At 73.3% G+C, this 57,671-nt stretch carries 38 protein-coding genes and 1 pseudogene (1 of these 39 running past the window's edge); 13 read left to right on the forward strand and 26 right to left on the reverse strand.

The window, feature by feature from the left end; genetic code table 11:
- Positions 1-117, forward strand: a pseudogene (locus FYX01_RS27365) (IS30 family transposase); the annotation flags it as partial.
- 69 nt (positions 118-186) lie between these two features.
- Here the strand turns inward: FYX01_RS27365 and FYX01_RS21885 are convergent.
- Positions 187-990, reverse strand: coding sequence for an SIR2 family NAD-dependent protein deacylase (locus FYX01_RS21885; protein ID WP_150244367.1), 804 nt, complete (start codon positions 988-990; stop codon positions 187-189).
- A 166-nt stretch (positions 991-1,156) separates the two neighbouring features.
- Between FYX01_RS21885 and FYX01_RS21890 the strand changes: the two genes are divergently transcribed.
- Positions 1,157-2,041: a sulfotransferase family protein gene (locus tag FYX01_RS21890; RefSeq protein ID WP_150244369.1), complete on the forward strand. Its 885-nt coding sequence runs from the start codon at positions 1,157-1,159 to the stop codon at positions 2,039-2,041.
- A 42-nt stretch (positions 2,042-2,083) separates the two neighbouring features.
- On the opposite strand, the gene FYX01_RS21895 is transcribed toward FYX01_RS21890, so the two are convergent.
- The gene (locus tag FYX01_RS21895; protein WP_190394438.1) at positions 2,084-2,668 is read right to left on the reverse strand and encodes a TetR/AcrR family transcriptional regulator; all 585 of its coding nucleotides are present in this window, start codon (positions 2,666-2,668) and stop codon (positions 2,084-2,086) included.
- Between the two features lie 100 nt (positions 2,669-2,768).
- Between FYX01_RS21895 and FYX01_RS21900 the strand changes: the two genes are divergently transcribed.
- Together FYX01_RS21900 and FYX01_RS26320 are read left to right on the forward strand one after the other, a co-directional pair.
- Complete coding sequence (locus tag FYX01_RS21900; RefSeq protein WP_150244373.1) at positions 2,769-3,761, forward strand: DMT family transporter; 993 nt, start codon at positions 2,769-2,771, stop codon at positions 3,759-3,761.
- A 111-nt stretch (positions 3,762-3,872) separates the two neighbouring features.
- Positions 3,873-4,034 (forward strand): hypothetical protein, encoded by a 162-nt coding sequence (locus FYX01_RS26320; protein WP_190394439.1) that lies wholly within the window; start codon positions 3,873-3,875, stop codon positions 4,032-4,034.
- Between the two features lie 60 nt (positions 4,035-4,094).
- Here the strand turns inward: FYX01_RS26320 and FYX01_RS21905 are convergent, their stop codons facing one another.
- Positions 4,095-4,922, reverse strand: coding sequence for an aldo/keto reductase (locus FYX01_RS21905; protein WP_150244416.1), 828 nt, complete (start codon positions 4,920-4,922; stop codon positions 4,095-4,097).
- A gap of 359 nt (positions 4,923-5,281) precedes the next feature.
- Between FYX01_RS21905 and FYX01_RS21910 the strand changes: the two genes are divergently transcribed.
- Complete coding sequence (locus FYX01_RS21910) at positions 5,282-6,463, forward strand: PucR family transcriptional regulator (RefSeq protein ID WP_150244375.1); 1,182 nt, start codon at positions 5,282-5,284, stop codon at positions 6,461-6,463.
- Positions 6,464-6,775: 312 nt separating this feature from the next.
- Complete coding sequence (locus FYX01_RS21915) at positions 6,776-7,372, forward strand: Dps family protein (RefSeq protein ID WP_150244377.1); 597 nt, start codon at positions 6,776-6,778, stop codon at positions 7,370-7,372.
- Positions 7,373-7,462: 90 nt separating this feature from the next.
- Here the strand turns inward: FYX01_RS21915 and FYX01_RS21920 are convergent, their stop codons facing one another.
- The 4 genes from FYX01_RS21920 to FYX01_RS21935 all read right to left on the reverse strand — a co-directional run bounded on the left by FYX01_RS21920 (position 7,463) and on the right by FYX01_RS21935 (position 11,439).
- Positions 7,463-8,341, reverse strand: a complete 879-nt coding sequence (locus FYX01_RS21920; protein ID WP_150244379.1) for an ABC transporter permease — start codon at positions 8,339-8,341, stop codon at positions 7,463-7,465.
- The gene (locus FYX01_RS21925; protein WP_150244381.1) at positions 8,331-9,116 is read right to left on the reverse strand and encodes an ABC transporter ATP-binding protein; all 786 of its coding nucleotides are present in this window, start codon (positions 9,114-9,116) and stop codon (positions 8,331-8,333) included. The genes FYX01_RS21920 and FYX01_RS21925 overlap by 11 nt, the downstream gene beginning before the upstream one ends.
- Entirely contained in the window at positions 9,113-10,171 is a 1,059-nt protein-coding gene (locus FYX01_RS21930) for an ABC transporter substrate-binding protein (protein WP_150244383.1), read from the reverse strand. Before FYX01_RS21930 ends, FYX01_RS21925 begins: the two co-directional genes overlap by 4 nt.
- Positions 10,172-10,548: 377 nt before the next feature.
- Positions 10,549-11,439 carry a MetQ/NlpA family ABC transporter substrate-binding protein gene (locus FYX01_RS21935; protein ID WP_150244385.1) on the reverse strand — a complete coding sequence of 297 codons (891 nt, stop codon included), beginning with the start codon at positions 11,437-11,439 and terminating at the stop codon, positions 10,549-10,551.
- A gap of 327 nt (positions 11,440-11,766) precedes the next feature.
- Between FYX01_RS21935 and xylB the strand changes: the two genes are divergently transcribed.
- Together xylB and FYX01_RS21945 are read left to right on the forward strand one after the other, a co-directional pair.
- Positions 11,767-13,152: a xylulokinase gene (gene xylB, locus FYX01_RS21940; RefSeq protein WP_150244387.1), complete on the forward strand. Its 1,386-nt coding sequence runs from the start codon at positions 11,767-11,769 to the stop codon at positions 13,150-13,152.
- 249 nt (positions 13,153-13,401) lie between these two features.
- Positions 13,402-16,179: a helix-turn-helix transcriptional regulator gene (locus tag FYX01_RS21945; protein WP_150244389.1), complete on the forward strand. Its 2,778-nt coding sequence runs from the start codon at positions 13,402-13,404 to the stop codon at positions 16,177-16,179.
- Positions 16,180-16,252: 73 nt separating this feature from the next.
- On the opposite strand, the gene FYX01_RS21950 is transcribed toward FYX01_RS21945, so the two are convergent.
- From FYX01_RS21950 to FYX01_RS22000, 11 genes are read right to left on the reverse strand one after another with little or no spacing between them, the layout of a single operon-like run.
- Entirely contained in the window at positions 16,253-16,696 is a 444-nt protein-coding gene (locus FYX01_RS21950) for an SRPBCC domain-containing protein (protein ID WP_150244391.1), read from the reverse strand.
- Between the two features lie 51 nt (positions 16,697-16,747).
- Entirely contained in the window at positions 16,748-17,518 is a 771-nt protein-coding gene (locus FYX01_RS21955) for a thioesterase II family protein (protein WP_150244393.1), read from the reverse strand.
- Positions 17,515-19,899, reverse strand: a complete 2,385-nt coding sequence (locus FYX01_RS21960; protein WP_150244395.1) for a type I polyketide synthase — start codon at positions 19,897-19,899, stop codon at positions 17,515-17,517. The genes FYX01_RS21955 and FYX01_RS21960 overlap by 4 nt, the downstream gene beginning before the upstream one ends.
- An 8-nt stretch (positions 19,900-19,907) precedes the next feature.
- Positions 19,908-28,757: a type I polyketide synthase gene (locus FYX01_RS21965; protein WP_150244397.1), complete on the reverse strand. Its 8,850-nt coding sequence runs from the start codon at positions 28,755-28,757 to the stop codon at positions 19,908-19,910.
- 25 nt (positions 28,758-28,782) lie between these two features.
- Positions 28,783-34,968 carry a type I polyketide synthase gene (locus tag FYX01_RS21970; protein ID WP_223830594.1) on the reverse strand — a complete coding sequence of 2,062 codons (6,186 nt, stop codon included), beginning with the start codon at positions 34,966-34,968 and terminating at the stop codon, positions 28,783-28,785.
- Positions 34,965-36,071, reverse strand: coding sequence for an alpha/beta hydrolase family protein (locus FYX01_RS21975; RefSeq protein ID WP_150244399.1), 1,107 nt, complete (start codon positions 36,069-36,071; stop codon positions 34,965-34,967). Before FYX01_RS21975 ends, FYX01_RS21970 begins: the two co-directional genes overlap by 4 nt.
- Positions 36,058-37,296: an FAD-dependent monooxygenase gene (locus FYX01_RS21980; RefSeq protein WP_150244401.1), complete on the reverse strand. Its 1,239-nt coding sequence runs from the start codon at positions 37,294-37,296 to the stop codon at positions 36,058-36,060. The genes FYX01_RS21975 and FYX01_RS21980 overlap by 14 nt, the downstream gene beginning before the upstream one ends.
- On the reverse strand, positions 37,293-38,042 hold the full coding sequence (locus tag FYX01_RS21985) for a 2-oxo acid dehydrogenase subunit E2 (protein WP_150244403.1): 750 nt from the start codon (positions 38,040-38,042) through the stop codon (positions 37,293-37,295). The genes FYX01_RS21980 and FYX01_RS21985 overlap by 4 nt, the downstream gene beginning before the upstream one ends.
- The gene (locus tag FYX01_RS21990) at positions 38,039-38,293 is read right to left on the reverse strand and encodes an acyl carrier protein (protein WP_150244405.1); all 255 of its coding nucleotides are present in this window, start codon (positions 38,291-38,293) and stop codon (positions 38,039-38,041) included. Before FYX01_RS21990 ends, FYX01_RS21985 begins: the two co-directional genes overlap by 4 nt.
- Positions 38,283-40,184 (reverse strand): HAD-IIIC family phosphatase, encoded by a 1,902-nt coding sequence (locus tag FYX01_RS21995; protein ID WP_150244407.1) that lies wholly within the window; start codon positions 40,182-40,184, stop codon positions 38,283-38,285. The genes FYX01_RS21990 and FYX01_RS21995 overlap by 11 nt, the downstream gene beginning before the upstream one ends.
- The gene (locus FYX01_RS22000) at positions 40,181-41,245 is read right to left on the reverse strand and encodes a 3-oxoacyl-ACP synthase III family protein (RefSeq protein ID WP_150244409.1); all 1,065 of its coding nucleotides are present in this window, start codon (positions 41,243-41,245) and stop codon (positions 40,181-40,183) included. The genes FYX01_RS21995 and FYX01_RS22000 overlap by 4 nt, the downstream gene beginning before the upstream one ends.
- Before the next feature lie 934 nt (positions 41,246-42,179).
- Here FYX01_RS22000 and FYX01_RS22005 point away from each other — a divergent pair.
- Complete coding sequence (locus tag FYX01_RS22005; protein WP_150244411.1) at positions 42,180-43,151, forward strand: aldo/keto reductase; 972 nt, start codon at positions 42,180-42,182, stop codon at positions 43,149-43,151.
- An 88-nt stretch (positions 43,152-43,239) separates the two neighbouring features.
- On the opposite strand, the gene metX is transcribed toward FYX01_RS22005, so the two are convergent.
- Together metX and FYX01_RS22015 are read right to left on the reverse strand one after the other, a co-directional pair.
- The gene (metX, locus tag FYX01_RS22010; RefSeq protein WP_150244413.1) at positions 43,240-44,379 is read right to left on the reverse strand and encodes a homoserine O-acetyltransferase MetX; all 1,140 of its coding nucleotides are present in this window, start codon (positions 44,377-44,379) and stop codon (positions 43,240-43,242) included.
- On the reverse strand, positions 44,376-45,692 hold the full coding sequence (locus FYX01_RS22015; protein WP_150244166.1) for a bifunctional o-acetylhomoserine/o-acetylserine sulfhydrylase: 1,317 nt from the start codon (positions 45,690-45,692) through the stop codon (positions 44,376-44,378). The genes metX and FYX01_RS22015 overlap by 4 nt, the downstream gene beginning before the upstream one ends.
- A 496-nt stretch (positions 45,693-46,188) precedes the next feature.
- Between FYX01_RS22015 and FYX01_RS22020 the strand changes: the two genes are divergently transcribed.
- On the forward strand, positions 46,189-48,681 hold the full coding sequence (locus FYX01_RS22020) for an ATP-dependent Clp protease ATP-binding subunit (RefSeq protein ID WP_150244168.1): 2,493 nt from the start codon (positions 46,189-46,191) through the stop codon (positions 48,679-48,681).
- A 64-nt stretch (positions 48,682-48,745) separates the two neighbouring features.
- Here the strand turns inward: FYX01_RS22020 and FYX01_RS22025 are convergent, their stop codons facing one another.
- From FYX01_RS22025 to FYX01_RS22045, 6 genes are all read right to left on the reverse strand, one after another.
- Positions 48,746-50,044: a cellulase family glycosylhydrolase gene (locus FYX01_RS22025; RefSeq protein WP_190394430.1), complete on the reverse strand. Its 1,299-nt coding sequence runs from the start codon at positions 50,042-50,044 to the stop codon at positions 48,746-48,748.
- A 313-nt stretch (positions 50,045-50,357) separates the two neighbouring features.
- Entirely contained in the window at positions 50,358-50,519 is a 162-nt protein-coding gene (locus FYX01_RS26325) for a hypothetical protein (protein WP_190394431.1), read from the reverse strand.
- Between the two features lie 50 nt (positions 50,520-50,569).
- Positions 50,570-51,535, reverse strand: coding sequence for a TIGR03557 family F420-dependent LLM class oxidoreductase (locus tag FYX01_RS22030; protein WP_150244170.1), 966 nt, complete (start codon positions 51,533-51,535; stop codon positions 50,570-50,572).
- Between the two features lie 54 nt (positions 51,536-51,589).
- On the reverse strand, positions 51,590-52,759 hold the full coding sequence (locus FYX01_RS22035; RefSeq protein WP_190394432.1) for an SDR family NAD(P)-dependent oxidoreductase: 1,170 nt from the start codon (positions 52,757-52,759) through the stop codon (positions 51,590-51,592).
- Positions 52,760-53,025: 266 nt separating this feature from the next.
- Entirely contained in the window at positions 53,026-53,421 is a 396-nt protein-coding gene (locus FYX01_RS22040; RefSeq protein ID WP_150244174.1) for a DUF2267 domain-containing protein, read from the reverse strand.
- 140 nt (positions 53,422-53,561) lie between these two features.
- Complete coding sequence (locus tag FYX01_RS22045) at positions 53,562-53,903, reverse strand: DUF8129 domain-containing protein (protein WP_150244176.1); 342 nt, start codon at positions 53,901-53,903, stop codon at positions 53,562-53,564.
- Positions 53,904-54,193: 290 nt separating this feature from the next.
- Here FYX01_RS22045 and FYX01_RS22050 point away from each other — a divergent pair, with 290 nt between their 5' ends.
- The 3 genes from FYX01_RS22050 to mgrA form a co-directional block, all read left to right on the forward strand.
- Positions 54,194-55,567 carry an MFS transporter gene (locus FYX01_RS22050; RefSeq protein ID WP_223830587.1) on the forward strand — a complete coding sequence of 458 codons (1,374 nt, stop codon included), beginning with the start codon at positions 54,194-54,196 and terminating at the stop codon, positions 55,565-55,567.
- On the forward strand, positions 55,557-56,984 hold the full coding sequence (locus FYX01_RS22055; RefSeq protein WP_150244180.1) for a pyridoxal phosphate-dependent decarboxylase family protein: 1,428 nt from the start codon (positions 55,557-55,559) through the stop codon (positions 56,982-56,984). Before FYX01_RS22050 ends, FYX01_RS22055 begins: the two co-directional genes overlap by 11 nt.
- Before the next feature lie 174 nt (positions 56,985-57,158).
- Positions 57,159-57,671, forward strand: the 5' portion of a protein-coding gene (gene mgrA / locus FYX01_RS22060; protein ID WP_150244182.1) for an L-glyceraldehyde 3-phosphate reductase. The gene runs 483 nt beyond the window's last position; 513 of the gene's 996 nt are visible here — the first part of the coding sequence; its start codon is at positions 57,159-57,161; its stop codon lies beyond the right edge, outside the window.

Raw genomic sequence — 57,671 nt, forward strand, 5'->3', positions numbered from 1 at the left:
TCGCAGGAGGGGTTGGACGGGGTGGCCGCCGAGCTCAACGGCCGTCCCCGTCAGACCCTGGGCTGGGCCACCCCGGCCGAGGCCCTCGACAAGTTCCTCGTTGCAACAACCACTTGACCCCAAGCGGCCGAGATTGCCGCTGGGGGCAAGATCATCGCTGCCAGGCGCGGGGAACCCGCTGCCCCGCTAGGCCTGTGCCGCGCGCACCCGCTCCACCAGGGCGGGGACGGCCTCACCGATGGAGTCGCGCAGGACCACGGCGGCGAAGTCGTCGTAGGGCGTGGGCTCGGCGTTGACGATGACCAGGCCGGCCCCCGACATCATGGCCACGTCGCACAGCCCCGCCACCGGGTGCACGGTCAGCGAGGTGCCCACGGCCAGGAACACGTCGCACTCGCGGGCGGCCCGCGTGGCCTCCTCGACGACGTCCGCGTCGAGCCGCTGGCCGAAGGAGATGGTGTCCGACTTCTGGATGCCCCCGCACTCCACGCACCGGGGGTCGGACTCCTCGTCCAGGCGGTCCAGCACCTCCTCGCTGGGCGTGCGCAGCCCGCACGCCATGCACACCACCCGCAGCAGGGTGCCGTGCACCTCGACGACCCTGTCGCCGGTCACCCCGCCCAGCTGGTGCAGGCCGTCGATGTTCTGGGTGACCAGCGTCCGCAGCCGTCCCGTGGCCTCCAGGTCGGCGAAGGCGCGGTGTGCGGCGTTGGGCCGAGCGCGCCGCATCCGGTGGGCGCGGCGCTGTGTCCACACCTCGCGGCGTACGTTCACGTCGCCCATGTAGGTGTCGATGTCCGACAGGGCCTGCGCGCCCGGGTCGGTCGTCCACACCCCCCGCGGACCGCGGAAGTCGGGAATCCCGGAATCGGTGGACACTCCCGCGCCGGTGAGCACCGTGATGCGTTCGGCGGATACCAGCAGGTCGGCGGACCGTTCGAAGTCCTCGGGGTCGACGAAGGACGCGGAGTCGGTGGTGATCGAGGCCATAATCCCCTTCTTACAACGACTTGGTGACCGCTTTCCCCGCCTTTGACCTCGAACGGGGGCTTCCACCCGCCGACACGCCGTAACCTCGGAGGCGTGTGGGGTGCAGAGGCGAAATCCCCGGCCGATGCACACGAGATGGGCAAAGGGTGCGAAAATCAACACAATCATGAAGCAGCCGTCCTACATTCTCGTGGTCAACGGGACCAAGGTCCAACGCCCTGTGTTCGTGCTGGGCGCTCCCCACTCCGGGGTCACCGAGGTCTCCCGTGCCCTGTCCCGTGTTCCCGGGTTCCACATCGGTGCGGGCTCGTCGGGCGTGCTCAACGCCGTCTACGCCGTGGCCAGGCGGCCCTCCCTCGCCCTGGAGAAGGCCGCGGGAACGGCGAGCCTGCTGCGTGAGGCCTACGCCGAGGCATGGCAGCTCACCCCCCTGACCTGTCCCCGGTGCCCGAGGCCGTGGACGCGCGTGCCCGCCAACGTCTCCGCCGAACCGTGCGAGCACAGCGCGGACGTGCACCGCTACGGCGACGCCAGCCCCGACCTGCTGTTCAGCGCCACCGCCCTGCACGCGGCCTTCCCAGACGCGCTGTTCGTGCAGGTCATCCGGGACGGCCGCGACGTCATCGCGGACATGATGGAGGACGAGCGCTCCCTGGCCTGGACCAAGCCGAGCTTCATGAAGCTGGACCACGAGTTCCCCAACCACTTCTTCGGGCTGGAGGAGGAGTCGGACCTGACCGCGTTCACGGAGGGGTCCACGGCAGCCAAGTGCGCGATGCGGTGGCGGGGCGCGGTCCGCATGTCGGCGCTGCTGCGCCGCAGCATCGGCGCCGAGCAGCTGCTGACCCTGCGCTACGAGGACGTGCACGGCGGGGAGGTGGACACCGCCGAGCGGCTGCGGGAGTTCACCGGGGCGCGGGTGTCGGCCTCGGAGCTGCTGACCGAGGAGTCGTGGGGCGTGGGCTCCTGGCGCGAGCGCCTGTCCCGCACGCAGCACGGGGAGGTGCACGAGGTGGCGGGCGTGGAGCTGTCCCGGCTCGGCTACCGCTGAGCCGGGCGGGCGCACGGCCCCGGGCACTTCCGCCGGAACACCTCAGGCAGCGCCGTGGACGGTCATCAGGGCGTCCGCGGCGGCACGGGCCGTGCGGGCGGCGTCCGCCACCCCGGTGACGTTGCGGGCGACCACGGCCCCCTCGTGCAGCATGGCCAGCGCGTCGCCGAGGGCCGCCGGATCATCCGCTCCGGCCCGCGCGGCGAGATCGGCGTACAGGTCGCGCAGCCCCCGCTTCTGGTCCTCGGCGACCGCGCGGCCGGGGTGCTCGGGGTCGGAGAGCTCGGCGTAGGCGTTGACCATGGCGCAGCCGCGCGGGTTCTCCGCGCCCATCCAGTCGTCCAGGGCCTCGAAGGTGGCCGCCACGCGTGCGCGCGGTGCGTCGGCCCGCCCCAGGTAGGCGTCGAGGTGCTCGCGCCAGCGGGCGTCGCGGGCGCGCAGGTACTGGACGACGAGTTGCTGCTTGGAGCCGAACCGGTCGTAGATGGTCTTCTTGGTGACCCCGGCCCGCTCGGCGACCAGCTCCATGCCGACGGTGTTGATGCCCCGGGTGTAGAACAGCTCGGTCGCCACGTCCAGGACGCGGCGCGCGGCCGGGGTCATCGGTCTGGTCCCGCTGCTGGTCATGGCGTCCACTCCCCTGCTTCCCGCTCTCCCATCCGGCCCCGCGGTGTGGCGGCCGGTGACTACATTGTGAGTATACCGACCGGTATGTTTACCTGGCAACATGGAACCCGGGAAAGCGCACACGCTCCGTCCCCTGCTGCCCGTCCTGCTCGCCGGAGGGCTGGTGGTGACGTGGAGTTCCGGTTTCGTCGGTGCCGAACTCGGCACCGCGTACGCGCCCGCGACGACCCTGCTGGCCTGGCGCTTCATGGTGGTGGCCGCGCTGCTGGCGGCATGGTGCCTGTGGCGGCGGGCACGGATGCCACGGCGGGACCTGGTGGCGCACGCCGTACTCGGGCTGCTGTCCCAGGCCGGGTTCCTGTACGGGGTGTTCGCTGCGGCGCAGGCGGGCGTGGCCGCGGGGACGAGCGCACTGGTGGCCGCCCTCCAGCCGCTGGTGGCGACGGCGCTGGCGGTCCCGCTGCTGGGTGAGCGGGTGCGGCCGCGCCGACTGGCGGGCCTGGCGGTGGGGTTGGCCGGGGTCGGGCTGGTGGTGGGCGCCGACCTGCTGCGGCCGGGCGCGGCGCCCTGGTGGGGGTATCTGCTGCCGCTCTGGGCGATGCTCTCCCTGGTGGCCGCGACCCTGCTGGAGCGCCGTGCGCGGCCCGGAGGCTCGCTGGTGGAGGCCCTGGCGGTGCAGTGCGCGGTGAGCGCGGTGCTGTTCACGGGGCTGGCCGCCGCCACCGGAACGCTGGCCCCGCCCGCCGATCCGGGGTTCTGGGCGGCGGTGGCCTGGGTGGTGGTGCTGTCGACGCTGGGAGGCTACGGCCTGTACTGGGTCAACCTGGCCCGGACGGGTGTGGCCCGGGTGTCCGCCCTGCTGTACCTGACCCCGCCCACCACGCTGGTGTGGTCCTGGCTGATGTTCGGCGACCCGGTGGGCCCGGGCGCCCTGGCGGGGATGGCGGTGTGCACGGTGGCCGTGGTGCTGGTGAGCACCGGAGGCGTCAAGGGAGGCGCCGACGTGCGGAGCGGCGGGAGGACGGTTGGACGCGGTCCCGCCCGGGGGCGCCGCCAGGGACGCCGGGGACGTCCGGATCACGCAGGCCGCTGACCGCCGACCGCGGTGTCCGTCCCGTCGAGGCCCCCTCCCGTCCGGCGTCGCGCCCGCCGCCCGTCCGACGGCCCCTCCGGGCTCCGCCGGGCGGGCGGCTACGATGAGCGCATGTCGATCACTTTGCTGCTGTCCGTCATCGCACTCGTCGCCGTGCTCGGGGTGGTCGCCGCCATCTTCGTCGGGGGCGCCGTCTACGTCCGGCGCGTCCGCCGTGACGGCACCGACTCCGTCCTGGCCGGCGCCCGCAAGCGCCGGGAACTGCGCGACTAGGCCCCGCCGAGTGCCCCTTCCCCGGGGAGAGCCCTCAGGGCGCGTCCGACGGACGGCGCCCTAGACTCCGGTGAACTCGTCGGGGTCGGGACCGAAGCGGCTGTCGGTGTTGAGCCGGCTGACACGGTCCACCTCCTCGCCGGAGAGCTCGAACTCGAAGACCTGGAAGTTGGACCGGATCCGCTCCGGGGTCACCGACTTGGGGATCACCACGTTGCCCAGCTGCAGGTGCCAGCGCAGCAGCACCTGCGCGGGTGTGCGCTCGTGGTCCTCGGCGATCGCGACGACCGCGGGATGGTTCAGGAGCTTGCCGTGGCCCAGGGGGCTCCACGCCTCGGTGACGATTCCGTGCTCGGCGTTGAAGGCGCGCATGGTCTCCTGGGTGAGCAGCGGGTGCAGCTCGATCTGGTTGACCATGGGCGTGATCCCGCCCTCCTCCATGACCCGCTCCAGATGCGACCGCTGGAAGTTGGACACCCCGATGGCGCGGACGCGGCCCTCGGCGTAGAGGCGCTCCAGCGCCTTCCACGTGGGCACGTACTGGTCGCGCCCGGGCAGCGGCCAGTGGATGAGGTACAGGTCGAGCACGTCCAGCCCCAGCCGCTCCAGGCTGGCGTCGAAGGCTCTCAGGGCGGCGTCGTAGCCCTGGTCGGAGTTGGACAGCTTGGTCGTGACGAAGACCTCACCGCGTTCCAGGCCCGAGCGGCGCAGTGCCTCGCCGACCCCCTCCTCGTTGTCGTAGGCGGCCGCGGTGTCGATGCTGCGGTAACCGGCGTCGAGCGCGGTGGAGACGGCCGGCACCACCTCGTCCGGGGGTACCTGCCACACACCGAATCCCAGCTGTGGAATGCGTAGTCCATTACCCAGAGTGGTTTCCGGGACTGTCATCTGCTTCATCTGTCTCATCCCCCGTTGGCGCTGAACGGTTCTGCTCGTTCTCGCGGCGTGCGGCCTTCCGCAGTCGCATACTGCCATGTTCGTGCTGGTCACCGCCCCGGGTGCGCACAGCTGTGCGCACTTTTTACCGTTCGCGCCCGGTGGCGGACGGTGGTGGAGGACGCCCCCGCGGGCGGAAGCGTCCCCGGTGACGTCCACGCCACCACCTGACTCACCATCCGTTCTTGATGACACCCCCGTCACAGCCGTCTCTTCCCTTGTCCCCTACCCCGATGGGACCAGCCCTCCCACAGCCCGGACCGCGGGGCCGCCGGTAGGCTTCCCGGATCCGACCCGGGGCTGGAGGTGGGATGGGATACGAACAGCGTGCCCTGGTCAGCGCCGAGCTGGCGCGGGATCGGGCCGGACTGGTGGAGCGGATCGTCTCCGAGGTGCACGCCGAGGTCCCCGCCTACCGGGCCCTGCACGGTTCCCAACTGGCGGAGGTGCGGGCGATCACCGGGTGGCTGGTGAGCCGTTCACTGGAGTTGTGGGTGGCCGGAGCGACACGGCTGCCGCCGGGGGACGTGGATCGGCTGCGGAGCATCGGGCGTTCCCGGGCCGCCGACGGGCGGTCGATCGGGGCGGTGGTGCGGGCGCACCGTGTGGGGTCGGCGACAGCGGTGCGGCTGGTGTCGGAGGCCGCGGCCGACCGGCTCGACGCCGCCGACGTGTTCGCTCTGAGCGAACTGTGGCTGACCTCGATCGACCAGATATCCGAGAGCCTGTCCGCGGGCCACGACGAGACCGCGCACCGGTTGGACGCCGACCTGGAGCGGGCCCGCCGGGCGTTCCTGGACGACCTGCTCATCGGGAGGCAGGCCTCGCGCGGAGCGATCCGCGACCGGTCGCGGACCCTGGGCATCACGCCGCCCGACCCGGCGGTGCTGGTGGTGGCCGAGGCCTGCGCGCCTTCCTCCGACGAACCGTCACAGGCGGTCACGGTGTCGGCGGGGATGGAACTGCTGGGCCTGGCGGGACCGGTGGGCGCCGATCCGCTGCTGACGACGCGCTCGGGACGGGTGGTGGTCCTGCTGTCCCCCGAAGACGACGCCCGGATGGCCGCCGTGCTCGGCCGGGGCCCCTGGCGCGGGTGCGTGCTGGAGCCGCGCGCGCTGACCGACATGTCGGCCGCCTACCGGCTGGCGGACGACGCCCTGGAGACCGCTCCGCCGCACGCGTTCGGCGCCCGGGGGCTGCTGGGGGACGCGGACGCGTGCGTGCTGGCGCTGCTCAACGGAGGTCCGGTCACCCCGGCCGCGGTCCGCCGCACCGTCCTGGGGCCGCTGCTGTCGGAGGGCAACGCCCATCTGCTGGAGACTCTGCGGGCCTACTTCCGGGAGGGGGCGGCGACCACCGCCGCGGGCGCGTTGCACGTCCACGCGCAGACGCTGCGCTACCGGCTGCGCCGGGTACGGGAGCTGACCGGGTACGACCCGCACCGGCCCTGGCCGCGGTTCGTCCTGGAGACCGCCTGCGCCATCGCCCCCTGACCGGCGCGGCCGGAAGGAGCCAGGACTCCGTGGCAGGCCCCGGTTCCTCCGGTGGCACCTGGAGGAGGCCCTGGCCGCGGTAGTCCTGGCAGGACTTCCATCCGCCGTCCCCGTGCAGGAAGCCGCCCGTCGAGGCACCGCTCCCGTGCCCGTCGGTGGGGTCCGTGCGACGAAAGCACGTGACACCCGCCTCCGGTCGGGGCGAGGTTAGGTGTCCGCCAGCGGTGGGTAGCCGAGACTGGCAGACGGATCGTGCCACGGCTTGTACTCACAGCCGCGACACGAGTCACACCGACTGGAGGGGGACCAGACGTGACGACCGCAGACCACAGGACCGGAACGGCGCCAAAGCCCAGGAGCAGCCAGCCGTGGCTGCACCAGAGCGGCGAGGAGATCCAGGAGTTCGGGACGGTTCGCCAGTTCCCGGTCGGGCTGTCCTATGACACGCGGATGTACTCCTGCCAGCGGCTCAACCAGGTGCTGTGCGACACGCGCATCCTGCACGACCTGTACAAGAAGCACCACTGGCTGATGCGGGGGCAGACCTTCTACCAGCTGCACCTGCTGATGGACAAGCACGCCGGTGAGCAGACCGCACTGATCGACAGCATCGCCGAGCGCGTGCAGACCCTGGGCGGTGTGGCGGTCGGTGACCCCCGGCACGTCGCGGAGATCACCAACATCCCGCGCCCGCCGAACGGCGCCGAGGAGGTGCCCGCGATGCTCTCCCGTCTCCTGGAGGGGCACGAGACCATCCTGGAGGACTGCCACGACGCGGCGGCACGCACGCAGGAGCTGGGGGACGACGGCACGAACGACCTGCTGGTGTCGGAGGTGATCCGCGTCAACGAACTCCAGGCCTGGTTCGTGGCCGAGCACCTGGTGGACACACCGCTGGTGCGCGCCTAGGTCCTACCGCACGGTGGGCCGGTCAGCCGTCGCTGGCCGGCCCACCGTCGTGTGCGCGGAACCGGCCGCCCCGGCTCCGGCCGGCCGGAGTCAGGAGGCGGTGACGCCCCAGCGGTGGCGGATGGAGCGGTCGGCCCAGTTGAAGAACACGTCGATGACGATGCCCACGCACAGCACGATGACGACGTAGGCCAGCAGGCCCTCGGAGTCGTTGAACTGGCGTGCCTGGCTCAGCGCCCAGCCGATGGAGCTCTGCTGGTTGATGATGACCAGCAGTTCGCCCGCCATGAGTGAGCGCCAGGCGAAGGCCCACCCCTGCTTGAGGCCGGAGACGAACATCGGCAGGGCGGCCGGGACGATCAGCAGCGTGTACCTCTGGACACCGCGCAGGCCCATGGCCTGGCCCGCCCGCAGCAGCTGCGGGGACACGTAGTCGATCCCCGAGGTCAGACCGCCCGCGATGGAGGGCGCGGCGCCCAGGACGATCACGAACATGATGGCCGACTCGCTGATGCCGTAGAGCAGCATCGCGAAGGGGAACCAGACGATGGACGGCATGGTCTGCAGGCCCGTGATGAGGGAGCCGATCGCCACGCGCAGCAGTCGGAACCGCGTCACGGCCAGGCCGAGGAACACGCCCACGGTGAGGGCCAGTGCGAAGCCCGTGAGGGCGCGGCGCATGGTGACCCCGAAGGCCTCCCAGAACTCGGCGGAGGTGACCTCGGTGAGCAGGCGCGGCAGGACCTGGTCGGGCCCGGGCAGGACGTAGACCGGCCGCCACCCGCTCCACACCACGGCCTGCCAGGCCACGAGCACGATGGCCACGGCGGCCAGCTTGGGCCAGGTGGCCGCCCACGCCCTGGCCGCCACCCGCACGGCGGTGGGCCGGTCGGACTGTCGCGACGGCGCCATCTCCAGGGCGTCCAGGCCCTGGACCTGGCGGTCCTGCACACTGGGGTCAGCCGGCATGGCGCGACACCTCCACCTTCAGCCGATCGGTGATCTCGGCCGCCTGGGAGGCGATCTGCGCGGAGTCGATCCGGCGGGGCCGCTCGCCCTCCACCGCGAACTCCTCGATGACGCGACCGGGACGGCTGGAGAGCAGGATGACCCGGTCCCCCAGACGCACGGCCTCGCGCACGTTGTGCGTGACGAACATGACGGTCAGCGACTTCTCCCGCCAGATCCGCTCCAGCTCGTCGTGGAGGATGTCGCGGGTCATGGCGTCCAGGGCCCCGAAGGGCTCGTCCATGAGCAGCACGTCGGCGTCCTGGGCCAGGGCCCGGGCCAGGGCGACGCGCTGGCGCATGCCGCCGGAGAGCTGGTGCGGGCGCTTGCGGGCGACGCCGCTCAGGCGCACCAGGTCGAGCAGTTCGGCGACGCGCTCCTTGCGTCGGGCCTTGGGCACCCCGTTGACCCGCATGGGGACCTCGATGTTGCCGCCGATGGTGAGCCAGGGGAACAGGGACGACTCCTGGAACATCATGGCCACACGGTGTCCGCCCACGTCCACGGTCCCGGTGGTGGGCCGTGCCAGGCCCGCCACGAGCGAGAGCAGAGTGCTCTTTCCACAGCCGGAGGCGCCCACGATCGCGACGAACTCCCGCGCCCGCACCGAGACGGACATGCCGTCGATGGCGGTCACGGCGCCCGTGCCCTCACCGAACACCTTGGAGATGTGGTCGATCTCGACGGCGGAGGCGCGCGCGGTGCCCGTACTGATGCTCTCGGTCGTGACTGTCACTGTTCCTCCTGTGGTCCGGCGACCTCGTCCCGTCCGGCCTCCCGGAGGAGGCCGTTGAGCGGGTCGAGGGCGTAGATGCCGTTCAGGTCCACCGGATCGATCAGGCCCACGGTCTGGGCGTGTTCGGCTCCTGCGGCCAGGGACGGGGCGATCGGGTCGACGGTGAAGGTCATGTTGTCGAAGGCCGAGGCGACGACCTCGGGCTCGGGCCGGTTGCCGGTCAGGTCGGCCAGGTGTGCGGCGGCGGTCCTTCGCGCGTCCTCGGGGTGGGTGTTGACCCAGTCGACGGTGTCGATGTGGCCTCGCAGGAGCCGCTCGACCTCCTCGGGGTGGGTGGCGAGGAAGTCGGCGTTGACGATGAGGTGCGTGGTGACGAAGTCGCCGCCGGTCTCGGGCCACTGCCCGGACTCGTCGAGCAAGAGTTCGCCCCCGGACTCGATGACCAGCCGGCTCAGGTAGGGCTCGGGGAGCCAGGCGCCGTCGATCTCACCGAGCGCGAAGGCGTTCACGGTCTCGGCGTTGTCCTGGGGGATGACCGACAGGTCCCCACCGCCCTCGGTGTCGACCAGCCAGCCCTGTTCCCGGGCGAACCAGCGCAGCGCCACGTCCTGGGTGTTGCCCAGTTGGGGTGTGGCCAGGGTGGCGCCGGACAGGTCCTCGACGTCGTCGATGCCGGAGCGCACGACCAGGCCCGCACCGCCCGAGGTCGACCCGGCGATGACGCGCAGCGCGGCGCCCTCGGACTGCGCCCAGCCGTTGACGGTCGGGCTGGGTCCGATGAAGGCAGCGTCGATCTCGCCGGAGAAGACGGCGTTGACCGCGTCGGGGCCCGCGTTGAAGGTCTGGGTGGAGAGCGGGGTGTCCTCGCCCAGGGCCTCGCGGAGGAGGCCGTTCTCCACGCCCACCAGCGCCGGAGCGTGGGTGAGGTTGGGGAAGTACCCGAGTGTGAGCCCGCGGTCGTCGTCCCGGCCTCCCGTGGCCCCGCACGCGGTGGTCACCGCGGCCAGGACCAGGGCCGCCGCGGTGGCGCGGAGCGGGGACGTACGCGGGGACATCGGGATCCTTCTGGTTTCGGTGTTCCGGACCGGCGCACCAAACTCTACTTAATGAGTAGGTTTTGTGGAAGCTGGGCGCTCCGACCCCCTTTCCCCGGATGACCGGCCCAAACGGGAGGGGGCGGCCCCGAGGGCGGCGCCGACCCGCGCGGAAAGCGCAGTTCAGGCGGCCGCACGCAGGATCGCGCCCGGAGCGCCGTGTCCCACCGGATCCCGCCCTCCCCGGTCATGTGACGCGGATCACCGTTGACGGTCCGGGCATGTCGGGGCTCCGACACAGCGTGAGGGCGGCGGAGCCGGAGAGCTCCGCCGCCCTCACAGCGGAAGAAGGGTGTGCGGCGGACCGGCCCCGGATGAAGCGGGTCCGGCCCCCGGGATCACTCCTGGTCGCCGCCCTCGCCCTCGGCTCCGGACTCGACGATGTCTCCCTCGCCGTCGACCGCCAGGACGACGCCCTTCCAGGACTCCTGGACGTACTCCAGGACCCGCTCGTCGTGCAGCAGCTCGGCCAGCAGCTGGACGCGCTCGTCGTCGGCGTTCTCCGCCAGGGCGACCAGGCCGTTGGCGTAGTCCTCGACGTAGTCCTCGCCCTCGGGCTCCCAGGCCAGGACGTTGGACTCCTCGGGCAGGTTCGTCTCGATGGCGTAGTTGCCGTTGACGACCGCGGCGTCCACGTCGGTGATCGAGCGGGGCAGCTGCGCGGCCTCCAACGGGGTGACGGTGATGTCGCGCGGGTTGTCGGTGATGTCGTCCTCTGTGGCGGACGCGCCGGCCTCCGGGTCGATGGTCACCAGGTCCTGGGCCTCCAGGATGCCCAGGGCGCGGGCGAGGTTGGCCGGGTCGTTGGGAACCGCGATCTCGGCGCCCTCGGGCAGGTCCCCGATGCTCTCGACGGTCTCGGAGTACAGGCCCAGCCGCTCGATGTGGACGTCGGTGACATAGGTGAGCTCGGCGTCCGGCCCGTTGGCCACCCACTCGTCGAGGAAGGAGCGGTGCTGGAAGTAGTTGGCGTCCAGCTCACCCTCGACCAGGGCGGTGTTGGGGATGTTGTAGTCGGAGATCTCCTCGATCTCCAGCTCCAGGCCCGCCTCCTCGGCGAGGTTCTCGTCGATGAAGGAGAGGATGTCGCCGTGCGGTACGGGGCTGACGCCCACCCGCAGCACGTTCCCCTCGCCACTGGAGTCGGCGGCCTGCTCGCTGGGCGCGCCGCAGGCGGCGAGTGCCAGGACGAGGGTGGCTGCCCCGAGGGCGGCCGGGGTCGTGCGCATGGTGCGCTCCTTCGTGATCGTTGGCTGGGGAACGCGGCGGCCGGCACCCGGCGACCGCGCGACTCTCGGCCCCTGGGAGACGCCGCAGAGCTGGTCAGAGCCTATCCAACCTATTTAGTAGGAATTGTTCCTCAGCTCCCCTGTCGCGCGTGGGATCGGACACATGCCTTCGCCTCCGCCCCGGCGGAGGAGCCGCCGGAGCCGGCGGCGGCTCCCGGCCGTGCGCGTCGGGGACGGGCGTATCCCTCTGGCAGCGCTTTCCAGCCCCGGCCTCCATCCCCTAGGTTGTGAAGGTTGCCACCCCACCTGCCCTCACGGAGCGAAACGATGCCCCTGGTCGCCGGAGTCGACAGTTCGACCCAGTCCTGCAAGATCGTGGTCTGCGACGCCGACAGCGGCGCGGTCGTGCGCGAGGCGCGCGCCCCGCACCCCGACGGAACCGAGATCCACCCCGACGCGTGGTGGTCCGCCCTGACCCAGGCCTCCTCCGGCCTGCTCGACGACGTGGCCGCCGTCGCCGTCGCCGGACAGCAGCACGGCATGGTCGCCGTCGACGAGCTCGGCGCGGTGGTGCGCCCCGCGCTGCTGTGGAACGACACGCGCTCGGCCGGAGCGGCACTGGACCTGGTGGAGGAGCTGGGCGGCACCGCCGAGTGGGCCGGGTCCGTGGACAACATCCCCAACGCCAGCCTGACCGTCAGCAAGCTGCGCTGGCTGGCACGGCACGAACCGGACAACGCCGCGCGCACGACCGGGGTGATGCTCCCCCACGACTGGCTCACCTGGCAGTTGACCGGCGCGAGGGCCGAGCCCACCACGGACCGGGGCGACGCCTCCGGCACCGGCTACTGGTCGGCGACCGAGAACGCCTACCGGCCCGACCTGCTGGCGCGGGCCTTCGGACGCGAGGTCCAGGTGCCGCGGGTGGCCGAGCCGGCCGAGGCCGTGGGCCGCACGCCGTCGGGCGCGCTGGTCGCCCCCGGGACCGGCGACAACATGGGCGCCGCCCTGGGCCTGGGCCTGCGCCCGGGCGACGCCGTGGTCTCCCTGGGCACCAGCGGGACCGTGTTCGCCGTCAGTGAGGGCCCCACGCGGGACCCCGGCGGGATCATCTGCGGGTTCGCCGACGCGACCGGCCGGTACCTGCCGCTGGTGTGCACCCTGAACGCGGCACGGGTGCTCAGCGCCACCGCCGCGATGCTGGGTGTGGACCTTGCGGGACTGGACGAGCTGGCGCTCGCCGCCGAGCCGGGTGCAGAGGGGGTCGTGCTGCTGCCCTACCTGGACGGCGAGCGCACCCCGGTGCTGCCCGACGCCGCGGGCTCCCTGCACGGCCTGCGCCGCTCCAACATGCGTCCGGAGAACATCGCCCGCGCGGCGGTGGAGGGGATGCTGTGCGGGCTGGCCGACGGGCTGTCCGCGATGACCGACACCGGCATCCCGGTCGGCCAGGTCATGCTCGTGGGCGGGGCCGCGCGGTCGGCCGCCGTGCGCGCGGTCGCCCCGACCGTCCTGGGCGCGCGGGTGGTCGTGCCGCCGCCCGCCGAGTACGTCGCGCTCGGTGCCGCCAGGCAGGCGGCGTGGACGTTGGCGGGGACCGCCGAGCCGCCGTCCTGGGGCACCGGTGAGCCGGAGGCCGCCGCCGACCCCGTGGACGCGCCGCACGTGCGTGAGCGCTACGCAGCGGCGCGCCGGTCCACGCACGGCGTGTAGGGGCCCGGAGGAAGCGCACGGTGGCCCCGGAGGCGGACCCCCTGCGGCCCGCCGTCCCGGGGCCCGCCGTGTCCCCGGTTCCGTGCGCGGCGTCCGGCTGGAAGGAGAGGAACGGCCTGCCCGCCCCCATCGGTCCAGCTTGTCGGCCGGAAGGCCACGGAGCATTCACCGCGCAGAAACACCGAGTCCTTATCTTGCTTGGGGCCCCTCCCTGGAATCGGGGCGTACTCAAGAGCGAACGAGGAGCCGATGCATCTTGTCCAGCGTGAGCACGAACGCGCCCTCATCCGGAGCCTCTACGCCGAGTGCCTGAGGGGCAGGGGCCAGATCGTCCACATCACGGGACCCACGGCCTCCGGAAAGTCAGCGCTGTTGGACGACTTCGTCGGACACGTGACGGCCTCGGGCGGGATGCACATTCCCGTCAGCGGGGTACGCGGCGAGCAGGACCTGCCGCTCGGCCTCCTCAACCAGATCATGGTCGCGGTCGGGCTGTCCCCCGTCGCCCTGGAGGCGAGGCGGGTCTCGGAGCTTCCCCAAGCCGACCTGCTCCCCTGGCTGGTCCCCCGGTTGGAGGAGGTGTGCCGCGAACTGAGGCTCACGGCCTCGGAGGCGCCCCTGACCGTGCACGTCGACGACGCCCACCTGGCCGACGCCCCCTCCGTCCGCTGCCTGCTGTACGTCCTGCGGCGCCTGCGCCGGGTGCCGCTCATGGCGGTCGTCACCGAGCGGTCGCCCTCACGTGAGGGCGTCGCCGAGCACCTCGCCGAACTGTCGTTGCTACCGCAGAGCACCCAGATCCGGCTCGCGCCGCTGGGCACCGCGGACGTGCGGGAACTCCTGTCCGGCTACTTCACCGAAGCCGGCGACGAGGCCGTGGCCGACCTGGTGCGGATCACCGGGGGCGTACCCGGCCTGGTGAGTGCCGTGCTGGGGGACCACCTCGGTACCGCACGGCGCACGCCCCGGTACGGTGCCCCGAGCAGGTTCCGGCCGGGAGAGTCCTATCGCGCCGCCTTCGTCGAGTACCTGCGCCGCCACGGGCCCTCGGCGATGGAGCTGGCCAAGGTCCTCGCGGTCATGGGTGAGACGGACGCGCGGGACGAGCCGCTCCCCCACGTCCTGACCCGCTGGCGGGAGGCGGGGAGCACGCTGCACCGGCTCGGGACGGCAGGGCTCCTGGACTCGGACGGCTTCCGCCACCCCGAGGCGCGGGCCGCCGTGCTGGACCTGATGGGGCCCGACGAACGGGCCGGGGCACACCTGGGGTGCGCCCGGCTGCTGTACGAGAACGACGCGCCGGTCATCCGGGTCGCGCGCCACCTGCGCGCCACCGACCGCGTGAGCGACCCGTGGGCGGTCCCGCTGCTGTGCACGGCCGCCGAACAGGCCATGGCCGGCGGGGACCTCGCCTTCGCGATCGACTGCCTCAGCTCCGCGTCGGCGTTCTGCACCGACGAGGGGGCCAAGCCCAGGATCGCGGTGGCGCTGGCCGCGACGCTGTGGCGGGTGGACCCCGAGGCCGCGACCCGGCACCTGCTGCGGCTCACCGGCGACGCCCTCGCCGGTCGGCTCCCCGCGTGTGAGCTGTACGCGCTGCTGCGCGGCCTGCTGTGGGCGGGACACCGCGTGGAGGCGGAGAGGGTACTGCGCGGCATGCCGGAGGCCGTGCGCGGGGACTCCGACCCGGACGCCTCGGTCGAGGCGCGCATCACCCGGGCGGTGTGCGCGACCACCCACCCGGAGGTGACGGTGCTCGTCCCCGGGGCCGAGGGAGCCGGGGAGGTCAGCGACGCCCCGAGCATCGCCAAACCGATACTGCGGCTCAGCGGGGCCGAGTCGCTGGCCACCGCCCTGGCGGGGACGGACGACCGCTGCGCGACGGACAGGGCGGAAGAGGTCCTGACCAACGCCGGACTCGGCGAGCACATGGTGGAGGCGGTGTCCGCGGCGCTCTCCGCGCTGGTCTACACCGACCGGCTCGACCGGGCCGTGTACTGGGGCGAGTCGCTCATCGACGCGCCGGACCGGTCCCCGCTCTGGCGCGGCCAGGCCCACATGCTGCGTGCCCACGTCGCGCTGCGGACCGGTGACCTGGGCGTGGCCCGGCACCACGCGAAGACCGCCCTGTCGACACTGTCCGTACCGGGTTGGGGCGTGGTGGCCGGCCTGCCGCTGGGCGACCTGCTCCTGATCGCCGAGGCCACCGGTGACCGGCGGGAGGTGGCCCGCGTCCTGGCCGAGCCCGTGACCGAGGAGGTCTTCCGCTCCCGTTTCGGCCTGCACTACCTGTACGCGCGCGGTCACCACCACCTCAACGCGGGACGGGCCCAGTGCGCCCTGGCCGACTTCTCCGTCTGCGGAGAGCTGATGACGAGGTGGGGGATGGACACCCCCTCCCTGGTGCCGTGGCGGGGCGGTACCGCCAGGGCCCACCTGCGGCTCGGGGAGCCGGGGGCGGCCCGGAGGCTGGTGGTGGAGCAGGAGGCGCTGGCGGCCCCCGGCCGTCCGCGCACGCGGGGCGTCGTCCTTCGGGACCTGGCCACCGTCCTGCCGCCCGAGGAGCGGGTACCGGTGCTGGAGGACGCGATCCACCTGCTGGACCGTGCCCCCGACGCGCTGGAGGCCTCGCGATCGCGTTTGGACCTGGCCGACACGTACGAGGTCCTGGGCGACGGCGCGGAGGCCGTGTGCCTGCGTGAGAGGGCACGCCGCTCCCTGGCCGAGCACAGCGCGCCGCTGGTCGGGGAACACGGTGCGCCGGTGCCCGCCCCCGCTCCGGGTCCGGGCGCCCGGGCCGGCGACCGCCTCGGGCCGCGACCGGCCGCGCCCGAGCTGACCAGGGCGGAGTCCCGGGTGGCGGTTCTCGCCGCCAAGGGGCTGACGAACCGGCAGATCTCGTCCAACTTGCACATCACGGTCAGCACCGTGGAGCAGCACCTGACCCGGATCTACCGCAAGTTCGACATCACCGAGCGGCAGCGGATCGCGGACGTACTCCCCCGGGACCGCGACATGGCGCGCTGAAACCGTCCGGGACCGCCGCACCCGCGCGGCGGCGAGCGCCGCGCGGGTGCGGACCGGTCGTCGCGGGTGCGGGTCAGTCGTTCGCGGCGGTGCGGGACTCCACCAGGTCCTTCAGCGCGCGGTTCATGTCGTGGAAGCCCTGCTCGGTGCGCTTCAGGGTGCCCTTGACCAGGGGGACCAGAAGGCCGGTGAAGGTCTCCTTGTGGGTCAGGGAGGTCCCCCCGCCGGAGGGTTCGAGGCGGAACTCGTGCACGGCGCGGGCCAGCCAGGCGGCTCCGACGGTCCCCTCCCAGCACAGCGCGCGGCCAGGGACGACCTCGGTGATCACCGGGTTGTGGCTGCTCTTGCCTCCGTCGGGCAGGACCATCCGGAACTCGATGCGCTCACCGACGGCGGCCGTGCCCTCGACCTCGACGATGAGGGGGTTCCACTCCCGGAACCGTTCCAGGTCGGACAGGGTCTCCCACACCTGCTCGGGTGTGGCGTCGATGGTCTGGCGGGTCTCTATGACGTGCATCGGTCTTCCTTCGTTGGTGCGGCTCCGCGCGGTGCGCGTACGGATTCGGTGTCAGGCCCGGCCGACGGGTTCGAGGGCGGCGGCGCGAACGTCGGCGGCCAGTTCCCGTGCCAGGCGGCCCGGCCCGTGGTCGACGAAGTAGAAGTGCCCTCCGGGCAGGGTGCGCCGGGTGAAGGCGGCGCTGGTCTGGTCCCGCCAGGCGGCCACGGACTCGGTCGGCGCCCACGGGTCGGTGTCGCCCGCGTAGGCGGTCACCGGGCAGGTCAGGGGCGCGCGGTCCGGTGCAGGCCGGTAGGAGCCGACCGCGCCCAGGTCGGCGCGGACCAGCCGCAGGAAGCGCCGGCGGAACTCGGGAACCTCGGCCACCCGGTCCGGCATCCCTCCGCCCACGGAGTTCAGGGAGGCGAGCAGGGCCGCGTCGTCGAGTTCGTGGATGCCTCGGGCCCCGCGGGCCGGGAGGGTGGGCGCGGCCCGGCCCGAGACGCCCAGCCACAGGGGCCGGCGCCCCCGTGCGGTGAGGGCGTGCGCGGTCTCGAAGGCGACGACCGCGCCCAGGCTGTGCCCGAACAGGGCGAAGGGCCCGTCGAGCTCCCGCTCCAGTTCGTCGACCGCCCGCTCGACCATCCGCGGTATGTCACCGAGGGGGTCCTCGGAGCGCCGGCGGCCGTGGCCGGGCAGGTCGTACAGGACCGGCTCCCAGTCCTCGGGCAGTTCGCGTACGAGGGGGAAGAAGCTGGCCGCCGATCCTCCGGCGTGGTGGAACACGAACAGGCGCAGGGCGGCGTCCCGCGGTTCGCGGGGGCGTGTGAAGGGGGTCGTCATGCGGCCTGCTCCTGTCCGGACGGGGCCTTCACGGCCTCCACGATGCGGTCGGCCAGGTCCTCCACGAGCGCGCCGACGGTCGCCTCGACGTCGAGGCCGTCCAGCGGGAGTTCGCACCCGAAGCGCTGCTCGGCGCCGGTGAGCAGCGTCATCGCGGTGAAGGAGTCGCCTCCCACGTCCAGGAACCCGCTGGAGGGGTCGACCGGTTCGTCGGCCTGCAAGGCCGTGGCGAGCTCGGCGGAGAGGAAGGAGGTGATCTCGGCGCGGTCGGCGCCGCCCCCGTCGCCGGGGGCCTCCTCCCGCGCCTGCGCCGTTCCGGACACCGTTCCGGACCGGGGCTCGTCGATCCAGTAGCGCCGCCGCTGGAAGGCGTAGGTGGGCACGTCGGGGTCGAACGGGGTGCCCGCTGGGCGCAGCGCCGTCATGTCCAGGTCCGCTCCGGCGGTGTACAGGGCGGCCAGGGCGCCGAGGAAGGCTTCGGCGCAGGTGTCGGGCCCGGTGGCCAGCAGCGGGTGCGCGCGGCCGTTCCACTCCAGGGCGGCGGCGTGCTCGGGGGCGTCGGCGTGTTCGGTGGCAGTGCGCAGGCCGAGGCCGGTGAGGACCGAGCCCAGCGCGGCGGCCGGATCGGTTCCGGGACCGTCGCCGGGGACCAGTCCGGGCAGCGCCGCGGCCAGGGAGCGGACGGCCGCGGTGAGGGTCGCGGTGTCCCTGGTCAGCCGCAGGGTCACCGTACGGCCCACGGCGTCGTCGGGCTGCCCGGCCTCCAGCGCGGCGCGCAGGTTGGCGGCCAGTTCGGCGGCGTCGGCGCCGGTGACGGCGATCCTGTGGGTGAAGTCCGCGCGGCCGCAGCGCAGTGTGTGGCAGGCCGAGGCCAGGCGCTTGCTCTCGGTCAGGTGGTCGCCGACACGTTCGACGAGTTCGGCGAGGGCGGCGCGGTCGCGGGCCGAGACGGTGACCAGTTCCCGGCGGTCGGCCCGGGGACCCGGGTCGTGCGGACGCGGGTCCGGCGCGGCCAGCAGGGCGTGGGCGTTGGTCCCGCTCAGCCCGAAGGCGCTGACCCCGGCGACGGGTGCGCGGGTCGGCCAGGGGCGGACCCGGTCGGGTACGTCCAGGTTCACACTGTCCCAGGGGATGTGCGGGTTGAGGGGGCCGTCCCCGCTCCCGCGTGCCGCGGGGACGGCGCCGTTCCGGAGCATGAGGACGAGTTTGATCAGCGCGGCCACGCCGGAGGCGGCCTCCAGGTGGCCCAGGCGGGCCTTGACGCTGCCGACCATCAGCGGTTCGTCCCGCTCGGCCCGGCCGTAGACCTCCTGGAGCGCTCCCGCCTCGATGGGGTCGCCCAGGGAGGTGCCGGTGCCGTGCGCCTCGACGTAGGAGACCTCCTCCGGGCGCAGCCCGGAGTCGGTCAGGGCGGCCCGGATGACCTCCTGCTGGGCGGGACCGTTGGGCACGGTCAGCCCGGAGGAGGCTCCGTCGTGGTTGACGGCGCTGCCGCGCAGCACGGCCAGGACGGGGCGTCCCTCCCGTTCGGCCTCGTCCAGGCGCATCAGGACCAGGGCGCCCACGCCCTCGCCCCGGCCGTAGCCGTCGGCGTCGGCCAGGAAGGGCTTGCTGCGGCCGTCGGGCGCCAGGGCCCGGCTCCGGCACAGCGAGACCATCAGTTCCGGGGAGAACATGGCGTTGGCGCCGCCGACCAGGGCGTAGCGGCACTCGCCCCGGCGCAGGCTCCGGGCGGCGTAGTGCAGCGCCACCAGGGAGGAGGAGCAGGCGGTGTCCACGCTCATCGCCGGGCCGGACAGGTCCAGGGCGTAGGAGACGCGTCCGGCCGCGAAGGCGTGACCGCCGCCGGTCCCGTAGTAGGGGTCGATGCCCTCCAGGTCGGCACCGCGTGCGAGCCGGTCGGTGTACTCGGCGGCCATGATGCCGACGAAGACGCCCGCGTTGAGTCGCTCGCCGCGCCGGATCGCGATGCCGGCCCTTTCCATGGCCTCCCAGGAGACCTCCAGCATCAGGCGCTGCTGGGGGTCGAGGGCCTCGGCCTCGCGCCGGGAGATCCCGAAGAACGCGGCGTCGAACCCGGCGGGGTCGTCGAGCAGTGCCGCCTTGGAGACGTAGGAGGTACCGGGCCGGTCCGGGTGCGGGTCGTACACGGAGCGCAGACCGACCCGGTCCTCGGGGAACTCCCGGGCGGCGTTGCCCTCGCCGTTCAGGAAGTCCCAGTAGCCGTCGGGACTGGTGAGGCCTCCGGGCAGGCGCAGACCGGTGCCGACGACGGCCAGCGGGGCCCTGTCCCGTTCCTTGAGCTCACGTATCTGGTCCTTGAGCCTCCGGGTGAGTGCGAGTTGTTCCTCCACGAGGCTGCGCAGATCGTTCTCTTCCACGGTCTTCCTCACTCTTCGCTCGTCAACTCGGCGCGGGCGGCCGCGACGAGGTCCTCTGTGCTCAGTTCGGACAGGTTCCCGGCTGGTGCGTCGGCCTCGGGAGCGGGCCGTACGGGCGCGGGGGCCGCGCTGGGCAGCTGTCGGTCGAGGTGGCGGGCCATCGCTCCGACGGTGGGGTGGTCGAGGCCGACGGTGGAGGGCAGGTCGAGGTCGAGCGCGTGGGACAGGCGTCCACGCAGGTCGATGACCATGATCGAGTCCATGCCCAGGTCGGCGAAGCCCTCCTGGTCCGCGACGCTGCCGGAGGAGCCCATGACGCTTCCGGCCGCCTCCCGGACGGCGTCGCGCAGGAGTTCGAGGCGGTCATCGCCCTCCGTTCCGGCGACGCGGGCGCGCAACCAGCCGCGTTCCGGCCCGTCCTCGGAGCCGCTGGCGGCTCCGTCCCCGGCCCCGACGAGTTCGGCGACCAGGTGGGCCGCCGGGGAGCCCAGGCGTTCGGCGTAGCGGGCGAAGTCGGCGGCGACGGCCACCACCGCGGCGGTGTCGCCCGGGACGGCGGCCGCCAGGACGGGCCAGGCGTCCTGGTCGGTGAGCGGTCGCAGTCCGGCGCGTTCGGCCGCGGCGCGCGCCTGGTCGTCGGCCGCCAGACCGCCCCCTCCCGCGGGCTCCCAGGGCCCCCAGGCCACCGCGGTCGCGGGAACGCCGTGTGCGCGCAGTGCCACCGCCAGGCCGTTGAGGTAGCCGTTGGCGGCGGCGTAGTTGGCCTGTCCCGCCGCTCCCAGGACCGAGGACACCGAGGAGAACAGGACCAGGGAGCGCAGCGGCTGCCCGGCGACCGCCTCGGCGAGCCGGTCGGCGCCCTCGGCCTTGGCGGCGAAGACCCCGCGGAAGGCGTCCTCGTCCAGCTGGTGGAAGGCGCCGTCCCGAGTGCTCCCGGCCAGGTGGAACACGTGGTGGAGGGGACCGCCGGTGGTCGCCTCGGCCACCGCGCGGGCGCAGTCGCCGGGGTCGGTGACACCGCCCGCGACCACGCGGACGGTGGTGCCGTCAGCGGTGAGCCGGTCGATGACCGCGCGGGCGGCCTCGTCGGGCGCGGAGCGCGCCATGAGGGTGATGTCGTCGACACCGCGCCCGGCCAGCCAGCGGGCCACGCTCAGGCCCAGTGCGCCCAGGCCTCCGGTGACCAGCGCGCTCCCGCCGCCGGCGACGGCGTCCTCGGGAGCGGCGTCCTTGGTGACGAGCCGCGCGGCGCGGACGCCGTCGGGGGCGACCCTCAGGCGGGTGCCGGTGGGCGCGTCCAGGCGCGCGGCCAGGGCCGCCGCCGCCTCCGCGGGCCCGGCGCCGTCGGCGAGGGTGACCCGGAGCAGGCGTCGGCCGGCGTCCTCGGCCTCCAGGGCGCTGAGCATGCCCCACAGCGCCTCCCTCACCGGCGCCTGGTCGTCGGCCCCGTCGGCCAGGACCACGTAGGCCGTGCCCGAGGGGACCTGGCGCAGTGTGGCGGCCAAATCGAGGACGGCGGCCAGGCACGCCTCGGCCGAGGTGTCGGAGAGGCGGGTGAACCGGGCGTCGACGACCAGTTCGCCGTCCAGGCCGTCCCCGTCCGCGGTGACGGTGATCCCGGCCTCGGCCAGGGCACCCTCCAGACCACTCCCCGCCCCGGCCCCGGTCCCGTGCAGGACCGTCGCGGTGGTGCCCGGCGCGGGGACCGCCCCGGCCGTGTCGGCCCGCCACTCGACGGTGTGCAGGTGGTCGCCGCGCAGGCCGCGCTGGAGGACCTCCCGAGGCGCGTGGCGGACGCGGAAGCGGTCGGCGGCCATGAGGGTGTCACCGCCGTCGGTGAACATGTGCAGGTCGGCGACCTCGACCCGGAGCCGTCCGTTGGGCAGCTCGGCGGCTTCGCGTACCCGCACGTGGCCCCACAGCTCGGCGCCGGGGCGGGCCCGGGAGGGGAAGGACAGCCGGTCCGCGGCGAAGGGGATCGCCAGTGAGGGCGCCTCGTCGGCGCGGGTGTCGACCATGAATCCGGCGATGCTCTGGAAGCAGGAGTCGATCAGGCCCGGGTAGAGCTCGTAGTCGGCGGGGTCGTCGGGCAGCTCGGGGCCGCGGTAGCGCACGAGGGCCTCCTCGCCACGGATCCAGACTCCGTCGATCCACCTGAACGAGGGGCCGAGGGTGTAGCCGAGGTCGCGGAAGTAGGTGTAGAAGCCCTCTCCGTCGATGTGGCGCTCCGCCTCGGAGACGAAGGCCGCGATGTCCGGGCGCTCGGGCGCGGGCGCGTCCTCGTCGGTGGCGATCCGCGCGGACACGTGCTCCTGCCAGGCGGTCCCCCGGCTGCCGACCAGGCTCTGGACGCTGAGCGCGGGACGCTCGCCCTCACCGACCACGAGCTGGACGTCGTAGCGCTCGTGGTCGTCGATGACCAGGGCGCGCGGGCACAGCAGGTCGGTCAGGCCCAGGGGTTTGCCGTCCCCGGCCAGGGCGGACAGCGTGGTGGCCAGGTGGGAGGCCGCCGGTGTCACGACCGTCCCGTAGAGGCGGTGGTCGGTGAGGTAGCGGGGAAAGTCCGCGGACCGGTGGAAGGCGAAGGCCCGACCGGTGAGGGCCGGCGAGCGCACCTCCTCGCCCCAGTGCCGTACCCCCTCGGACGTGTTCCCGAAGGAACGTGCCGGCGTCCGTTCGACGGCGGCCCAGTACGGGGTGGTGTCGAAGGGGTAGAGCGGGGCGCCCTCCGCACGGGTGCGGGCGGCGGGCTGGAGGGTGTTCCAGTCGAGGTCCTGGCCGAGCTCGTAGAGTTCGGCGGCTGCGCCGAGCAGTACGTCGCGCTCGCCGGCGCCTCGGCGCATCGACGCCACCAGGGCTGGGTGGTCCCCGGCCGTGCCCGCCGCCCGCACCAGGCCGAGGAGCGTACGCCCGGGGCCGATCTCCAGGTAGGCGTCCACGTCCTGGGAGGCGAGGGCGCGCACGCCCTCGTGGAACAGGACCGGCTGGCGTACGTGCCGCCGCCAGTACTCGGCGGTGTACTGGCCGGGTCCGGCCAGGCCGCCGGTGACGTTGGCGATGATGGGGATCTGGGGCCTGGCGAAGTCCATCGGGGCCAGGACCTCGGTGAAGTCGTCGAGCATCGGCTCCATGAGGCGGGAGTGGAAGGCGTGCGAGACGGTGAGCGCGCGGGCCTTGGCGCCCGTCCGCCTGACCCGCTCGGCGAAGGCCTCCACCCTGTCGGGGGCTCCCGCGACCACGACCGACTCCGGACCGTTGACCGCGGCCACGTCCAGGCCGGTGCCCTCGACCAGTTCCCGGACGCGGGTGACGGGGAGCGTGACCGAGAGCATGGCGCCGGGCTCGGTCGCCTGCATGAGCTCGGCGCGGTCGCGGATGAGGCGCATCCCGTCCTCCAGTCCGAGCACCCCGGCGTGCACGGCGGCGGCGACCTCGCCGACGCTGTGCCCCATGACCGCGACCGCCTGGACGCCCCAGGACTCCCAGAGCGCGGCCAGGGCCAGTTCCAGCGCGACGAGTGCGGGCTGGGTGACGCGGGTCTGGTTGATGAGGCCGGGGTCGGCGGAGCCGAACACCAGGTCGGTGAGCGAGGCGCCGAGGGAGCCGTCCAGGGCCTCGTCGCAGCGGTCGACGACGTCGGCGAACACCGGTTCGGTCCCGTACAGTTCGCGGCCCATGCCGAAGTACTGGCTGCCCTGTCCGGAGAACAGGAACGCCACGCGGGGCGCCCGGTCGGCGGCACGGCCCTCGTGGGGCCGGTCCAGGGCCTCGCGCAGCCCGGCGGCACCGGTACCGAGGACGGCGCGGCGCACCGGCAGGTGGGCGCGTCCGGCTCCGGCGACGGCGGACAGGGCGGGCACCTCGTCGTCGGTGGCGGTGGCCAGGCGTTCCCGCCAGGCGCCGGTGAGTCGGTCGAGCCCGTCGGTGTCGTGTGCCGACAGGGGCAGCACCACCCGGGTGGCACCGCCCGGGTCCGCCGACGGGGCCGGCGGCGCCTCCTCCACGATCAGGTGGGCGTTGGTACCGCTGAACCCGAACCCGGACACCCCCGCCAGGCGTGGCCGGGAGCCCGCGCGCCAGTCGGTCGGCTCGGTGACCACGCGCGCGTTCATCCGGTCCCAGGGCACGTGCGGATTGGGTTCGGCGCAGTGCAGGCTGCTCGGGATCGTGCCCTCGCGCAGCGCCAGGACGGTCTTGAACAGGGCCGCCATACCGGAGGCGGACTCGGCGTGGCCGATGTTGCTCTTGACGGAGCCGAGCAGCAGCGGGCGTTCGGCGTCCCGGTCGCGTCCCAGGACGTTCCACGCGGCCTCGACCTCGATGGGGTCGCCCAGCGAGGTCCCGGTTCCGTGCGCCTCCAGGTAGTCGACGTCGGCTCCGCTGACCCCGGCGTCGGCCAGCGCCGCGCCGATCACGGCCTCCTGGGCCCTTCCGCTGGGTGCGGTCAGTCCGGTGGAGGCGCCGTCCTGGTTGACGGCGCTGCCGCGCAGCACGGCCAGGATCCGGTCTCCGTCCCGCCGGGCGTCGGAGAGCCGTTTGAGGACCACGGCGCCGCAGCCCTCCGCGCGGCCGAACCCGTCGGCGTCGGCGGAGAAGGTCTTGCACCGGCCGTCGGGGGCGAGCATGTGGGCGCGGCTGGTGGCGGCGGTGCAGGTCGGATCGGTGATGACGTTGGCGCCGCCGACGATCATCCGGTCGGACTCGCCGGTGCGCAGCGACCTGACGGCCAGGTGCAGGGCGACCAGGGAGGAGGAGCAGGCGGTGTCGACGGCGAACGCGGGGCCGTTGAGGCCGAGCAGGTAGGAGATGCGCCCGGCGGCGGCGTTGAGCGCGGTGCCGGTGCCGAAGTAGGCGTCCACCCCGTCGGGGCCGCCGCGTTCCAGGACGCGGGCGTAGTCGGAGTTGGACAGCCCCACGATGACGCCGGTGCGGGTACCGCCCAGCACGGACGGAGAGGTGCCCGAGTCCTCCAGGGCGTGCCACGCCGACTGGAGCAGCATCCGGTGCTGCGGGTCCATGCTCTGGGCCTCGCGGGCGGGGACGCCGAAGAACGGGGCGTCGAACCCGGCGATGTCGGAGAGGAAGCCGCCCCGGTCGGTGGTGAGGCCGCCCGGGTCGAACTCGGCGCCCGCCCACCGGTGGGCGGGGACGGGGGCGGTCGCGTCGCGGCCGTGGCTGAGCAGGTCCCACAGCTGTCCGGTGTCGTCGGCGCCCGGGAACCGGCCGGCCATGCCCACGATGGCGACGGGCTCGCCGGTCCCCGTGGTGGTCGGCGCCGCCGTCTCCCGCCCGTCCCCGGCGCGCGCGGCGGCGCGCGGAACCGGTACCCGCGGTGCCTCGGGTTCGGAGCCGTCTCCGCGGATCCGACCGTACAGATGGGCGGCGAACCGCTCGATCGTGGGGTGGTCGAACACCTCGGAGATCTCCACGGTCACGCCGAGCTCGGAGGACAGCCTCTGGACGAGGTCGACCGCCATCACCGAGTCCATCCCCAGGTCGTAGAACCCGGTGTCGGTGCGCAGCGCCCCGGCGTCGGCGTGGCCGAGGACGTCGGCCAGGACGGTCGCGGTATAGCGGCGGGCCTCGTCGACGCGGGCGCGCTCGGGGACGGCCATGATGCGGGAGGCGGCCTCCGCGGGGCCCCCGCCCCCACGGCCGCGCTCGGGCGCGACCTCGTCGAACAGGGGGCGTTCGCGCCGGGCGGCCATGACCCGGGTGAAGCGGTCCCACTCCACTGGGCAGACCAGCAGGTGGGGGTCTCCGCCGGGTCCCCGGGCGGTCAGGGAGGCGACGCCCCGGGCGGGGGCGATGTCGCTGAGCCCGGTCGCGGCCAGGGCGGCGCGGGCCTCTCCGTCGGCCATGCCGTCCAGTCCCCAGAGCCCGAAGGCCAGGCTCACGGCGGGCAGCCCGGCGGCGGCCCGGTGGGCGGCGAGTGCGTCGATTCCGGCGTTGGCGGCGGCGTAGGCGGCGTATCCGTCGCTGCCCCACTGGGCGGAGGCCGAGGAGGTCAGGAGGAAGAAGTCCGGGTCGTGGTCGCGGCTGAGCAGGGACAGCCACCAGGCGCCGGAGTACTTGCCCCGCAGGGCCTCGGCGAAGTCCTCGGCTCCGATCCGTTCGAGCGGGCGCCGGGGCAGGCTGCCCGCGCAGTGCACGATGCCTCCCAGGGCGGGCATGAAGCGCAGGACCTCCCCGGCGCGTGCGATGACCGACGGGTCGTCGCAGTCGGCGGCGAGGTAGGAGGCCTCGACGCCCTCGCGGCCGAGCCTGTCCAGGAGGCCGACGGCGTCGGTGCCGAGTCCGTCGCCCGGTCGGCGGCCCAGGAGCAGCAGGTGGCGGGCGCCGCGTTGGACGAGGTCCTCGGTGACGGCGCGGCCGACCCCGCCGAGGCCGCCGGTGACCAGGTAGGTGGCGTCGGGGCGGACCGGCAGTCGCGGGGTGTACTCCTCGGGCGCGGCCACCAGCCGGGGCACGAGGGCGACACCGCCGCGGACGGCCGCCGTGTCCTCGCCGCGAACGTCCAGGACCAGGCCCAGCAGGGCCCGGGCGTCGTCGGGTGAGGAGGCGGCGGGCAGGTCGACGGTTCCGCCCCACACCTCGCCCAGTTCGAGGCCGAGGGAGGCCGCGAGCCCGTTGAGCAGGCCGTGGGGGCCGGCGACGACGGTCTCGGTCCCGGTGACGCGGCGGCTGGCCCGGGTGACGACGTGGGCGCGGTCGCCGGGAACGCCGCGCGCGGCCAGGGCGCGGACCTCCTCCGTGACGGCGGCGCACAGCAGCGCGCCCTCCTCGGCGATGTCGCGGTCTGCGTCGGGGGCCTCGGGCAGGGGCCGGGCCGTGTGGGCGAGGAGCAGGGTGACCGGCCCGGTCCCGGGCAGGGGGCCCTCGCTCCAGCCCGGGGGAAGCCGGTCGCTCCCGGCCGGGCCGAGGACCCGGCCCGTGAGGCCGCGTTCGTGGGCGGCGGTGAGGATCTCGCTCAGGGTGTCGGTGTCGTCTCCCGCGAGGACGAGCGTGCGACCGGTGTGGTCGGCTCCGTCTCCGGGGCCGGCCTCCCGCCAGCGCAAGCTGTGCGCGGGTACGGGTACGGCCGTCCCCTCCCCCGACGGCTCGGGCTCCGCCACGGACGCGGCCTCGGTCCCGGGCGCGTGCCGTTCGCGGTTCCAGGGGTAGGCGGGCAGGTCGGCCACGTCGCGGGGCAGGCCGGTGAGGCCGGGGGCGGCGGTGTCGCCGGGGTCGTCGACGATCTCCACCAGTTCCGAGTCCCGCCCCTCGGAGACAGCCCGCAGGGCGGCCTCGGCCTGGGCCGGGGCGGTGGCGCGCACACGGGCGCGGAGGCGGTGGCGGAACCGGCCCTCGGTCAGGGTGTAGGCGAAGGCGGCGTACCCGGCCTGGTCCTCGGGCACCTCGGCGGCCAGGGCGGCGGCCATGTCGCGCAGGGCCTCGGGTGTGGCCGCGGCCAGTTCGAACCCGGGAACGTGCTCGGGGGCCCCGGGCCGTTCCGTGTCCGGTTCGGCCGGGCCGACGATGACGTGGGCGTTGGTGCCCGACATGCCGAAGGAGCTGATCCCGGCGTACGCACCGGTGCCGCCGTCGTCCCAGGGCAGGGTCTCGGTGGGCAGGACGATGCCGGTGCCCTCCACGTCGACGCGGGGGTTGAGGGTGGTGAAGTTGGCCAGCGGGGCGACCATGCCCCGGTGCAGGCAGGCGATGGCCTTGAGCACACCGGCCACGCCCGCGGCCGCCTCCAGGTGGCCGATGTTGTTCTTGAGCGCGCCGACCCGCAGCGGCGCACCGCCGTTGGAGCGGCCCAGGGCCTCGGCGATCGCCTCCATCTCGATGGGGTCGCCCAGGGAGGTGCCGGTGCCGTGCGTCTCGACCAGACCGATGTCGGCGGGGGTCAGGCCCGCGTTGGCCAGGGCCTGGCGGATGACGTCGACCTGGGCGAGGACGTTGGGCGCGGTGAAGCCGGTGGAGCGGCCGTCCTGGTTGACGGCGGAGCCGCGCAGCACGGATATGACGCGGTCGCCGTCGGCGACCGCGCGGTCCAGGCGCTTGAGCACCACCACACCGCAGCCCTCACCGCGGCCGAAGCCGTTGGCGCGGGCGTCGAAGGCCTTGCACCGGCCGTCGGGGGCCAGGGAACCGGTCCGCTGGATGGTGCGGGTCGAGCGCGGCGACATGATGACGCTGACGCCGCCCGCCAGGGCGACGTCGCACTCACCGGTGCGCAGCGCCTGCGCGGCCTGGTGCATCGCGACCAGGGAGGAGGAGCACGCGGTGTCCACGGCGATCGCCGGCCCGGTCAGGCCCAACGCGTAGGAGACGCGCCCCGCGGCGAAGCAGTGGCCGCTGCCGGTGGACCAGTAGGCGTCGGTGTCGTCCCCGCTCCAGTCGCGGTAGTCCTCCTGGCTGCCGGTGATGCCCATGTAGACACCGGTGCGTACGCCTGCCAGGCGGTCGGGCGGCAGCGCGGCGTTCTCCAGCGCCTCCCAGGCGACCTCCAGCAGCAGCCTGTGCTGGGGGTCCATCGCCCGGGACTCCCGGGGGCTGATCCCGAAGAAGGCCGCGTCGAAGTCCAGGACCCCGTCCAGGAACCCGGCCCGGTCGACGGTGGAGTCCCACCCGTCGGCGAAGGGGGCCCTGCGGGACGCGGGCACGGGGCCCACGGCGTCCCGGCCGGTGCTCACCAGGTCCCAGAGTCCGTCCAGGTCGCGGACGCCGCCGGGCAGGCGCATCCCCGCGCCGACGACGGCCACGGGCTGGTCGTCCCGCTCCTGGGCGAGTTGGGCTTTGAGCTGTCGGATCGTGTCCATCGCACGGCTCAGGGGGGTGGGGCCGCCCGGCCGTCCGCTCGGTTCGGTCATCGCGTTCGTCCTCGAGGTCAAAGGTTCAGGCGGAGGTGGTGAGGCGCTCGTCCAGTACGGCGGCCAGGGCCTCGGTACTGCCGTAGGTCCACAGCAGGGTCGGCGAGAGCTTGAGGCCGAAGGCGACCTCCAGCCGGTTGCGCAGCTCCAGGCTCATCAGGGAGTCCAGTCCGAGCTCCTTGAAGGGGACGCGCCGGTCGATGGCGTCGGACTCCATGCGCAGGACGCGTCCGGCCAGCTCCCGCACCTTGGCCTCGACTAGGCCGGGCCGCTGGTCGGGGTCGGCCGCCAGCACACGGACGCGGAACTCGTCGCCCTCCGTGCCGCCGCTGGTGGCACGGTCCTTGAGCAGTTCCCAACTGGGCTGGGCGGCGGTCTCGGGATAGGCGTCGAACCAGCGGCGCAGGTTCAGGGGCACGTACCCCGTGACGGGGGTGTCGGCGGCGAGCAGGCCCTCCAGGGCCCGCCACGCCTCGGCGGCGGTGAACCCGCCCATGCCGCGGTCGGCGAGCCGGTCGCCGCGGTTGGCGTCGGCGGCTGCCAGGCCCACGTCCGTGAACGGGCCCCACTGCACGCTCAACGCGGGCAGGCCCCGGTGGCGGCGGGCCACGGCCAGGGAGTCCAGGTAGGCGTTGGCCGCCGCGTAGGCGGCCTGTCCGACGTTGCCGACCAGGGCCGCGGCCGACGAGAACAGCAGGAAGAAGTCGAGCGGGTCGTCGACGGTCAGGGCGTCCAGGTGCCGGGCGCCGTCGACCTTGGGGCCGATGACACGTTCGATCGCCTCGGGGGTCAGTGTGTCGATGGTGGCGTCGTCGAGCACTCCGGCCGCGTGCACGACGCCGCACAGCGGCGTTCCGTCCTCGCGCAGTTCGGCCAGGAACTTCTCCACCGAGACGGCGTCCGTGACGTCGGCGGAGGCGGTGGTGACCCCGGTTCCGCGCTCACGCAGTGCCTCGATGCGCGCCCGGGCCTCGGCGGTGGGCCCCGACCGGCCGACGAGGACGAGTGCGCCCGCTCCCCTGTCGGCCATGTGCTCGGCCAGGGACAGGCCCAGCGCGCCCAGGCCGCCGGTGACGAGGTAGCGGCCGTCGGCGCGCAGGCTTCCGCCCGGCATCGCCTCGGGGGCGATGGAGGTGACGGTGTCGGGGTCGGTGAGCACGATCTTGCCGACGTGGACGCCGCGCGCCATGTCGCGCAGCGCGTCGGCGGCCTCCGCGAAGGGACGGGTGGTGTACGGGAGCGGGGTGAGCGTCCCCTCGCGCACCGCGGCCCAGACGCGGTCGAAGAGCCGTGCGAAGCGCTCGGGGCGCCGGGACATGAGCCCGGCCAGGTCGACGGCGGCGAAGGACACGCCCTTGCGGAACTCCGACAGGTCCAGGGAGCGGCCCTGGTAGATGTCCTTCTTGCCGACCTCGACGAACCTGCCGTCCTCGGCCAGGACCTTCATGCCCAGGCCGATGGCGGCACCGGAGAGCGAGTTGAGCACGACGTCCACGCCGTGCCCGCCGGTGGCACCGCGCACTCCGTCCGCCCAGGACAGGTCGCGGGAGTCGAAGACGTGCTCGATCCCGGACTCACGGAGCATCCGCCGCTTGTCCTCGCTGCCCGCGGTGGCGATGACGTGCGCGCCGGCCGAGCGCGCCACCTGCACGGCGGCCTGGCCGAGGCCGCCCGCCGCCGAGTGGACCAGCACGGTCTCGCCCTCCTCCAAGCGGGCCAGGTCGCGCAGTCCGTACCAGGCGGTCATGGCCGCCAACGGCAGGGTGGCGGCCTCGGCCTCACCGAGGTGGTCGGGGAGGGCCCGCACGTGGTCCGCGCGCAGGGTGACGTGGGAGGCGATGGCGCCGAAGACGCAGGCCGCGACCCGCTGTCCGGGCCCGAAGCCGGTGACGCCCTCACCGACGGCCGTGACGTGCCCGGCGCACTCGCCGCCGAACAGGTCGCCGCCGCTGGGGTCGGGGTAGGTGCCCAGGGCCTTCATGACATCGATGAAGTTCAGCGCCGACGCGCTGACCCGCACCTGTACCTCACCGGGGCCGGGGCGGTCGGCGGTGAGCGGCCGGTAGACGAGCCGCTCCCACAGTCCCGGGCGGTCGGAGGTGAGGCGGTGGGACCGGCGCGGCGTCGCCCAGGCGACGGGGACCGGTCCGCTCTCGTCGGGGCCGCCGACCAGGCGGCCGACGAGGCGCCGGTCGGAGCGCACCAGGACCTGGTCCTCACCGTCGTCGGAGAGGAGCTCGGCGACCGCGTCCGCGACGCGGTCGGTTCCGGAGACGTCGACCACCCGCGGGGACAGCTCACCGTGCTCGCGGCGCAGCACACGGGCGAAGCCCCAGTACAGGGCGGCGCCCGGGTCGGGAACCTCGGTGGGGTCGGCGGCCTGCGCGGCGTGGGTCAGCACGGTCAGGCGGGGAGGGACGCCGCGCCCGGCGCAGGCGCGGACGGTCCCGGTCAGCTCGGTGAGCCCGGCACGCTGGGCGTCGAGGCCGCGCGCGGCGCTCGGGGCGACGTGGACGACCGCGTCCACCGGGGTCCCGGAGACCTCGGCCATGGTGCGTCCCCGGTGGACGGCGGCCCCGGCCGCCTCCAGCGCGCGGGCGAGGTCGCCGGTGCCGTCGGCGGGGTCGCCCACGACCGCCCAGGCGGACGTGGTCGCGGAGGCGGGGCCGAGGGCGGGGCGGTCGACGTAGGTCATGCGGTGCAGGCGTTCGGCCTCGGACCCGCGTTCCTCGGTTCCCTGGAGCGGGCTCAGGCGCAGCCCCCTCATGGTCACCAGGGGGCGCTCGGCGTCGTCGAACAGGGTGAGGTCGAACAGGTGGGTGTCGCGCCGCACGGCGTGGCTCCACCCGGCGAGCACCGGTTCGGCGAGGTCGTGGTGGAGGGTCACCCGGTCGACCCCGGTCGGTACGACCGTGGCGTCGTCACCGCACAGGGCGAGGGTGACCTGCAGGGCCCCGTCCCACAGGGCCGGGTGCAGCCCGTGGGGACGCGCTCCGACCCGGCCGCGCCCGTCGAGGGCGATCCTCCCCAGGGCCTCGGTGCCGTCGTGGCGCAGTTCGGTGACGACGCGGAAGGTCGGTCCGTAGTTGAGTCCGCGCGCGGCACAGGCGTCGTAGAAGGCCTCGACGTCACCGGCCCGCGCGGTGCGCAGGGCCTCGGGGAAGGCCTCGGCCCGCTCGTCCCCGGCCGGGGCGTGGTGAACGCGCGCCGTGGCGTGGGTGGTCCAGCCGCCGGCGCCCTCGGGAAGGGACATCAGGGTGAAGCTGCCCCCCTCCGCGACGTCGTCGCGCCACAGCACGGCCAGGCGGGCGGTGTCCTCGGCCAGGGTGAGGTCGCTCAGGAAGCGCACGTCGACCAGGTCGCGGGGCGGTGCGCCGCCACGCGCACGGGCGGTGGCGAGGGCGAACGAGAGCATGCCCGTGCCGGGGAGGACGACGGAGTCGTGGACGCGGTGGTCGTCGAGCCAGGGCTGGTCGCGCACGTCGAGGGTGATCTCGCCCTGCCAGGCGTCCTGCTCGACGGTGAGCGGGGACAGGGTGAGTTCGGTGCCGCCTCCGGTGCGCCTGCGGGCCTCGGGCACCCAGTAGCGGGTGCGCTGCCACGGATAGGGCGGCAGTTCGGTGCGCGCGTCGGCGGGCACGTGCGCCACGGGCTCCAGCCCGCTGGTGTAGGCGCGGGCGAACGCGCGGGCCAGGTCGGTGGTGGTGCCGCGGTCCCGGCGCAGTGTGGTCAGCACGCTGACGTCGGTGCCGTGTTCACCGGCCAGCCCCTCCAGGGCCATGGCCAGGATCGGGTGGGCACTGACCTCCACGACGTGGGTGACCCCTTCGTCGAGCAGGGCGCCGACCGACTCGGCGAAGCGCACCGGGCGGCGCAGGTTGGCCACCCAGTAGTCGGCGTCGAGCTCGGCGCCGGTGAGCACGCGCGCCTCGACCGTGGACATCATCGGCACGTCCCCCTCGCGGGGCGCCACGTCCGCCAGGTCCCGGACCAGGCCGTCGGAGACCTCGTCCACCTGGGGGCTGTGCGAGGCGTAGTCCACCTTGACCAGGCGACAGTCCACCCCGTCGGCCTCCAGCAGCTCCTTGAGCACCAGGACGGAGTCGGACTCGCCGGAGAGCACACACGAGGTCGGTCCGTTGTTGACCGCCAGGGACACGAACTCCTCGAAGCCCTCCAAGGAGCGCCGGGCACCGTCCCTGTCGAGCTCGACGGCCATCATGAGTCCCTTGCCGGCGATGGCGCGGACCGCGGTGCTGCGGCGCGCCACCACACGGGCGGCGTCCTCGTAGGACAGGGCGCCGCTGACGGTGGCCGCGGCGACCTCGCCCTGGCTGTGGCCGACCACGACGTCGGGTTCCACTCCGGCCGCGCGCCACAGCTCGGCCAGCCCGACCGAGGTCGCCCAGAGCACGGGCTGGACCACGTCGACCTGGTCGGTCCAGGAGGTTCCGGCTTCTCCGGCGACCACCTCGGCGAGGTCCCAGTCGACGTGGGCGGACAGGGCGCGCCCGCAGCGGTCGACGGTCTCGCGGAAGACGGGGGCGTGCTCGTAGAGCTCCCTTCCCATCTCGGCCCACTGGGAGCCCTGTCCCGGGAAGACGAACGCGACGCGTCCGACGGGACCGGGGTGCCCGGTGAGGACGTCGGTGGACTCCTCGGGGTCGTGGGTGCCGTCCGCGAGGGAGCGCAGCCCTTCGGCCAGTTCGGCGGGGTCGGTGGCGACCAGGGCGGCCCGCACCGGCAGGTGGTCGCGGCGCCGTGCCAGCGCCCCGGCCGCGCCGGGCACGTCCAGCTCCCCGGCGGCCAGGGCGTCGGCCAGGTCGCCCGCGCGCTGGCGCAGCGCGGCCTCGGAGTGGGCGCTGAGCGCGGTGAGCAGGGCGGGCACCGGTTCGACGGCGCCCGGCCCGGCGGTCTCGGGAGCGGTGGCGAGGACGGCGTGGGCGTTGGTGCCGCCCCATCCGAAGGAGTTGACCGCCATGTACAGGGGCTCGTCGCCGGGCAGCTCGACCGGGGTGCGCACCGGGGAGACGTTGAGGTCGTCGAAGGCGATCGCGGGGTTGAGCGTCCCGGCGTGCAGGCTGGCCGGGATGGTGCGGTGCCGCAGCGCGAGGACGACCTTGACCAGTCCGGCCAGGCCCGCGGCGGCCTCCAGGTGGCCGATGTTGGTCTTGACCGACCCGATGCGCAGGGGACCGGCCCCGGGTGAGCGGGTGGTGCCCAGGACGCGGCCGATGGCCTCGGCCTCGATGGGGTCGCCCTTGGGGGTCCCGGTTCCGTGGGCCTCGACGTAGGCGAGCCGGTCCGGGGACAGGCCCAGGCCGCCGTAGGTGGTGCGCAGGAGGTCCTCCTGCCCGGCCGGGTTGGGCGAGGCCAGGCTGTCGCCGCCGCCGTCGTTGTTGACCGCGGTACCCGCCAGGACGGCGTGGACCCGGTCGCCGTCGGCCAGGGCGGCGTCCAGGGGCTTCAGGTGGAGGGCGACCACGCCCTCGCCGCGCACGAACCCGTCGGCGTCCGCGGAGAACGCCTGGCACAGGCCGCGGTCCGACAGCCCGCCGAAGTGCGTCAGTCCGACGGACACGTCGGGGGCGAGGATGAGGTTGACGCCGCCGACCAGGGCGGAGTCGATCTCGCCGTGCCGGATGGCCTGGGCCGCCAGGTGCAGGGCGACCATGGCCGAGGAGCACCCGGTCTCGACGGTCATGCTGGGGCCGGTCAGGCCGAGGAAGTAGGACACGCGTGCGGCGATGACGTCCGGGGCGTTGCCCACCGCGCTGTGCTGGGTGGCCGGGACGCCGCGCTCCTTGCGCAGGAGCTCGTAGTCGTGCCAGGAGGCCCCCACGTACACGCCGCAGCGGGTGCCGCGCAGACGGCTCGCGGGCTGTCCGCCGTCCTCCAGGGCACGCCAGGCGGCCTCCAGGACGAGGCGCTGCTGGGGGTCGATGTCCCCGGCTTCGCGCGGGGAGATCCCGAAGAACACGGGGTCGAAGTCGCCGACGTCGTCGAGGAAGCCGCCGACGGCCTGGACGTGCTTCTCCGGGTCGAGCTGGGCGGTGGCGTCCCAGCGGTCGGCCGGGACCGGGCCGATGGCGTGGCGGCCCTCGGTCAGCATGTTCCAGAGGGCGCCGGGGTCGGGTGCGCCGGGAAGGCGGCTCGCCAGGCCCACGATGGCGACATCGCGGGTGTCCTTGCCGTGGTCCGCTGGGCTCAAGGGGTTCCTCCAGTGGCGACGGGGCCGTTGTACAGCGGCCGGATACGCATCAGGCGGCGGGTCAGCAGGCCGAGGAGGGAGGACAGTCCCCGTCGTCCGGCGTGCTGGCACAGGGCGGTGAGGGTGAGCAGGCGCGTCTGCCGAAGGTGGTGGGGCGCGCCGTGCACGTCGTCGAAGGCGTAGACGCTCAGACCGGTGTTGAGTACCGAGGCGTCTCGCCAGTCGTGGCAGGGGATGATCTCGTCGCGGGTGCTGGCCACGTAGGTGACCGGTATGCGCAGCGCGGCGATCTCGTCGGGGGCGAGGGCCAGTTCGTCCAGCCGTGCGGCCAGTTCGTCGTGGCTGACGCGAGCCGCGCGGCCCAGCGCGGCGCGGGTGATCCGGGGCATGCCCGCGTGCGCGTCGGGGTCGGTGAAGAAGGCCCGCAGGGGCGCGCCGACGGTGACCAGGCGCCGGAGGCGTTCGTCCCGCGCCGAGCACAGCATGGCCAGGTGGCCGCCGAAGCTGGGCGCCACGGCCAGGGTGTTGGCCGCGTCGCAGTCGTCGGCGACGGCGTCCATGATGGCGGTGTAGACGTCCGCCGCGGCCCTGGAGTAGGGCACCTCGTTCTCTCCCACGCCGGGGAAGTCGGCGATGGCGATGGCGCAGCCCAGTCTGCGGCTCAGCCCCAGGAAGCCGCTCCACTGCTCCTTGAGCGCGACGATGCCGCCCATCATCACCACGAGGGGCGCGTCGGTCTTGGGAGGGCGTGAGAAGAGGAAGGACACCTTGGCCTCGCCGACCCGGGCGAACCGCTTCTCCCCCGCACCGGTCTCGGCCATCCAGCCGACGGTGGCCGAGGCGGCGCTACGTGCCGCGGAGGCCTTGGCCGGGGTGTCGGCGCAGGGGAAGCGCGCCAGGACGTACAGGTTCGCGGCATCGGGGGTGTTGCCGCTCTCGTGGCACTCGGCGGCCAGGCGGGACCACTCGGTGACCCACCCGCCCTCTCCGACGCCGTCCAGGTCGTGGATCCGGTCGAGCACCCGCTCGATCTCGGCGGCGCTGAGTCCCATGTGCCGGGCGTGGAGCCGGACGAACTCCTTCGCCTCGTCAAGCGCGCGCATGCAGGTCCTCGGTGTCCATGTCGTGGGGGGCGTTCAGAACGCGGTCGAGCAGGCGGTACTTGAACGGCAGCCGGTTGATGACCCGCATCCGGGTCCGGCGCATGGCGGTTCCCGCGGCCGAGGAGTGGGCCAGGGCCGCCTCCTGGAAGCGCTGGAACCGGGTGACCATCGTCTTGTGCCTGCGCCGTTCGGCGGTGACCTCGTCGAAGACGCCCGCGGGGAGCGCGCCCTCCTTCTCCCTCAGCGCGCGTGCGATCACCGGGCAGAAGTACACCGCGTCCTGGATGGCGAGGTTGACGCCCTGGCCGAGGATGGGGGTGCAGGTGTGGGCGGCGTCGCCGACGAGCAGCAGGCCGTCGCGGCTCCAGGTCTCCATGTCGGTCGTGAAGATCTCCAGGAAGGACGTGTCCTTCCATGAGGTGATGTGCTCCCCGACCAGGTCGGTGAGCTGCGGGGCGACCTCCCCGATCCCCGCCTTGAAGGCCTCCAGGCCCTGGGCGCGCACGTCGGCGAGACCGCGCTTGGGCAGGTTGTAGCCCACGCGCAGCAGGTCGGGGAAGGCCGGCAGGATCACCAGGTGCCTGTCCCCGGAGGCGAGGAGGTTGCCGTCGTGCCCCCAGTCGTCGGGACGCGGCAGCTTGAACCACAGGAAGTCGCGTTCCATCGGCTGGACGTCGACGGCCAGGCCGGAGAGCTTGCGGGTCTTGGAGAAGCGGCCGTCCGCGCCGACGACGAGCCGGGCGCGCACCTCCACGCGCTCGTCACCGCGGCGCAGCACACCGCCGCGTACCTCGCCGTCCTCCTCCACCAGGCTGGTCAGGTTGGACTGGGGCATGTACGTGAAGTTCGGGTACCCGGCCGACCCGTCCAGGAACGCGCCGATGAGGGCGGGCTGGGGAATGTCGATGGGCACGGCCCCGATCGGGAAGCGCCGGTAGTCGATGTGCATCACCCGGCGGCCCTTCTCCCACTGCCCGATGCCCGTCATCTCGACGAACCCGTGCTCGCGCAGGGCCGACTCGAAGCCGAGCTCGCGCAGGGTCAGCACCGAGCGGGCGGCGATGGTCTCGCCGCGGAAACTGCGTTCCAGCGTGGACTGCTTCTCGGCCAGGACCACGTCCACACCGGCTCGGGCCAGAAGGTGCGCGAGGAGCCCTCCGCCGGGGCCCGCGCCCACGACGAGGACGTCGGTGTGCACCGTGTCGCCGGTCTCGCGCGTCGTCATTTCCAGTTCTCCAGTCCGTGTTTGACCTCGCCCAGCAGCTCCGCCGCGAGGGCACCGTCAACGACCCGGTGGTCGAAGGTGAGGCTGAGGGTGAGCACCGGTCGGACGACGACCTCCCCGTCGCGTACGACAGGGGTGTCGGTGATGGTGCCGATCCCGAAACCCCAGGTCCCGCCGATCATCGGCAGGATGGCGCGCACCGGTTCGTGGCCCACCGACGTCACCGAGAAGGTGCCCTGGAGCCGGGCCCTGCGCCGGGGGTCGCGCAGGACGGCCTTGTAGAGCAAGCGCACCAGCGGCAGGGGCAGGCGCTGCAGTCTGCGCACCTGGGCGAAGGGGCCATCCGGCGTGGCGTCGTCCTTCTTGTGGTCGTCGATGACCCTCTGGATGTCGGTGACGCCGAGTCCCTGCGCGGACTCGACGGATCCGGAGAGCACACAGCGCTGGCCGTCGACGGTCTTGTCGAACAGGACCTTGGCGTGCACGTCCTCGACCGTGGCCAGCCGGGGGCGCAGGCCGTCGCGCAGGACCGTGCGGGCGTCGCCGTTGGCCGCGATCGCGTCGGCGGCGGCCTTGACGACGTAGCTGACGTAGCTGGTGCGCTCGGTCGCGGCCTCGCGGTCCCGGCGCAGCGCGGTGACGTCGACGTCGGCCAGGAGGTGGACGTGGCAGGTGTTGCGGGCGTCGCGCAGGAACGCGTAGGTCTGGCGGCGCTGGGCGGGGATGCCCCGCAGGGGTGTGCTCACAGGTCGGCCCCGTCCCGGGCGGACACGTGGGGGTCCAGGACCGCCGCCATCTCACCGAGGGTCCGGGCGCGTTCGAACGCGTCGTAGTCGAGTTCGGCGCCCAGCTCGCGTTCCAGGTAGACGAGCACGCGCAGGGCGTTGACCGAGTCCCAGCCCTCGACGTCGGCCAGGCGCACCTCCGGGGCCAGGCCGTCCTCGTCAACGTCCAGGAGGTCGGCCACGACCTCTTTGAGCAGCTCCTCAGAGCGCATCGATGATCTCCTCGCCTTGGGTGATGGTGATCCAGGCGGGAAGCGGTGGGGGCTCCGCCAGATCGTGGTGGAAGGTACGGGCGCCGTCCGCGGCTCCCGCCTCGGCGGTCACCTCGGTGAACCCCGCCTCCGGGTAGAAGTCCGCGAACTTCGCGTTGCGGTCGGTCCGGACGAAGGAGGCGGTGACCGCGGAGGCGCCGTGGCGGAGCGCGGCGCGCAGGACGCCGCCGACGATCGCGTGTTCCACGTCACGGGAGAAGACCCGGCAGCTCATGACGATGTTGCCGATCTCCCAGGCCCCGCCGTCCCCGGGGACGAGGGCCAGCGCGGCGATCAGTCCGTTGTCGCCGAACCGGTCGGACAGGCGCGCGGCGTAGAAGCCGCCGCCCCGGTCGGTGATCCGCGCGATCTCCTCGGCGCCGTAGCGGCGGCCGGTGAGGTTGAACTGGTTGGTCTTGGCGAACAGCTGGACCACCCGGGCGGAGTTGAGCTCGCCGAAGGGCTCCAGGGAGAGCCTGGAGTCCAAGGCGTGCAGGTAGCTCTCCAGGTTGTCCGATCCCACCCGCAGCTGCTCGCGGCCGGTCTGGGCGCGGTACATGCCGGAGCGGCCCCGGTCCTCCTGTGTGAGCCTCAGCAGGTCGGTCCCGGCGGTGCGGGCGACGAACAGGGCGTAGCCGCTCGGGTCCGCGGGCATCTCCGGGACGGTGACCTCGGGCAGCGCGTGGCGCATGAGCTCGCGTTCGGCGGGGTTGTCGTCGACGAACACCATGGAGTCGGCGCCGATGTTGAGTTCGCGGGCGAGTTCGGCGACGTTGTCCGGCTTGGGCCGCCAGTTGGCGTGGACGGCGACCAGGTCCTCACGGGAGAGCACCATCTCGGGGTGGGTGGCGATGGCCTCCTCGGCGACGGCCTGGTCGTTCTTGGAGCTGACCGCGAGTATGACGCCCTGACGGCCGAGGTCGCGCGCCATCCGCTGCAGCTCGCTGAAGGCGGACCCCGGATAGGCGCCGCCGACGCGGACTCCGCCGACACCGTCGTCTCCGACCACCCCTCCCCACAGGGTGTCGTCCAGGTCCAGGACCAGGCACTTGCGGGCCAGCCCGAGCTCGGCGCGGGCCACGCGGGCCAGTTCCTCCGCGTAGGCGAGCAGGAAGTGGGGGGAGAACGCCTGGCTCGCGATGTGGCGCATGCGGTCGTCGGCCGCCACGGTCGGGGTGTCGAGCCCGGCCGTGTCCACGACCACCACCGAGGTGTGGTCGGCGGCCAGGGCCAGGATGTCGGCGTTCATCCGGTGCCAGGCCGAGGCCAGGCGCGCGCGGCCGGCGTAGTCGACGTGGCGTGCGCGGGCCAGCGGGGACAGGGGCACGGTGTTGAGGACGACGGTGCCCCCGAGGGTGCTCCGGCACGCGTGCGCCCACTCCCCCAGCTCGGCGGCGAACCCGGCGCAGCGCTGCTCCACCTGATCGAGGTCGAGGGGGTCGGCCACGGCCGACAGGACGGCCCTGTCGTCGAGCAGGCAGCTGACCACGCGGGGTGCCAGCTCGCCGAGCTCGGGCGCCCCGGTGAGGATCTCCAGCCGCCACTGGTCGAACCCCGCGGTGCGTGTGGTGGCGACGACGCCTTCACGGGCCAGTACGGCGACGGCCATGGGCGGCAGCGGATCGATCGTGGAGCTGGCGAGGAAGGCGATCCGTGTCTCGCGGAAGGTGCCGGACTCGGTGAGCGCGACGCGCTGTTTGGCGCCGTCGACGATGCGCCCGGCCGCCTCCAGGTCGAGCGGATCGGTCAGTCCGGCGATCAGCGCGCGGACCCGGCCGGGGTCGGTGCCCAGGCCGGCGCGTTTGAGCGCGCGCAACTCGGTGATCGGTCCGAGGCGCTCGGTGGTGCTCAACGGTCCTCTCCTCCGTCCCAGCGCAGCGCCATCCCGGAGACGACCCACTTGGAGGACTCGATCGCGGTGAGCAGCACGCGTCCGCCGTGGCCGTCGGGGGCGTCGGCGATGCGGCGCAGAGCCCGGTTGAGCTGGATGAACGGCAGGGCGTTGCCGTTGTTCCCGGTGTCGGCGACGCAGGAGACCGCCTGCTCGGGTCGCACCCCCATGTGCTCGCGGATGCGCTCGGTCATCACACCGTTGAGCTGGGGGGTGAGGACGTGCTCGACCTCGGCGACCGGCCAGCCGACGGACGCGGCCAGTTCCGTGAGGACCTCGGCGGCCAGGCCGGGCACGTTGGCCTCGATGGCCTTGTAGTCCTCCTCGGCCATCGGTTCGGGAACCGGTTCGCCCTTGGGTCCGGGGACCGCAGGGGCTCCCCCGGCGCCGTACCAGCGGACCAGTTGGGCCGGTTCACGGCCCTTGCCGACGGTGCGCAGGATCATGTGCTCGGTGGTCAGCGCGGGGCCCCCGCCCCCGGCCTCGACCACGGCGGCTCCGGCGCCGTCCCCGAACATCGCGAAGTTGACCATCCCGGCGGGACCGAGTTCGCGGACCGCCTCGTCGCTGGAGGGCATCAGCCTGCGGCAGGTGTCGGCGCCGATCACCAGGCCGCGTTCGGCCCCCGAGGCCAGCAGGGCACGGGCCGTGTAGAGGCCCTGGAGGGCTCCGGCGCATCCGGACATCAGCTGGAAGACGGGCAGGTCGTTCAGACCGAGCCGGTCGGCGACGAGGTTGGCCGTCGACGGCATCAGGTGGTCGGGCGAGGCGGTGGCGAGGATGAGGAAGTCCAGGTCGCCCGGCCCCACGGCGGCGGAGTCCATGGCCTGTCTCCCGGCGTCGGTGGCCAGTTCGCCCGTGAGCTTGGGTACCCCGTCCGGACTGTCCGGATCGCACAGGTACCGGGTGCGGTTGCCGGTGATCCGCTCGAGCCACCGCTCGTGCAGCCCGAAGCGTTCGGCGAGGTCGCGGTTGGTCACGGGGGTGCCCGGCAGTACCTCGCTCAGGGCTTTGATACGCATTCGACTCTTCCCATAGAAGTGGTTTCACCCGACGGTGACTTAAAAGTTCAACATTGGGATAAACCCGATGTGACCCTCGCCACTCTGCTGGAAGCCGAGGTGGCTGTTCACCCGGGCCAATGCCCTGGAAACTGCCACGGCCTCGCTGCCATCTATGACGACATTAGAGACACAAAGGGCAGAACGGCCACCCCTAAAGCGAGCTCGGGAACCCCTAGAAGACCCCTAAGAACATAAGGACATAAGGACAGAAGGCGACAGTACGGCGACACACAGTAGGTTTCTCATGTGTTTCCAAGGGCCTCTTCCGCTTTCCCGAAAGTGTTACCTGAAGTAGCCCCGCGTTGCGCGGCGACCCTGCCAGCGAGTCGTCCGGCGGCCACTCCCCGCGACCGCGCCCGCTCGCACCCCGGACCGTTTCCCGCCCGGAGAGGGCCAGGGCGCTCGTCGTCCCACCGCGCCCGGACAGGGAATTCCGATACCGACCGGGACGTGCGGACGGACCCGCGCGCCGGAACCCTCCGGGAATCCACCCGGAAACCGTCCGTGTCCACCCGGACACACGCCACGGTTTCCACGAAACGGTCCGCCCCCATACCGAAGCCCGCACCGCCGCCTTTTCCGCGGAGAAGCAGCCGGGGGAAATTCGGCTTCGCTTCTCCTGCACGCCATGTGGATGACCTCGCGTGTACGGCGTTTCGGACCCGGCGTTATGCCATGGACTCGAAGCCGGAGGTGAAGCAAGTCGAAACCCGGTTCATCCCTGAAGCGCCGCATAGGGAAATTCCCCTTTTCCGGAACCCCGTACCAAAGGAAACGCCCCTGACACCCGCGTGTGACACTCCGACGGGGAGGAGGACGACGGCCTTCCCGCCGCCCGCTGGCCTAACCTGTCGACCGCACGTATCCGGCACCCCGACAGGACACGGTGATCATGAACGACGTCCAGCTTCGCCGCCTCGGCCGCTCCGACCTGCGCGTGTCCCCCCTGTGCCTGGGCGGGAACGTCTTCGGTTGGACCGCGGACGAGCGCGCCTCCTTCCAGATCCTGGACGCCTACACGGCGGCGGGAGGCAACTTCGTCGACACGGCCGACTCCTACTCCGCCTGGGTCGAGGGACACCGGGGCGGCGAGTCCGAGACGGTCATCGGCCGCTGGCTGGCCTCCCGCGGGCGGCCCTCGGACCTGGTCATCGCCACGAAGGTCAGCCGGCACCCCGACTTCCCGGGCCTGTCCGGACCCAACGTCAAGGCGGCCGCGAAGGCCTCCCTGGAACGGCTGGGCGTGGGGACCATCGACCTGTACTACGCGCACTTCGACGACACCGAGACCCCGCTGGCCGAGAGCGCGCGGGCCTTCTCCGAGCTGGTGGACGAGGGCAGGGTGCGCTACGTGGGCCTGTCCAACCACGGCCCCGACCGCATCCGCGAGTGGCTGGACGTCTGTGAGCGGGAGGGGCTGCACGCCCCGGTGTGCGTGCAGCCCCCGTACAACCTGATGGAGCGCGGGATCGAGTCCGACCTGGTGCCGCTGGCCCGGGAGCGCGGTCTGGCCCTGCTGCCCTACTTCGGCCTGGCCCGCGGCTTCCTCACCGGCAAGTACCGTCCGGGCGCCGCCGAGGTCGACAGCCCGCGTGCGGGCAGGGCCCGCGCCTACCTGGACGATCCGCGCGGTGAGCGGGTGCTCCGGGCGCTGGACGCCGTCGCCGAGCGCAGCGGCATCCCCCAGGCGGCCGTCGCGCTGTCGTGGCTGGCGGACCGGCCCTCCGTGGTGTCGGTGCTCGCCAGCGCCCGCAGTCCCCAGCAGCTCGTGGACCTGCTGCCCGTCAACCGGGTCCGGCTGGGCGAGGAGCCCGTGTCCCTGCTCACCGAGGCCTCCGACCCCGAGCACTCCACGGCCTCCTGACGCCCTCCCGGACGCGCTCGGACAGGATCCGTCAGGAGGGGAGGGTCAGGGCCGGGGGCCGGGGGAGGCAGGGCCCGCCGCGTCCGTGTCAGTCCTGGTCGGCCAGGAGTTCGCGGACCAGGGCGGAGACCTGTTCGACCTCGACGAGGAACCCGTCGTGGCCGTGCGGTGAGGTGATCACCCGGGCACGCCCGGGCACGGGCAGGCGGCGGGCGATCTCGTCCTGCTGCCCCAGCGGGTAGAGGTGGTCGCTGCTCACCCCCGCCACGATGGTCCGCTCGGGCATCCGGCGCAGGGCCTCAGCCGCACCGCCCCGCCCCCGCCCCACGTCGTGGCCGTTCATCGCCTCGGTCAGCAGTACGTAGCTGGCCGCGTCGAAGCGGCGGGACAGCTTCCGCGCGTGGTGGTCGAGGTAGGACTCCACCGCGAAACGGCCGCCCGACCCGGGGTCCTCCCCCTCCTGGGGACGGCGGCCGAACCGGTCGTCGAACTCGTCCGCGCCCCGGTAGGTGACGTGCGCGATCCGCCGCGCCACACCCAGTCCGGCACCCGGGGACCGGCCGGTGTCGTGGTAGTCGCCGCCGCACCAGTCCGGGTCGGCGCGGATGGCGTGCAGCTGGGGCGCGGCCCAGGCGATCTGCCAGGCGGTGGTGGCCGCCGGGCAGGCCAGGAGCAGGAGCCGGCGGACGCGTTCGGGGAAGGTCGCCGCCCACTCCAGGGCGCGCATGCCGCCCATGGAACCGCCGATCACCGCCGCCCAGGAGTCGATCCCCAGGGCGTCCGCGAGCGCCTCCTCGGCGCGCGCGGTGTCGCGGATGGTGATGCTCGGGAACCGGCTGCCCCACGCCCTCCCGTCCGGCGCGGGTGTGGAGGGGCCGGTACTGCCCTGGCAACCGCCCAGCACGTTGGGGGCCACCACGAAGAACCGGTCGGTGTCCAGGGCCAGTCCCGGCCCGACCAGCCCCTCCCACCAGCCGGGGCTGGGATGGCCGGGGCCCGCCGGGCCGGTGACGTGGGCGTCACCGGTGAGCGCGTGCAGCACGAGGACCGCGTTGGTGCCGTGCGCGTTGGGCGTGCCCCAGGTCTGGTAGGCGATGCGCGCGCCGGGCAGGCGCTGCCCCGACTCCAGCTCCAGGGGCGCGTCCCACCCGACCCAGAGCCGTTCGCCCACGGGGTCGCCGGTGCCCCCCCCCCCCCGGGGGGCGCCACGGCTGGGAGCCTCGGTCACTGCTGCGCCTTCGCGGCCTGGAACCCCAGTTCCAGGTCGGCCTTGAGGTCGTCCACGTGCTCCAGGCCGACCGCGAGGCGGATCAGCCCCGGGGTGACCCCGGAGACGGCCTGCTCCTCGGGGGAGAGCTGGCCGTGCGTGGTGCTGGCGGGATGGACGATGAGGCTGCGCACGTCGCCGATGTTGACCAGCTGGCTGAACAGCTCGGTGCCGTCCACGAAGGCCCGTCCGGAGTCGACGCCGCCGTGCAGGTCGAAGGAGACGACGGCGCCCGCGCCCCGGGGCAGGTACCGGCGCGCCAGCTCGTTGGAGGGGCTGGAGGGCAGGCCCGCGTAGTAGACCTTCTCGACCTCGTCACGCGACTCCAACCACTCGGCGAGGGCCTGGGCGTTGGCGACGTGGCGCTCCATGCGCAGTGACAGGGTCTCGATGCCCTGGAGGATGAGGAAGCTGTTGAGCGGGGCGATGGCCGCGCCGGTGTCGCGCAGCAGCTGGACGCGCAGCTTCGCCGCGTAGGCGCCCGGGCCGAGGGCCTCCCAGTACTTGAGGCCGTGGTAGCTGGGATCGGGCTCGACGAAGTCGGGGAACCGGTCGCCGTGAGCGCCGAAGTCGAAGGTGCCCGCGTCCACGACCGCCCCGGCGACGGTGGTGCCGTGCCCGCCGAGGTACTTGGTGGCCGAGTGCACGACGATGTCGGCACCGTGCTCGATGGGCCGCAGCAGATAGGGCGTGGGCACGGTGTTGTCGACGATGAGCGGCACGCCCTCGGCGTGCGCGGTGTCGGCGACGGCACGTACGTCCAGGACGTTGCCGCCGGGGTTGGCGAGGGTCTCGGCGAAGTAGAACCCCGTCTCGGGGCGGGTGGCCGCGCGCCAGGCCTCGGGGTCGTTCTGGTCCTCGACGAAGCTGACCTTGATGCCGAGCCTGGGCAGCGTGTAGCGGAACAGGTTGTAGGTGCCGCCGTAGAGCAGGGGGCTCGCGACGGCGTGGCCGCCCGAGCCGACCAGGTTGAGCACGGCGGCGGTGACGGCGGCCGCTCCCGAGGCGAAGGCGACGGACGCGACACCGCCCTCCAGCGCGGTCATGCGCTGCTCCAGCACGTCCTGCGTGGGGTTCATGATCCGCGTGTAGATGTTGCCCGGTTCGGCGAGGCTGAAGAGGTCGGCGCCGTGCTGGGTGTCGCGGAAGACGTAGGAGGTCGTCTGGTAGATGGGCGTGGCCCGGGCGTTGGTGGTGGGGTCGGGCTGGGCCCCGGAGTGGATCTGCCGGGTCTCGAAGGACCAGGCCTGTTCGGGAGTGGCGTCGGCGGTCATGGCGCAACCTCTGTTCGGTGTTCAGGTCAGGGAAACAGGGCTCTGGGACGGTGGACGGCCCCGCCGACCACCGAGGAGTCAGGGCCCACAGAGCATGCCGGCCACCCGCGCATGGTCGACGTGGAGTCGTCGGATGAGCGCGATCATGGGACGAGATTAACATCCCGTATCAACAGGTGACCAACGCTTCTCATATTCTGGACATTCGCCGCACACCGGGCCGAGTGGGCCGTCCTCCCCGCCGCACGGTCGGACACGGCGCGGACCGCCCCCACCGCCCCCACCGTCGCGGCGTGTTATCCCGCACCGGACCCGGGTAGCGGGCCGGAACGGGGCACCCGGCCCGGCGCGGGCTCCCTGGCGCGAACCCCGGTGCGGGCGGGCGGCGGCCCTCGCGCGCGTTCCGTCCCCCACACCGGGATCCGCTACCGGCCGATCGACGGTCATTCACTTAGGGTGAAAAAGCCACTACTGAACGCACGGGGGACGAGACGAGATGACACACGACTTTCCCGAAGACCGCGGCAGCGACCCGGGGTCGTTCGACGAGTTCCTGGCGCGCTTCCTGGGGGCACGGGGACCGATCCGCCGCGTGGACCTGTCCAAGCTCATGAGCCCCGAGGCCCAGCAGGTGGCCGACGCCGCGGTGCGCAGCGCCCTGGAGACCGGCGGCGCCGACGTCGACACGATCCACCTGCTGTGGTCGCTGCTGCGGCACCCGCCCACCCGTGAACTGCTGGAGCACACCGGGTCCGACACCCGGCAGATCATCGACATCATCGACCAGGCGGTGGCCCAGGCCCCGAGGTCGGTACGCGGATCGGTCCGGCTCACGCCCGCCGCCAAGCGCACCCTGCTCGACGCCCTGCAGATCGCGCGGGCCACGGGCAGCTCCAGCATCACGCCCGAGCACCTGCTCTTCGCCCTGGCGGTCAACACCGACAACGCCGTCGGCCAGCTCCTGCACAGCTCGGGGATCAACCCCGAGTCCCTGCAGAAGGCGTCCGGGGCCCCGTCCCCCGCCGGACGGTCCGAGGGGGAGCCCTCGCCCACCCCGACCCTGGACGAGTTCGGCACCGACATGACCACGCTGGCCCGCGAGGGCCGCCTGGACCCGGTGGTCGGCCGCGACGACGAGGTCGAGCAGTGCATCGAGGTGCTGGCACGGCGCCGCAAGAACAACCCGGTCCTCATCGGTGACCCGGGCGTGGGCAAGACCGCGATCGTGGAGGGCATCGCCCAGCGCATCTTCGACGACGACGTCCCGGAGATCCTGCGCGGACGCCGCCTGGTCCAGCTCGACCTGTCCGGAGTCGTGGCGGGCACGCGCTACCGGGGCGACTTCGAGGAGCGCCTGAACAAGATCGTGGACGAGATCCGCAGCCAGTCCGACCAGCTGCTCATCTTCATCGACGAGATCCACACCATCGTCGGCGCCGGTGCCGCCGAGGGCTCCACGAGCGCCGGGAACATGCTCAAGCCCGCGCTGTCCCGCGGGGAGCTGCACATCATCGGCGCGACCACCGTGGACGAGTACCGCAAGAACGTCGAGAAGGACGCGGCCCTGGAGCGCCGCTTCCAGCCGATCCTGGTGCCCGAGCCGTCGGTGGAGGACACCGTCGAGATCCTGCGCGGGCTGCGCGACCGCTACGAGGCCCACCACCAGGTGAGGTTCAGCGACGAGAGCATGGTCGCGGCGGCCGAGCTGTCGGACCGCTACGTCACCGACCGGTTCCTGCCGGACAAGGCCATCGACCTCGTCGACCAGGCGGGCGCGCGGGTGCGCCTGCGGCTGAAGAGCTCCAGTTCCTCGCTGCGCGAGCTGGAGGGCAGGCTCAAGGGCCTGGAGAAGGAGAAGGAGAAGGCGGTCCGGGAGGAGGACTACGAGCGCGCCTCGGCGCTGCGCGACGAGATCGCCGAGGCCAAGGGGGCGATCCACCAGGCACGCGGCACCGGTTCGGCGGTGCCGGAGGTGACCGGCGCCGACATCGCCGAGGTGGTCTCCCGCAGCACCGGCATCCCGGTCGCCCGGCTCACCCAGGAGGAGCGGGACCGCCTGGTCAACCTGGAGGAGGTGCTGCACGGGCGGGTGATCGGCCAGGACGAGGCGGTCACGGCCGTCGCGGAGGCGATCCGCCGCTCACGGGCCGGACTGGGCGATCCCGACCGTCCGGTGGGCAGCTTCCTGTTCCTGGGTCCGACCGGTGTGGGCAAGACGGAGCTGGCGCGGGCGCTGGCCCAGGCCCTGTTCGGGTCCGAGGACTCCATGGTCCGCGTCGACATGAGCGAGTTCCAGGAGCGGCACACCGCCAGCCGCCTGACGGGCGCTCCCCCGGGGTTCGTGGGTTACGAGGAGGCGGGCCAGCTCACCGAGGCCGTGCGCCGCCACCCGTACTCGGTACTGCTGCTGGACGAGGTCGAGAAGGCCCACCAGGACGTGTTCAACCTGCTGCTGCAGCTGCTGGACGACGGGCGGCTGACCGACGGCCAGGGCCGCACGGTGGACTTTCGCAACACGGTGGTCATCATGACCAGCAACCTGGGGTCGGAGGTGATCACCGGCGGCGGCCCGATGGGCTTCACCAGCGGCGGCCAGGTGGACCCCGACACCGAGCAGCGGGTGATGCGGCGGCTGCGGGACGAGTTCCGCCCCGAGTTCATCAACCGCATCGACGAGGTCATCGTCTTCAAGCAGCTGGACGAGGAGGAGCTGGGCCGGATCACCCGCCTGATGCTGGAGCGCACCGAGAAGCGGCTGCGCGCGCAGGACATCGCCGTGCGGTTCACCGACGAGGCGGTGGGGTGGCTGGCCGAGCGCGGCTACCAGCCCACCTACGGCGCCCGCCCGATGGCGCGCACGATCCAGCGCGAGGTCGGCAACCGGCTCTCGCGCATGGTGCTGGACCAGCAGGTCGTGGCGGGCGACCACGTGCTGGTGGACGTGGACGACACCGGGGAGCTGCGGATCTCCACCGTGCCCTCGTTCTGAGGCGGGGATCCGGCGGCCCGCGGTCGCCGTGCGGGGGCGGGCCGCCCGGCCCGCCCCCGGGCGGTCAGCAGGCCCCGAGGTCCCTCCAGACGCCCCACTCACCCGTGGTTCCCGGCTCCTCGCCCCGGGTCCACCACTGGGCCTCGTACAGGCGTCCGCCGTGGCCGACCCGGTCCTCGCCGGTGTACACCGTCTCCGGGGACCAGGCCGGGACCTCGCACTCGTCCGGGTCGGTGGGCGGGTCCGAAGGATCGGTGGGATCCGTGGGCGGGACGTCCCCGCTCTCGCGGATACGGTCGCGGATCCACTCCCCCGCGGGCTTGAGCGCGTCCGTGCCGGCCCAGGGGCCGCCCGCGGCGCAGGTGCCGGGCTCGAAGACGGCGCCGGAGCGGAAGTCGTCGGAGAAGTTCCAGTTCACCCAGCTGATCTGCTCCTCGGCCATGAGGTCGAGGTAGGCCTGGGCGGAGGCGAAGTCGTCGGGCCCGTCCCCGGTGGCCTCCTGGGTGCCGAACTCGGTGACGAACAGCGGCAGTTCCCGCGCCGCGGCCCGCAGGCCCTCCCGGTGGAAGTCGCCGTGCGTGGCCGCGTAGAAGTGGAAGACGTACATGATGTTGTCGGCGTCGACCGGGTCCGCGGTGATCTCGGTGTGGTCGGAGCCGTCGGACAGGCCCAGGGAGGACCAGCCCCGGGTGCCGACGAGGACGACGGCCTCGGGGTCCTCGGCGCGCACGACCGGGATGATCTCCTCGGCGTAGCCCTTGATCGCGCTCCAGGAGACGTGGTTGGGCTCGTTGGCGATCTCGTACAGGACGTTGTCCTTGTCGGCGTGGGCGGCCGCGATCTCGGTGAAGAAGGTGCGCGCCAGGTCGGTGTTGTGGTTCGGATCGCCGGGCGTGAGCATGTGCCAGTCGACGATGACGTACATGCCGCGCTCGGTGCCCTCCTCGATCAGTTCGTGGACCCGGTCGGTGAAGCCGCGCGGATCGGTCTCGTAGCCGCCCTCCTGGATGTACATGGACACGCGCAGCACGTCGGCGCCCCAGTCGTGGGCGAGCGCGTCCAGGGAACCGTCGGTGAGGCAGTCGCCGTACCACTGCAGGCCGTGGGAGCTCATCCCGGTGAGCTGGACGGGGTCGCCGCTCTCGTCGCAGAGCTTGAGGCCGCAGACCCGCAACTGGCCGTGGGCCTCCACCGCGTCGGCTGCGGACCGGGCGGCCGAGCCGGTTCCGGCGGCGGGAGGGGTGTCGGCCGGGCCCCGCGCGGCCGCGGGAGCGGCCGGGGACAGGGTGGCGAGGAGTGCGCCCACGAGAGCGGCTACGGCCAGGACGGTACGGCCTCGGGCGGGGGACGGGGGTGGCGCCACGGTTCTTCCTCCAGCGGGTGACGGCTCGGCGCCGCGCACAACGGCCGGACCGAACCGGAAGGAGCCTTTCCTGTCACTGGCAACGTAGGCCAGCCGTCACACAGGGGGCAATACCCCTTACGGAGTGGATCCGAGTCGCTCGTGGCGGGACCGGATCCGCCGGCGACGGGTGGGAGAGCCGGGCGGCTGCGGAGGACCGGGGAGGGTATGCGACCGGATCCGTGGCCTCATCGGAGGCACGAACCCAGCGGGACGCACAGGCCGTGTACGTCCCGCGGGCTCTTCCGCGCAGGGATCCTTCCCTGCGGTGTCCTCAGACGGGCTCTGGCTCGGGCTCCGGGCCGGGCGGTTCGGGGAGCGGCTCGGGCTCCGGTTCCGGCTCCGGCGGGGGCTCCGGCATCGGGGTCGGGGGGAAGGGGTCCGGCGGCATCGGGTCGGGCTCGCGCAGGGTCCCGTCACGGGTACGGGTGCTCATGTCTCCTCCTCGCCGAACGGTGCGCGGGACTCCCGCGCACCGTTCCCGGTTCAGGCCTCGGCCCTGAGCCGAGGCAGGACCTCGTTCGCGTAGAACTCGAAGAAGCCCTCCTGGTCGTCACCGACCTGGCAGACGTAGACCTCGTCCACACCGGTCTCCAGGTACGGCCTGATCGCCTCCACGTGCACCTCGGGATCGGGCCCGCAGGCGACCTCGTCGGCCACCATCTCCGGGGTGACCAGGCCCTCGGTGAGCTGCTCGAAGTGGCGCGGCATCGGAAGCAGCTGGGGGGCCTCGCCCGCCAGCGCCTCGGTGGGCCACCTCTCGTACGCCACGCGCCGGGCCTCCTCCTCGGTCTCGGCCCAGCAGACCTTGAGCCCGCCCTGGACGGGCTTGCCGGCACCGCCCTCGGCGCGGAAGCGCTCGATGGTCTCGCTGCTGGGCGCCACCTGGATCAGGCCGTCGGTCTCACTGGCGGCCAGCCTGGTCGCCTTGGGGCCGAACGCGGACATGTAGATCCTCGGCGGATCCTCCGGCAGTGTGTACAGGCGCGCTGTGTCGACCTCGTAGTACTCGCCCCGGTGGTTGACGAGCTTGCCGGTCCACAGCTTGCGTATGACCCCGATGGCCTCCTCCAGCATCGACAGACGCCGGGAGGCGGGCGGCCAGGGCTGGCCGAGGATGTGCTCGTTGAGAGCCTCGCCGGTGCCCACGCCCAGGGTGAACCCGCCCCTGACCATCTCCGCCGAGGTCGCTGCCGCCTGCGCGACCACCGCCGGGTGCACGCGTGTGGTCGGGCAGGTCACCGCGGTGGTGATCGGCAGGGACGTCACCTGCCCGATCGCGCCGATCACCGACCACACGAACGGGCTCTGCCCCTGCGAGTCCAGCCACGGATGGTAGTGGTCGGAGATCCACAGGGAGTCGAACCCCGCCGCCTCCGCGCCCTGGGCCTGTCGGACCAACTCCCTGGGTCCGTGCTCCTCACAGGCGAGAAAGTATCCGAAACGCGTCACGTCGCAACCCCCGATCGCCGCTGTCTCCATGCGCTCCGCGCTGTTCCGGGCCGTTCACCGGCCCGGTGCGTCCGGCCCCTCGCCACGGGGCTCCTGCTTGGGCGGTCCCTCACCGCGCGGCCCCTGGTTGAGGCGTTCGCCGGCGCGCTCGTTGAGTGCCGTGGGCAGTTTCAGCGCGCGGTTGACGGCGTCGTCGTCCACCTCGCCTCCGGTCCGCTCCCTCGCCTGCTCGGGCGGATCCGGCAGCACACTGTCCATGACGCGCGTCACGCCCTGGACGAAGGAGGGGCACAGTCCCCGGGTGATGATGACCATCCTGGCCAGCGGTGTGAGCACCAGGTAGCCGCGCCCGCGGGCCGCCGCCTCCACGATCTTGTGGGCCGCGCGCTCGGCGTTCACCGAGACCAGGGGCAGCCCGGCGCCCAGGGAGAACCAGGTGTACTCGCGTTCGGGCCTGCCCGAGAACACGGCGGCCTTGTGGGAGCCGGTGCGCATCAGGCCCGGGACCACGGTCGTGACCCGCACGCCCCGGCCCGCGACCTCGGCGCCCAACCCCTCCGACAGCCCGACCTCGGCGAACTTGGCGCAGGAGTAGGGCAACAGGTGCGGCACGCTCAGGTGGCCGCCGATGGAGGTGATGTTGACCAGCGAGCCGCCCGTCTCGCCCAGCGGGCCGAGCGCGGCCCGCGAGATGCGCAGAGGCGCCCAGAACATCGTCTCCATGGCGTCGCGGAAACGGCTCTCGGAGAGCGTCTCGTGCGGCCCGACCTGGATGATGCCCGCGTTGTTGACGACGAAGTCCAGGCGCCCGAAGGTTCCGGTGGCCTCCTCCACCAGGCTCTCGGCCTGGTCGGGGTCGCGGATGTCGCACTGGACGCCGTGCGCACGCACGCCCCGGCCCTCCAGGTCGGTCAGCGCCCGGTCGAGCTCGTCCCGGGTGCGCGCGCAGATCACGACGGAAGCGCCGCGTGAGCCGAACTCGCGGGCCATCTGGAGTCCGAGCCCGCGGGAGCCGCCGGTGATCAGCGCGACCTTGCCGGGCAGCCGGGTGACGCGCCGTTTCCCGCACAGCGCCGCCGCGCCGACGCCCAGGGCGGCACCGGCCACGGCACAGGAGGCCGTGCCGCCGCGACGGCGGCGCACGGGTTCGGGCTCGTTCCTGCTCCGGAGCTTGGACACCGCCCAGCCCGCGGCGGTCAGGACCAAGGGTGCATTGCCTCGCATCACCGGCCGCTCCGTCCGTCGTGGTCGAAGACCCGGTGCGCGGTAGGTGCCACCACCATGTCACTCCCTGTGCGTCGAAGGAACGGTCCAGGGGGATGTGCGGATGTACGGCTACCCGAGGTGGGGGAACGGAAAACCGCGGATGGCCGCACATGGGCGAATCCCTGCCCCGGCGTTGCGGTCGGGGCGTCCCCCGGGTGCACGCGTGCACCCGGGGGACGCCTCGCGGGCCCCGGTTCCGCGCCGGGGCCCGGCCTGGGGACCTCTCAGCCCTGGAGGGTGAGCCGCCGCAGGTCCTCCGGCAGGGCCTGACGGATCTTGTCCATGACTCCCCCGGTGGTGGCCTCGTCGAGCACGTCGAACACGGCGTGGGCGCTGTGGGCGGCCTCCGGCGGGGCGCTGTGCGCCCGCTGCGCCACCCTGCTGAGGAACTCCTGCTGGTCGAAGCCCTCCGCGCCCGGCCCCTGCTCCGTCTGGCGGGTCACCCGGCGCATGTTCTCCCCGATCTCACGCGGCAGCTGCGCGGCGAGGTCCTCGCCCAGACCGGGGTCGACCCGCTCGGCGAGGGTCTCCAGCGTCGCCCTCGTGGCCTCCTCCGCGGCGCCGCGGCTGTCCAGGTGGGCCCGTGCCTGGACCTGTCCGATGAAAGTGTCGTGCTGCATGGTGTCTCCCCCTTCTGGCGTCGCCGCGGCACCGTGGCGGTGCGGGGAGGAGCCCGTCGGGAACGGCCTTCCTCCACGTCACGCGCACGGGGCGCAACGGCGGATACGGCCTCCCGCCCCGTGGGGCGGGGCCAGCCGCCTCACTGTCGGTCGCCCTTGGGCTTGGCGGGCTGGTTGGGAACGCCCTGCGGCGGCGGGCTCGACGCGGGAGCCGCGGTGTCCGTGCTCACCGGCGAGCCGCCGGTCGGCGGACCGGGCCGCTCGGGCTGGAAGTCCTGTGTACCCCCGGAGGGCTCGGCGCCCTCTTCGAGGTCGTGGAGCCGGTGGCGCAGGATCTCCAGGACCCCGGCACGGTTGGCGTGGCTCTCCTCGTAGTCGACCAGCTGACGCATCTGCTCTGTGTCGAGTGAGCGGACGCGGTGCTGGAGCGTCCCGACCGGAAGTCCCTCATAGCCCTCGATCGGGGGTGTGGTCTCGTGCATCGACGTTCCCTCCCCTTCTGCTCCGTACGACGATGGGGTGTAGGGGCACAGCTACCCGGGAGCCTGGACACGAAACAGCAGGTGGGACGGGCTTCCGAGGACATACGGGACCGGCCGGCGGCGGGCGCGCCGTTGATGCGCCCGCCCCTTCGGGAGTAACGTCGGCGCGTGGCCCTCCCCCCGTACGCCGGGCGCGCCTCCGCAGGGCGCCGCGGCCTCTCCCCCACCATCTCTTCCCCCACCGCTCCCTCTCCCGTCACAGCCGGACCCCACCTCACACGGGCCCTGCCGTGACTCCGCCGCTGCCGCGTACCCGGCTCCTGGGGTACGGAGTGGGTTCGGTGGGCACCGGCGTCTTCTCCGCCCTGCCCGGCCTGCTGCTGCTCTACTACCTCACCGACGTGTTGGGCGTCGCCGCCGGACTGGCCGGACTGGTACTGGTCCTGCCCAAGGTCTGGGACATGCTGGTCGATCCCGCGATCGGGGTGGCCAGCGACCGCGAGGCCGTGCGCACCGGCCACCGGACCCGGCTCATGCTCACCGGCGCGCTCGCCCTGCCGGTGCTGTTCGCCGCCATGTTCGCCGCACCCGTGCTGGCCCCCGGGTGGTCGGCGGTGTGGGTGGGGTGCGCGTTCGTCCTGGCCACCACGGCGTTCAACCTGTTCCAGGTCCCCTACGTCGCCCTGCCCGCGGAGATCTCCCCGCGCCGTGACCAGCGCGCCCGCGCCATGTCGTGGCGGGTGGTGTGCCTGACCCTGGGCATCCTGGCGGCGGGCGGCCTGGCGCCGGCCGTGGTGGAGTGGGCCGGGGGCGGACGCGCCGGACACCTGGTGATGGGCGCGGCCATCGGCCTGGTACTGGGCGCGGCGCTGGTGGCCTCCACCGCCGGTACCCGGTGGATCGTCAGCCGTCCCGGCCCGCGCACGCTCGGACCCGTGGCCGCCCTGCGCGCCGCACGGGGCAACCGGGCGTTCTTCCGCCTGGCCCTCGCCTTCGCCCTCCAGGCCCTGGCGGTGTCGGTGATGCTCGCCGCCGCCCCGTACGTGGCCACCTACCGCCTGGGCGCGTACGGGCTGACCTCGGCCATGTTCGTGTGCGTGGTCGGTCCCAGCCTGGTGGCGGTCCCCGCCTGGTCCGCCGCCGCCCGCCGGTTCGGCACGGTGCGCTGCTACCTGGCGGCGGTGGCCGCCATGACCGCCGCGGCCCTGCTGCTCCTCCCGGCGGTGCTGAGCGAGCGGGCCGTGCCCGTGCTGGCGGTGACCGGCCTGGTGGGCCTGTGCTACACCGGCCTGCAACTGCTGCCGCTGTCGCTGCTCCCCGAGACCGTGCGCGAGGACGCCGGTCGCAGCGGACAGGCCCAGGCGGGCACGTTCACCGGGATGTGGACGGGCCTGGAGACCGGCGCGATGGCGCTGGGCCCGGGACTGTTCGCGGCGGTGCTGAGCCTGACGGCGTTCCGGTCCGCCGAGGTGTCGGTGGCGGTGACCCAGCCCGACAGCGCCCTGACCGGCATCGGCGCGGGGTTCACCCTGCTGCCCGCCGCACTGCTCCTGGCGAGCCTGCCCCCGCTGCTCGCCTTCCGCCGCGGGGACCGGGGCGACCGCCCCCTCGAACCCGCCGGCACCGAACCCGACACCGACCCCGGAGACCGCAGTGCTACCTGAGTCCGGACGCTCCACCGACGACCTTCTCGCCGAGCTCTCCCGCCTCCGGGAGGGCGACCTGCCCGTGCGTGAGGGGCGGGTGGCCGCCTACGTGTACGACCCGGGCCGACCGGAGGCGCGCGAGGCCGGGCACCGCGCGTACATGGAGATGATCGAGGTCAACGGCCTGGACCCCACGGCCTTCCCCAGCACCGTGGCCCTGGAGCGGCGGGTGGTGGGCGCGGTCGCCTCGGTCCTGGGCGGCGACGCGTCCACACCCGGGATCTTCACCAGCGGCGGCACCGAGTCGATCATGCTGGCGGTCAAGGCCGCCCGCGACACCCGCCCCGTCCGGGGACGCGGCGAGGTCGTCCTGCCGGTGACCGCGCACCCGGCGTTCCGCAAGGCCTGCCACTACCTGGGGCTGGACCCGGTGACCGTCCCGGTGGATCCCGAGAGCCTGCGGGCGGTTCCCGAGGCCGTGTCCGGGGCCCTCACCCCGCGCACCGTGATGGTGGTGGCGTCGGCGCCGTCCTATCCGCACGGCGTGGTCGACCCGGTCGCGGGGATCGCCGCGCTGGCGGCCGGGCGGGGCGTGCTCTGCCACGTGGACGCCTGTGTGGGCGGCTGGGTGCTGCCGTGGCTGGAGGAGGGCACGGCACCACAGTTCGACCTGTCGGTCCCCGGGGTCACCTCGCTCTCCTGCGACCTGCACAAGTACGGGTACACGCCCAAGGGCGCCTCTGTGGTGCTGTTCACCGACGAGCGGCTGCGCAGGGGCGCCTACTACGCCGGCGCCGACTGGCCCGGCTACACGGTCGTCAACTCCACCGTGCAGAGCAGCAAGGGCGCCGGACCGCTGGCCGGGGCCTGGGCCACCCTGAACGCGCTGGGCTCCTCGGGGTACCGGGAGCTGGCCCGGGAGGCGATGGCCGCCGCGCGCCGCCTGCGCGAGGGCGTGGCGGACATCCCCGGGCTGCGGGTACTGGGCGACCCGGACGCGCCGCTGGTGGCACTGGCCTCGGACGAGGTGGACGTGTTCGTGCTCGCCGACAGGGTGGCGGAGTCGGGCTGGTTCCTGCAGCCGCAGCTGTCCTACGCGGGGATCCCCGCCAACCTGCACCTGACCCTGACCGGGGTGTCACTGGCCGGGGTGGACGCGCTGCTGGAGGTGCTCGCCGGGGCGGTCACGGCGGTGAGGGGGGTGCGCCCGCCGGTCCCCGAGGGCCTGGCCGAGGCGGTCTCCGCACTGGACCTGTCCACCCTGGACGACCGGGGGTTCGTGGAGCTGCTGGCCTCGGTGGGGGTGGACCTGACGGGCCCCGGCGGCGCGGGGATGGCGGCGGTCAACACCGTGCTGGACGGCCTCGAACCGTCGGTGCGCGAGGCCCTCCTGGTGCGCTTCCTCTCCGCTCTGTACTCTCCGCACGCCGGTTGACCGGTGACTGGCCGGGACACGTACGGATTCCCCGCACGCCGTTCACCGCGGGTGCCGCTCGCGCGGGATACTGCGACCGCACGGTTCCGGCCGGCGCGCGGACCGGCGGAGAAGGACTCCGGCCGCGCTCCGATGAGCGCACAGCCCCAGCACAGCCCCAGGAGAGAGGGAAACATGACCTACGTCGCCGCCCCGACCCGGTACGAGACGATGCCCTACCGCAGGTGCGGCCGCAGCGGACTGCGCCTGCCCGCCCTGTCCCTGGGCCTGTGGCACAACTTCGGCCACGACCGCGGCATCGAGGTCCAGAGCGACATCATCCTGCGCGCGTTCGACCTGGGTGTGACCCACTTCGACCTGGCCAACAACTACGGTCCCCCGCCCGGGTCGGCCGAGGAGAACTTCGGCCGGGTCATGGCCCGCGACCTGCGCCCCCACCGCGACGAGATCGTGGTCTCGACCAAGGCCGGGTTCCTGATGTGGCCCGGACCCTACGGCGAGTGGGGCTCGCGCAAGTCCCTGCTGTCCAGCCTGGACCAGAGCCTGGAGCGCATGGGCCTGGAGTACGTGGACGTCTTCTACCACCACCGGCCCGATCCCGGCACCCCGCTGGAGGAGTCCATGGGCGCGCTGGACACGGCGGTACGCCAGGGCAAGGCCCTGTACGCGGGCGTGTCCAACTACTCC

Source organism: Nocardiopsis quinghaiensis (assembly GCF_008638365.1).
Classification (GTDB): domain Bacteria; phylum Actinomycetota; class Actinomycetes; order Streptosporangiales; family Streptosporangiaceae; genus Nocardiopsis; species Nocardiopsis quinghaiensis.

Coding starts and splice junctions, on each gene's coding strand:
- FYX01_RS21885 (WP_150244367.1), bottom strand. CDS start 990: ATGGCCTCGATCACCACCGACTCCGCGTCCTTCGTCGACCCCGAGGAC.
- FYX01_RS21890 (WP_150244369.1), top strand. CDS start 1,157: ATGAAGCAGCCGTCCTACATTCTCGTGGTCAACGGGACCAAGGTCCAA.
- FYX01_RS21895 (WP_190394438.1), bottom strand. CDS start 2,668: ATGACCAGCAGCGGGACCAGACCGATGACCCCGGCCGCGCGCCGCGTC.
- FYX01_RS21900 (WP_150244373.1), top strand. CDS start 2,769: ATGGAACCCGGGAAAGCGCACACGCTCCGTCCCCTGCTGCCCGTCCTG.
- FYX01_RS26320 (WP_190394439.1), top strand. CDS start 3,873: ATGTCGATCACTTTGCTGCTGTCCGTCATCGCACTCGTCGCCGTGCTC.
- FYX01_RS21905 (WP_150244416.1), bottom strand. CDS start 4,922: ATGACAGTCCCGGAAACCACTCTGGGTAATGGACTACGCATTCCACAG.
- FYX01_RS21910 (WP_150244375.1), top strand. CDS start 5,282: ATGGGATACGAACAGCGTGCCCTGGTCAGCGCCGAGCTGGCGCGGGAT.
- FYX01_RS21920 (WP_150244379.1), bottom strand. CDS start 8,341: ATGCCGGCTGACCCCAGTGTGCAGGACCGCCAGGTCCAGGGCCTGGAC.
- FYX01_RS21930 (WP_150244383.1), bottom strand. CDS start 10,171: ATGTCCCCGCGTACGTCCCCGCTCCGCGCCACCGCGGCGGCCCTGGTC.
- FYX01_RS21935 (WP_150244385.1), bottom strand. CDS start 11,439: ATGCGCACGACCCCGGCCGCCCTCGGGGCAGCCACCCTCGTCCTGGCA.
- xylB (WP_150244387.1), top strand. CDS start 11,767: ATGCCCCTGGTCGCCGGAGTCGACAGTTCGACCCAGTCCTGCAAGATC.
- FYX01_RS21945 (WP_150244389.1), top strand. CDS start 13,402: ATGCATCTTGTCCAGCGTGAGCACGAACGCGCCCTCATCCGGAGCCTC.
- FYX01_RS21950 (WP_150244391.1), bottom strand. CDS start 16,696: ATGCACGTCATAGAGACCCGCCAGACCATCGACGCCACACCCGAGCAG.
- FYX01_RS21955 (WP_150244393.1), bottom strand. CDS start 17,518: ATGACGACCCCCTTCACACGCCCCCGCGAACCGCGGGACGCCGCCCTG.
- FYX01_RS21965 (WP_150244397.1), bottom strand. CDS start 28,757: ATGACCGAACCGAGCGGACGGCCGGGCGGCCCCACCCCCCTGAGCCGT.
- FYX01_RS21975 (WP_150244399.1), bottom strand. CDS start 36,071: ATGCGCGCGCTTGACGAGGCGAAGGAGTTCGTCCGGCTCCACGCCCGG.
- FYX01_RS21980 (WP_150244401.1), bottom strand. CDS start 37,296: ATGACGACGCGCGAGACCGGCGACACGGTGCACACCGACGTCCTCGTC.
- FYX01_RS21990 (WP_150244405.1), bottom strand. CDS start 38,293: ATGCGCTCTGAGGAGCTGCTCAAAGAGGTCGTGGCCGACCTCCTGGAC.
- FYX01_RS22000 (WP_150244409.1), bottom strand. CDS start 41,245: ATGCGTATCAAAGCCCTGAGCGAGGTACTGCCGGGCACCCCCGTGACC.
- FYX01_RS22005 (WP_150244411.1), top strand. CDS start 42,180: ATGAACGACGTCCAGCTTCGCCGCCTCGGCCGCTCCGACCTGCGCGTG.
- FYX01_RS22015 (WP_150244166.1), bottom strand. CDS start 45,692: ATGACCGCCGACGCCACTCCCGAACAGGCCTGGTCCTTCGAGACCCGG.
- FYX01_RS22020 (WP_150244168.1), top strand. CDS start 46,189: ATGACACACGACTTTCCCGAAGACCGCGGCAGCGACCCGGGGTCGTTC.
- FYX01_RS26325 (WP_190394431.1), bottom strand. CDS start 50,519: ATGAGCACCCGTACCCGTGACGGGACCCTGCGCGAGCCCGACCCGATG.
- FYX01_RS22035 (WP_190394432.1), bottom strand. CDS start 52,759: ATGCGAGGCAATGCACCCTTGGTCCTGACCGCCGCGGGCTGGGCGGTG.
- FYX01_RS22040 (WP_150244174.1), bottom strand. CDS start 53,421: ATGCAGCACGACACTTTCATCGGACAGGTCCAGGCACGGGCCCACCTG.
- FYX01_RS22045 (WP_150244176.1), bottom strand. CDS start 53,903: ATGCACGAGACCACACCCCCGATCGAGGGCTATGAGGGACTTCCGGTC.